Source organism: Dyadobacter sp. CY261, from assembly GCF_021440085.1.
Lineage (GTDB): Bacteria > Bacteroidota > Bacteroidia > Cytophagales > Spirosomataceae > Dyadobacter.
On the sequence record NZ_JAKCPW010000001.1, the window covers coordinates 1,382,909 to 1,440,579 of the forward strand.

Sequence of the window (57,671 nt, forward strand, 5' to 3'; positions counted from 1 at the left end):
TCATTAGTACTAATATTACTAAGCTGCACTGGGCAGGATAAAAAGGATGCTGCCGATTTTTTCCTGAAAGGTAACCAGGCGCTAAGCCAAAAGAACTATGCCGAGGCGCTAAGGCTATACGACGAAGCAATTGCCAAAAATGCAGATTTTTCGGACGCTTATCTCAACAAGGGAATAACTTTGTTGAAATTGGGACGTACCGGGGAGGCTTACGAGATTTTGTCAGAAGCGATCTCCCTCGACCCTACTTTGGTACAAGCGAATCTCGTGCGGTCAGAAGCTGCACTTGATTTGGGCCGTTTGAACGAGGCGAAGGCCGACTTGGAACGCATCGCAAAGCAGTATCAGGACTCTACCCGCTTTCACCTGATCAAAGGCAACCTGCTCGACGCCGGAAGTAACCCTGCACTGGCCATCGCGGAGTACGACCTGGCCCTTAAACTCAGCCGCACAAACGTTGAAGCCTATGTGAACCGCGGCGCTGTTTATTACCGCACGGGCTCTTATGCCGAAGCCAAATCGGATTTTGAAACGGCTGTGGCGCTTGACCCTGCTCAGCCGCAGGCATTGAATAACCTCGGGCTGATCGATTCCAAGAACAAACGATGGCCGCAAGCCATCGCCTATTTCGACCAGGTCCTGAGCCGCAATCCCGCCGAGCCCTATGCACTCAACAATAAAGCCTATGCGCTATTGCAAACCGGCAAGCCCGAAGAAGCGCGGGTGCTCATCGAAAGGTCACTCGAAAAGTTGCCCGAGAATGGCTATGCACTACGCAACCTGGGCATCTATTATCAACAGCAAGGAAACACCGACGAAGCCCTGAAAGCATTCAACAAAGCCATTGAAATCGCAGAGCCTGTGGAGTTGCTCTACGGTTTGACCGGACAAACGTACCTTGCCCGGAAGAACCTTCCAGAGGCTTGCAAAATATGGAAACAGGGAATTGTGCTGAAAGACTCCCTAGCCATTGCGGAAGCTGCGACGAATTGCCAGTAATCCCGACTTCTGTTGCTGATAAGCCTTAGTTATGCATTGCGTGCTTAAGCGCCTTCCATGCCCGCTTGTTTTCGACGGGATCCGTGAACCCTTCCAGTAGCGCGATCCCGTCGGCATTCAGGAATGCCTGCACGGTGGCGTCCGTTTCAGCCAGATCGGAAACTTGAAAATAGGCAATCCCGGAATCTTCACAGGTACGCTTCGCGGAAAACGAGTGCCGCGTTTCAAAATACGTTTCCAATTCCGGCAAACTTCCGGGGCCGTCGATCATCCGGAAGATGTTTCCACCCGCATTATTGATCATAACGATTTTCAGGTTTTGTGGCAGGCTGTTAATTAACAGTCCATTCCGGTCGTAAAGAAATGCCACATCACCGACAACGAGCAGTGTGGGTTTTCCATTTACTTTCGCCGCACCAATTGCCGTACTCACACAGCCATCGATCCCACTCGTTCCCCTGTTCGCATACACGCCTGACCAGTTGTTTTTTGTACCCAGCACGTTGGCGTAGCGGACAGACATACTATTAGCAATATGTAACTGAAAATCCGAAATGATGTATCTAAACATCGAACTTAACAAAGTTAAATCACTGAACGTCGATAGATTTGATAGCGTTTCTAGCTTCTTTTGTCGCGCTATTCGTTCGTTTTGCATCCATAATGCATGATAAGACGTGTCATGAGCCAGTTCCGAATTTTCAACAAACGATTGATAGTCAAGTTTTTCAAATAAGTCACTAAAAAATTGCTGCGCTTTTCCCGGGATTTCCCGTGTAACCGACTGGAATGGATCAGCTAGAAAAGCATCTTCTCCTATATGCCAATGCCATTTAGGCGGGTTTTTACGAATAAACAGCTTAAACTCCTTGGAGAGGAACGACATTCCGAAGGTAATCAACAGATCGGGCCGGAGGTTTTCGGCCTCTTTCGCACCCAAAAAAAGGTCTTGGTGACGGATAAATTCCTCGCTTCCTGAGAGATTCGCAATGCAGTCGCCTAGCACTGGAATATCCCATTCGTTCGTAATGCGCGTGAGAGCTGCATTCAATGCGTGGTCGGGCTTACCCTGTCCACCGGCGATCAGGATTTTAGATGCGTCCTCCCACTCGTCCAGCAACTCTTCCCACTCGCCCTGCGGCCATACCGGTTGGTTGATCTGTCTTTTGATAACCCTCACCTGTTCCGAAGGCTGAAAATCTTCCCCGGAGATGGGGTAAAAAGGCTCTCGAATGGGCACATTGACGTGCACCGGGCCATTTGGGGTAATCGAAGCAAGGTTAACCGCCTCGTTGGTAATACGGTTGATCGCCCATTGAACATCAGAATGCTGATAATCGGGTGAAACTTCAAAAGAACGCTTGACATGCTGGCCGAAAATGCCGGTCTGGTAGATCGTCTGTCCGTCATATTGATGCTGCCATTCCTTCGGGCGGTCAGCCGTAAGAACCAGCAGCGGAATTTGCTGAAAAAACGCCTCAGAAACGGCCGGAGCGAAGTTATAGACCGCACTGCCCGAGGTGCATATCAAAACCACCGGAGAATCGATTTGCTGGGCCATTCCGAGGGCTATAAAACCTGCTGAACGCTCATCGATACAAACGTGCGCCTGAAAGCCTCCGTGGCGCACAAAAGCTAGTGTTAATGCAGCGCTCCGGGAGCCCGGGGATATTACGACATGCCGGATGCCCTGCCGGTAGCAGATTTCGGCCATGTCTATTAAGGGTTGTAAAATAGCCATGAAAAACTTTCCGTGTCTGAAAATGAAAATAGCCTCCCGAAAGAGGCTATTAAAGTAATTAGAAGGTTCGCATTTAACTATGCATTAACCCAAATAGGTTTTCAAAGCTTTGCTTCTGGAAACATGGCGCAATCTGCGGATCGCTTTTTCCTTGATCTGGCGCACGCGCTCACGGGTAAGGTTGAACTTCTCCCCTATCTCTTCCAAAGTCATCGCATGCTCGCCGTTCAAACCGAAATACAGGGCGATCACGTCCGCTTCACGTTGCGTAAGCGTGCACAATGCGCGTTGTACTTCTTTCCGGAGCGATTCGTTCACCAGGCCCGAATCCGGCTTGTCTTCCAGGTCGTTTTCCAGAACGTCCAAAAGGCTGTTTTCCTCGCCTTGTACAAATGGTGCATCCATGGAGACGTGCCTACCGGAGATCTTCATGGTATCAACTACCTCGGAAGACGAAATTTCCAGTACTTCCGCCAATTCCTCGGGTGATGGCTCGCGTTCGAAACGCTGTTCCAGCTCAGAGAAAGTTTTGGAAATTTTATTCAAAGACCCTACACGGTTGAGGGGTAAACGTACGATACGTGACTGTTCCGCTAATGCTTGCAGGATCGATTGACGAATCCACCAAACCGCGTATGAAATAAATTTAAAACCTCTTGTTTCATCAAAACGCTGTGCAGCCTTGATCAGACCGAGGTTACCCTCGTTGATCAGGTCACCCAACGACAAACCTTGATTCTGATATTGCTTGGCAACGGAAACCACAAAACGCAGGTTCGCTTTCGTCAAACGTTCCAAAGCAAGCTGGTCCCCATCCCTGATTTTCTGAGCTAACGTCACCTCCTCATCCGGCGTTAGCAAATCCACCTTACCGATCTCCTGCAAATATTTATCTAATGACTGACTTTCACGGTTGGTAATTTGCTTACTGATCTTTAGCTGTCTCATCTATGTCTTTATTAAGTATGTTATATAACGACGTTTTTACCGTTCCTGCCTACAAGAACACTGAATTACTCTTTTTTGTTCTCAGGCTTTGGTAACAATACTTTACGTGAAAGGCGGTATTTTCCTGTTTTCTTATCGATTTCGACCAGTTTGACCTGCACCTCTTCTCCTACTTCCAGAACACCGTCCATTTGTTCAAGACGTTCCCACTTGATCTCGGAAATGTGCAACAAACCGTCTTTGCCGGGGAGGAACTCTACGAACGCTCCGAAAGGCATGATCGACTTCACTTTACCGGAATAGATTTCACCGATTTCAGGGACAAGGATGATACCTTTAACCCGTGAAACTGCCTTATCCATGGAAGTCTTATCGGCAGAGAATATACTTACAAAGCCTGCACCATCTTTCTCCTCGATAGAGATCGTTGCGCCTGATTCTTTCTGGATATCCTGAACCACTTTTCCACCTGGTCCAATCACCGCACCGATCATCTCGCGATCGATCTTGATCACCACGGCACGTGGTGTATGCGGTTTCAGATCTGCACGGCTTTCGGTGATCGTCTTGTTCATTTCACCCAGAATGTGCAAACGGCCCGCTTTTGCCTGCATCAATGCTTCTGTCAATACTTCAAACGAAAGACCATTGACTTTCATATCCATCTGGCAAGCCGTAATGCCCTGCTCGGTACCGGTTACTTTAAAGTCCATATCGCCCAGGTGATCTTCGTCGCCAAGGATATCTGAAAGGACTGCATAGTTCCCAGTCGCTTCGTCAGAGATCAAACCCATCGCAATACCCGAAACAGGTGCTTTAATCTTAAGACCTGAATCCATCAGCGCCAATGAACCCGCACATACCGTCGCCATGGAAGACGAACCGTTTGATTCCAGAATATCGGATACGATACGGATGGTGTATGGATTGTCCGTTTCAACAGGAAGTACTTTTTTAAGCGCACGCAAAGCGAGGTTACCATGACCAACTTCACGACGGCCAGGACCGCGGTTAGGCTTCACTTCGCCGGTTGAGAAGCCAGGGAAGTTATAATGCAGCATGAATTTGCTGTAACCGTATTTCAATGGGGTATCAATGATCTGCTCGTCCTGTTTGGTACCAAGGGTTACCGTCGTCAGGGATTGTGTTTCTCCACGTGTGAAGAGCGCAGATCCATGTGCATTAGGAAGGAAGTCAATTTCAGACGCGATAGGTCTTACCTCGTCCAGACGGCGGCCATCAAGGCGTGTTCTTTCGTCGAGCACCAACCGGCGGGAAGCCTCCCACACGAGGTCATTGAAATAACGCTTTGCCAGGCTTTCACTGAATTCAGGTTTCTCTTCTTCGGTAATAGTTGTTTTGAATTCTTCCCAAACAGCTTTGAAACCATCTTTTCTCACTGTTTTGTTGGTAGAACCCAACTGCGTTACCGCATATATTTTGCCATAAGCAAACTCGCGCAAACGGGCTTCAAGCGCATCGTCAGCCGGGTCACCTACATATTCTCTTTTTTCAGTTTTGCCAACAGCCGCTTCAAATTCTTTCAAAGCAACACATTGGTCTTTAATTACTGCGTGTGCAATTTTTAGCGCTTCGATCACTTCCTCTTCGGAAACCTCACTCATCTCACCTTCCACCATCGCAATATCATTATACGTAGCTCCCACCATCAGGTCGAGCGTCGCACCCTGCAGTGCTGTCGCACCGGGGTTAACCACATATTTGCCATCAATTTTGGCAACGCGTACCTCTGATACAGGTCCACCAAACGGAATATCGGAAGCCGCCAATGCAGCTGATGCCGCTAATGCAGCGAGTGCGTCGGGCAATGCCTCTGCGTCGGCAGAGATCAGCAATATATTTACTTGTACTTCTGCATGATAATCGTCCGGAAACAATGGGCGCAATACGCGGTCAACCAAACGGCTGGTCAATACTTCGTGATCGGACAGTTTGCCCTCACGGCGTTGGAAGCTTCCCGGAATACGTCCCGCAGAAGCAAATTTCTCTTGATAATCAACCGATAATGGCAGAAAGTCGAGGCCTTCCTTAATATCCCTGTTTGCAACAACCGTAGCCAGCAACATAGTGTTACCCAGTCTTACTACTACCGATCCGTCGGCTTGCTTCGCTAATTTTCCTGTTTCAATTGTGATTTCCCTGCCGTCCGGTAAGGATATAGTCTTGGTAACTATATTAAAGAGCATAGAATATTTGATTTTTGTAGCTGTGAAACGCCGTCCTGACGTCCCGGTAAGTTCTTGTTTTTTCCGCAAAAAATCAGGGAACTTTCACATATGTAAAGTTCCCTGATTTTAAAATTACTTACGTATGTTCAATTCGGCGATGATCGCACGATAGCGATTGATGTCTTTTTTGTAAAGATAATCCAACAATCTTCTGCGCTTTCCTACCATTTTGAGGAGGCCCAGACGTGTATCATTATCTTTCTTGTGCGTTTTAAGGTGCTCGTTCAGATAATTGATACGGTACGTAAATAAAGCAATTTGTGATTCGGCGGAGCCTGTGTCGGCGCCTTCCTTTTTAAAACCTTTCGATTCGAAGATCTCGCTCTTCTTTTCCGCGGTTAAATACATGATTGTAACAACAGATTAAAGTGATATGTAGTATTACGGCACCTTGCCGCAAATAAAGTTGCAAAAGTAGGCTTTTTAAACCGGTTATTAAAATAATTTAAATTAATTATCAGTGATAAGCTCTCTTTTCCCAAATCTACTTGTCCATCGGGCCAGAATTCTCTTGAAAAACATTTGGTACACATCCTTCTCAAACAGCCGGGAGTCGCTGCGTGCCCGATCAATGAAATACATTCCAGCAGCAAACAGAAGCGTGTTTGCCATCCATGCGCCCACCGGCACCGCTACCAGCCCTTCCTTCACCCACTTGTCGCCCTGGTTGGTCATTACATATAGGAGAATAAAGAAAATAATTGAAACCAGCACCGGCACCCCAAAGCCGCCTTTCTTGATAATGGCCCCCAGTGGCGCACCAATGAGGAACATAATCAGGCAGGAGAGCGCCTGGGTATATTTATGGTGCCTTTCCAGTTCATATTTACTCGCATCCTTCAATTTCGTCTGCAAATAGTCTTGCTGAGACTTGATGTAACTCAACATGCTATTCGACGCCGATTTGGTGTTCATCAGGATTTCCTTTTTCAAACTGTCGGCAACAGGCTTTGTTAGCAGCGAATCGATCCATTTGCCCGACTTGATTGTCTTGTCCGTTCCTTGCCGATAGTTATAGGAATAATATTGCTGGCTGCCGGACACGAGGTTTTTCTTCGTTTCCTGATAGGAAGTCCGTAATGAATCGGCGGTTGCTGTCAGGTCACTGATATTTTTCATGAACTCATGGTACTTGAACTGTCCTTCGTCCGTACGCTTCATACCAAACGAGGCCAGACTTTCCGTAAGGCGGTAATGCTGGAACGACTGGCGGTTGAAATTGGAATAAGCAGGCTGCGATCTTGCGGGAGAAGAAATATAAACCGGCCGCGAACTCCCCGAGCCTTGCTCATCCGTGTATCGGGTTCCGTTGTAAAGCTCGATCACCAGATAACGGTTCTCGTTAATGGAATACATCCGACCTGAATCCGCAAGAATAATCTCCGTGTTCCCCAACTCGTAGGACCGGCTGTTATGCTTGTAGATTACCATGCCGATCATCTTTCCATTATCCAGCTTCTCGTCTACTTTAATGCTATATCCCGGTAAATCATTGTAAAAAATCCCCTCCTTAATCTTCAAAGTAGCCTTGGTGGTTTTGATGTCGTACAGCAAGCTATACCCCTTCAGGTTCGCCCAGGGAGATACACGGTCATTAAAATAAAAGGAAAAAATACTGATGCCGACCGCAACAATGAACAGCGGCGCCATGGCACGCACAACCGAAATACCCGCACTTTTAATGGCTGTCAGCTCAAAGAATTCGCCCAGGTTACCAAATGCCATCAGCGAGGAAAGCAAAGTTGCGAGCGGCAATGCGGTGGGTACGGTAATGAGGCTAAAAAAGAAGAATAGCTGTGCATAGTCCATGACATTCAGGTCTTTCGACACAAAGTCATCAATATAAAAGATCATGATCCGCATAAGGAAAACGAACACCACGACCGACATTGTAATCACAAAAGGTCCCCAAAAGGACATTAAAATAAGCTTGTCCAGCTTTTTCATCAACTGCCTACTATTTCTCTTAAATTATCAATAAAGCCCTCCCACAATGAATGGAGCTCGTCTTTGTCGCGGTTCGAAGAATAATCAATAACGCGTAAAAAGGTTGTTTGGGTTAACTCGCTAACTTCTAATTTTAGTTCCAGATGATTATTATCAAGGTTATCGTCGCTGGTATCTTCAAAATCGAAACGCACCGCTTTGTTGATCCGCAGGCCGGTTTGCCGCGCAATGTGACTATCCCCATCCCATTGAAAGTCGAAGCGGTGATCGGGCAGCACAGTGACCTTCTCGGCAAACCATTGTTGGAGACCCGAAGGCGTGGAAATATATGGAAAGAGAACTTTTGGGGAGGAACGTAATTCAAATTCGGTAACAAATTTATATTTTTCCATATATGCTGAAATTAAAGGAGCGGCCTCGTTAGGCCTTGCCTTAGGTGCTGATTTAAAAGTTGTAATATAACATAAATCAACAATAAAAGCGTGCAAATGTAAATTTGTTGTTCCCGAATTCTGCGAAATTTACGCCGAAAATCAGCAAACTGGTTGCATCGTAACATTCTTTAACATACTTTTGCACCACAATTACGACGGCGGGGTAGCTCAGATGGTTAGAGCGTAGGATTCATAACCCTAAGGTCGGCAGTTCGATCCTGCTCCCCGCTACATTGCTAAGACATCCCTTCCGGATGTCTTTTTTATTTCCACCAATTTGTATCTTCTCGAGAATTAAATTCAGCCCGTTTCGGTTTACAGTAATTGATAACACCACCGAATCACCTCACAACTGTATGAAGTTACTATTCCAATACCTGACCAGGTACAAGGGCCTTATATTTCTGGCCCTTATTATGGCCGCTATCAACCAGGTTTTCTCCCTCCTCAATCCATACATCCTCGGTAACTATCTGATCGATCCCTACGCCAATAAAGCAGCCGAATTCCGGAATAACGGGTTGGACAATGCGTTTTTTAAGGGCATACTAATGGGATTGCTGATGATTATCGGCGTAGCGATGGTGTCGCGTATTGCCAAGGCGTTTCAGGATTACCTAGTGAATGTCGTCATTCAAAAATTTGGCGCTAACCTCTATACGGACGGGCTACGGCACGCATTGAGGCTGCCGTTTCAAGATTTTGAAGACCAGCGTTCCGGCGAAACACTCTCCGTGCTTTTAAAAGTCCGCGCCGATTGCGAAAAATTCATCCTAAACTTTGTCAATGTACTGTTTTTCACCTCAGTAGGGATAATTTTTGTAGTAATCGTTGCATTCAGGCTAAGCCCGCTCTTACCTTTGATCTACCTTGTAGGCTCGGTGATACTGGCATTTCTGACGAGTGTTTTGAGTAGGAAAATTAAAACGATCCAGAAAAACATCGTCAAGGAAACTACCTCGCTAGCTGGCTCTACGACCGAATCGCTGCGTAATATCGAACTGGTGAAAAGCTTGGGATTGACGCAGCAGGAAATCGGCAGGCTGAACACCACGACCTACAAAATCCTGAAACTCGAACTTAAAAAGGTGAAAAGTATCCGTTCGGTAAGTTTCATTCAAGGCACGTTCGTAAACTTTCTACAACAATGCGTGATGTTCGCATTACTCTTTTTCGTGTTCCGTGACAAAATTACGGTAGGCCAGATGATGATGATGCAATTTTACTCCTTCTTCATCTTTGGTCCATTGCAAGAATTGGGTAACGTCATTCTCTCCTACCGTGAAGCCGAGGCTTCGCTGAACAATCTGCAGGAACTATTAGCCCGCCCCGTCGAGCACAAACCTGCTAATCCTGAGGTCATTACAGACATTAAAGAATTGCAGTTCGATCATGTAAAGTTCCAGCATCAGTCAGCCAATCGTCCGGCCTTGGAGGACATTTCTTTTGATGTGAAACGTGGTGAGACGATCGCATTCGTCGGACCTTCTGGTTCCGGCAAAACGACGCTGGTAAAATTGCTGGTTGGGCTTTATCAACCAATTGAAGGCAAAGTTTCTTATAACGGTGTAAATGGAAAAGAGATTGATTTTGATGAAATAAGGCATAAAATCGGTTTTGTAACACAGGATACACAGCTTTTTTCGGGTACCATCAAGGAGAACCTGCTATTCGTTAATCCGGAGGCGACCGACGAGATGATCAACGATGTGTTGCTGAAAGCAGCATGCTACAATCTGCTGGCGCGGGCCGAGAACGGAATTCAGACGGTAATCGGCGAAGGCGGATTGAAATTATCTGGCGGCGAACGTCAGCGCCTTTCGATCGCACGCGCACTCCTGCGCAATCCAAACCTGATCATTTTCGATGAAGCGACTTCTGCATTGGATTCCCTTACAGAAGAAGAAATTTCGAACACAATTCGCACCATTACCGACCAACGCCAGCATATCACCGTGATGATCGCCCACCGCCTGTCGACGATCATGTACGCCGACCGTATTTATGTGCTTGAAAAAGGTCGCGTTATCGAAACGGGCAACCATCATACGTTGCTGGAAGAAAAGGGCCTGTATTACGCCATGTGGCGCCAGCAAATCGGCGAACGCAAAGACGAGCAGGTGCTTTCGGCGTGATTTTAATGAGTGAATGAGTGAATGAGAGATTCACTCATTCACTCATTAAAAACCAATACGCAAGAAACAGGTTTCAAGCCAGTCTCTGGTCGGGTAATTTTGGTCTAACAAATCAAAATGCCACCTGCTATGACCAATATCGAAAATCTCGACTGGGCTGCTGTCCGTGATAATCTTCATCGACGTGGCTACGCACAACTCGATCGGGTGATGGATGAAATGGAATGCGATGAGTTGATCGCACAATACGACAATCCGGCCCATTACCGCAAGACGATCGTGATGGAACGTTATCGCTTCGGATTAGGCGAATACAAATACTTCACATATCCGTTACCACAAATCATCCAGCGGCTTCGTGAAATCATTTACCCAAAACTCGCTCCCATAGCCAACCAATGGATGCAGGTTTTGAAAAAGGACCAACCCTACCCTGCCCATTTTGCTGAGTTTCAAGAAATTTGTAAAACAGAAAACCAGACAAAACCCACCGTACTGATCCTCAAATATGGCAGAGGCGGCCATAACACCCTTCATCAGGATTTGTATGGCGACGTTTTCTTCCCGATTCAAATGGTGTTATTTCTCAGTGAGCCTGAGCAGGACTATACCGGCGGCGAGTTTGTCATGACCGAGCAAGTCCCGCGCGCCCAATCAAAAGCCATCGTATTAAAGCCCCGAAAAGGCGATGCACTGCTATTCACGACCAATTTCAGGCCCGTAAAAGGAAGTAAAGGATATTACCGGGTCAACATGAAACATGGTGTGAGCGAAGTACACGAAGGCGAACGATACACCTTAGGCATTATTTTTCACGACGCATTGAGCTAAAAAACAATGATTGCCCACAAAGAAATAGGTCTCGAAAACTTTGCGACTAGCCGGAAACTGAAAGGTATGATCGACAACGGAGAAATTCGGATGGCCGGCAACCGTAACCTGAAAATCTATGGCCAATTATCCTGCGGCTCCGGGAAGCGGATGAAACGTAGTAACCGGGTATTCTTTGCAGACGAGCGTGATGCCCTCTCACACGGTTACCGCCCGTGTGGGCATTGCCTGCGTGAGGCTTATCTGAAATGGAAACAAGGATCAGACTAATGCTTTCACCGCCAGACTTCTCCACAGGTAGAATGCAAGGTAAGTCTCCCAACCTGCAAATGCGCCGAAAAAAGCATTAATCTTGTCCTTCTCGGTCCGGTCGGCGATGATCCCATGTGCAACTAATGCATTCAACAGACCTACATCGCCATGCGGAATGCCCTGCGGAACGCGTAGCGACTTCATCAACGCATAATTCGCTGTCCAGATGCCGATGCCTTTGTGGCTTGTCAATGCTTTTTGTTGCGCCGGAAAATCAGGCAATGCCGCGATTCCTTCTTTGCTGAGCATACCGGCAACAAATGCACGCGCGATGCCACTAATGTACTGCGCTTTCTTCTCCGAGAACTGCATCGCGCGCAGCTCGTCTACCTCCGCATTAGCCAACGTCTCCGCGTCGGGAAATATGTAAAATACCTGGTTATCCCATTCCAAATGCCGGCCGAAGCGCTCCACGAGGCGTCGTTTGAGCTTATAGGCGAATGTAAGATTGATCTGCTGGCCGATAATGCACCAGCACAGCGCCTCGAACATATCCGAAATCCCGATTAAACGAAGACCAGTGAAGTCGTCTGCCATATAAGCCAGGCGCTTGTCGCGTTTCAAATGCGCGTAAAACGGCTGAATATCGCGTTCCAGGTCGAACCACTCCTTTACAAAGCTGGTCAGAAAGTCCCTGCATTCGGGATTGGCGGGACCTGCCAATGTCTCGATCTCCAAAAATCCCCCATGCTCCTGAATATGGAACAGGACGTCTCCGAAAGGTGTCTGAATGGCCTTCCAAATAGCATTATCACTGATCACATGCAGACAATCGTCGTAATTACGGTTCAAAAACCAGAGGCATTCCTGAAAGCTGAAAAACGGCGGTACGGGAATCAAAATAGTTGGATGGTCCATTTTGGGGAATAATTTTAATGACTGAATGTTTGAATGACTGAATGATCGAATAATCACCGTTGACTCAGTTATTCACTCATTCACTCATTCAAAATTAAATCAATGCACGATCTTGAAAACCAGCTCGCGGAGCAGCTCGCCTTCGGGTATGCTCGTGCCATCGAGCCCTTTCAAACGGCCGTCACATTCCCGGAGATAATGGATAATGTTCGCCACCTTAGCCATGGGATAGTTACGCGCTGCCAGCAGGTAATCTTTGACAAAATAAGGATTCACACCCAGCTCCACCGCCAGTCCTTTTTCCGACTTGTCCCTCGCCGCATGCGTCAGCAACAGCTTCGAGAAAAATCCGAATAGAATGATCAGTACTGGCGCCAATGGGTTATCCTTGGGATTGGATGCAAAAAAAGCCGCTATCTGGTTGGCTTTCAATACATCCCGGTGCATTAATGCCTTTTGGAATTCAAACACATTGTACTCCTTGCTAATCCCCACAAACCGCTCAATCGCCGACGCGTCGATGCCTTCACCCACCCTCAGGTTGACCATGATCTTGCGGATTTCGTTAGAAAGCCTTTTTAAATCATTCCCAATGTTTTCTACCAGCATTTGGACCGCCTTCGGACTAATTTTCACGCCCTCATGCTGGCAAAATGAGGCGACCCAGTCCGGCAATTTATTGTCGTACATCTTCTTGGACTGAACAACAACCCCATTTGCATTGCAGGCTTTGAGATAGGACTTCCGTTCATCGGCATTGGCGTGATAACAAAAAACGAGCACCGTGCTCGGCACCGGGTTCAATGCATAATCTTCCAGACGCTGCTGTTGTTCCTTTTGCTCAATACCATTCAGTTTATGCGCCTCTTTTACCAAAACCAGCTGTCGCTCAGCCATAAACGGAAAGCGCCGGGCATAGCTAAGTATGCCGGCCACATCGGTATCTTTTCCATAAAGCACAAACTGATTAAAGCCCCGCTCCGACTCCGGAACCACTCTGTTTTCAAGCTCTTCAGCAATAGAGTCGATGTAATAGGGCTCGTCGCCGTGCAAAAAATACAGCGGACGGAATTTCTTACCTTTTATTTCTTTGAGGACGATATCGGGTGTTTGTGCCATTAGTTTGCAGATTGGGACCGGAATATGATCCGGACATCAAATTTACCCTTCAGCGCCGATTTATGCCGCGTTTTCAATGATAAATTGCCCGGCCTCACGGCGCAATTCAGGAAAAAAAGATAGGAATTTGGTGTAATAAAACGCTTCGTTAGCCCGCAAATCGCTCACAGCCGTGGAGATGGGAGCCAGAAATTCGGCCCGGCGGGAGAGCCTGTGAAAGGTGGTATCGATGCCATCGAGTGTAGCATAAGCAGTGAGCCAGTCCTGGCGGATCATCGATCGGACCATCGGGATCATCGTTTCAGGGATCAAATGCTCGTTTTTTTCGACAATGGAATACGTCCGATGCGCGTATACGCGGAGCGGTTCCCCGTGGTAATGCGCGAAATTTTTGGCCAGGAAATAATCGAAATAAATATCCATCACAATGCCCGCCAGCTTTCCCTGGGTAACAGCCGCCACATCTTTGGCTTCCCGCACTTCGGGATGGCTGTCGGTAAATGAATCGATAAAGCGGTGAAGTTTCAACCCGAGCACATAGTTGGGGTTCCAGTTTGCCGTCTTCTCTTCGGTTAAGCGTCCTTTGATAAAGTCACCGACATAATTTCCCATCATCACCCCCTCATTCTCGCCTGACAGCAAAATATGCGCTAAAAAATTCATCTAAATGACATTTTGACAAAATTGCCGTACGTTTGTTCCAGTACTCTTCCAGGGAACAATTCTTTTACAACAACCATTATTTTAATCAAACTAGCAAATGAAAGTCGAAAAAAATAACGTCATAGCGTTGACATATAGCCTCAGCATTCCCGACTCTGAAGGTGAAACGGATATCGTGGAAGTGGTAACCGAAAACGACCCAATGTACTTTATTCACGGCATTAGCGGCTTGCCAGAAGGCTTCGAAAACCAAATTGAGGGGCTCTCTGCTGGCGATACTTTTGATTTTACGGTTGCTCCCGAGGAGGGCTATGGCGAATACGATGAAGAAGCGGTAGTAGATCTGCCCAAATCGGTATTCCAGAACAGCGAAGTGGATCAGGACGAACTGTTGCAAGTCGGAAATATCATCCCGATGACCAACGAAGACGGCGAAAGGCTCCATGGCCAGATCGTCGAAATCCAGGACGATGTAGTGATTATGAACTTCAACCACCCGCTCGCAGGCAAAAAAATGCATTTTGCAGGCACGATCCTATCTGTACGCGCAGCCACGCGTGAGGAGCTGGATCATGGGCATGTACATGGTGCGGGGGGTGTTCATCATCATTAATGAGTGAATTTTGACCGGGTCGCGGAGCGATGAGTGAATACTTATTAAATCGAATATTCACTCATCCACTCATTGGCTCATTCACTCATTAGTCATTCACCCATTGGCTTATACTGCTCCACATCCACGCCAAACCGCCGCAGAAATTCGACACCTTCCTCAATGGCAATACCTTTGTAAGCCGCGTACGAATGCAGGAAAAAGACTTTTTTGATCTTCATCGTGTAAATCACACGGGCACAGGCTATACAGGGCGCTAACGTCACGAAAAGCGTGGATCCTTCGATATTGGAGCCATTTTTTACGGCAAAAAGAATCGCATTCTGCTCCGCGTGCAATGCCAGCGAACAGCTCCCTTTTGCATCTCTTGGGCATCCTACCTCCGGAAATTCCTCATCACAGTTGTGCGTACCTGCGGGCGGCCCGTTGTAGCCGATCGAGATAATCCGCGTGTCCTTCGTTAGCACCGCACCGACCTGCGCTTTTATACAATGTGAACGTTTGGCAAGATTTTTTGCCAGGTCCATATAAATGTCATCAAATTCCGGCCGCAAATTCGTTGTAGCTAATGTCATTCTCTGTTTAATCCAAATTCAGGGTACAAAATTAGGAAAATGACGGCTGGATTCAACGCAGTTTGAAAAGTATGACCAAAAGCATCTCGCTTATTTTCTTCCTGATCAGTGCCCTTACCCCGCTGCTCGCACAGCAGGACAAGTCTATTGTGACGCTCACCAAAGACCCCGCGGGTCTTTTTAAATCCTATAAATTCTTCATTCAGAATGTCGAAGACCAACGCCCCCAGCCCGGCGCGACATTGGGAAAAGTGATCGCTTTCGGTAAGGAAATACCCGCTGTACTCCCAGGCAGGGCCGAAAGTGAGTTGTTCGAATATTGGTCATTTATAGCACCCAAAAAAGAACAGACTTATTTGCCGCTGTACATTACGATCAAAGAGTTGTCTGTCAATGAGAAACGTGTAGGCCCGAACAAAGTTACCGGCGAAGTGCGACTGAATGTCCGCTTTCGTTGGTACCGCGACATGCAGCCCGTCGAACTGACCGGATACCAGACATCCGCCAATTACACCCGCCCGGAAACCGCATTTACGCACGATAAGCTTATCAGACAGCTTGTGGATCAAGCATTAAGCCATTTTCAAAAATGGATGGCTGCCAACGCCGGTAAAACACCCGCATTGGCCCGAAACCTTGTGCTGGCATTCAAGGAAATCAGTAACTCCACGTCGGAGGATACGGTCTTTTATTCTCCAAAACGGCCCCTGATCTGGAACGACTTCAAAGTAAGGAGTGCAAAACCCGGCAGTCGCTATGCCGCTGCGGTATTTACCAGTTTCGGGTATGAGGGACATTCATATCCGAAGGGCGATGACCTGGTAGTGGAAATAGGTTTAAAGATATTTATGGTCAAAAGCATGTCGTGGGGCCGGCCTGAATCGCGGAATGCGGGAACATTACGACATGAGCAGATCCATTTTGACATTACCCGCCTTGTTGTAGAGAAATTCAAGGAACGCCTTCGAAAGGCCGAGTTGACGATCGAAGACTACGATAGCGAAATTCAATACCAGTTTTTAGAGGCTTTCCGCGACATGAACCGCGACCAGGAGCAGTACGACGGCGAAACCGGTCACGGATTGAATGCGGGAATGCAGGCCGCCTGGGACAAAAAGGTAGCCCAACAGATTGAAGCGCTTTATTCTGTACAATGACGATGCGTTGTGAAGCTGTTTTAGAGTGCGGTCAGACGAATGATGCGCCGGATTTCACGGTTTACCGCATAGTTTTTTACATTAAAATCAAACGCCCGCTTATCCAAAGCGAAGGCTTTATCGCTCACAAGATATAATGCATTGCCTGATTTGAAACCAACTACATGGTGCTTAGGGATTTGAAAACTGACTTGTTCGGCGGTCAGGTAGGTATTCAAACTATTCATAAGAGAAATAGTTACAAATAACATCACCGCTACAACCGAAAGCCGGAGAAAATAAACCGAGTGAGAATGCAGGGTATACCAAACAAGGAAAATGATGCCGTAAAGCATTACCACTTCCAACGCACTCAAATGCAAATTTTCAAGCAAATGTCCAGGTAATGATCGCGGTATCGATGCCGACCAATCGGTAAGCCATGCGGAAACCGACACAATCTTGCCCGCAAGCCAGGCAAGCCAGGAAACACCGATAGCGCTTACAAAAAGTAAAACCAGTGCGGCAGGTAGCAGTACATTCGTAAATGTGACCACCAGCGGGTTGACCAGCCAGAAGTAAGTCGGAAACTGATGAAAATAGTAAAGGCTAAGCGGAAATGTGGCGATTTGAGCCGCCAAAGCCAATACAGTCACCTGCCAGATATATTTCAGCAAGCGGTTTGATGGGGCAAACACATCGCAAACAGGCTCGTAAAGCAGAAAAATCCCAGCCATTGCGAGAAACGACAATTGGAAGCCTACGTCGTACAATGCACATGCATCAATCAGCAAAATAATGAGCGCCGAAATAGCCAGCGTGTTGATTGGGTGATGCTTTCGTCCCCCAGTTTCTGCGGCCACCAACACCATACACATTAGCGCCGCACGTTGCACCGAGGGCGGCAAACCGGTGACTAAGCCATAAAACCCCAGCAATGCGGCCATTAAAACGAAATATAACCATTTGCCGACTGGCCAACGCCGCAGCCAGCCGAACGCAGCACTGATCGCCATAAAAATGATCGCCATATGCATGCCGGAAACTGAAAGAATGTGCACGGCGCCGGAAATGACATAATCGCCAACCTGCTGCTCATGCAGATCATCACGGCGCCCCAGTAACATCGCCTTTACAAGTCCGTACGCTGCCGTATTGCTGACATGTTCCCGGAAGCGGCTGTCGGCCCACTGGGAAATTATTTCGGGCCAATATGCGGGATTATTATCCGCATTGCCGGACATCACTTGGTAAGATCCATTATTGAGAAAAGCTGTGAACAGAATGCCTTTATTACGCAAATAGAGCGCATAGTCGAATTGTTCAGGATTTTGAGGGGGAGCAGGCAGTTCGAGCCGCTTCCTGATAAGCAACCGGTCACCCGGTTCAGGGGTAATAGAAACACTGTCAGGAAGATAAATCAGCGCAGAAACCGATTTCTCAGTCCATTGCTCATCAATTCTGAAACGTTCGGTCTTCACTTCAACCCTAATGGAGTTATTGCGCTTCTCCGGAATGGAAATCACTTCCGCCCCGCAGGCGGTATAATGCAAGTCATTTATTTCAACAATGCGACGGTCCCTTTCCGTCTCGACCCACGTTTTACAAGTAATGCCCAACAATACCATCCAGGCGGCCATTGAGATCGTGAAAACCTGTTTTGACCAAAAAATGTAAAGCAAGAGGCAGACAATACCAGCCAGCGCAACGATAGCAAAAGCAAAGAAAACCGGCATATTAACGGCAAGACGCAATGCGTCGCCCGCCAATATGCCGGTCGCGAAGAAGAGGGTTACGCTGACAAAGGGAGCGCGTGATAGCATGTGTGTTTATCGTACAACAAAACGTTTGGTAACAGTCTGATTTGCGGTTGTCACCTTGTAATAGTACAGACCGCTTGGAAAGTTTCGAACGTTGAGATATGTACGGTTGACGGCATCTTCCGTCACCTTTTGTCCTTTCTGATTGTAAACGGATACAGTATAATTTTCAAAATCCGGGGCGAATATGTTCGTTGTCAGCGTTTCACGTACCGGGTTTGGGTAAATGTCAACGAGTAACTGATCAGTCGTCAGTTGTGAATATTCCACCATCTTGGCGCGCCTGGGGCTTAGTGCGAGCACCGCATGCATCCGCTCCTTCTGATCGTTGGTAAAAATGCTCATACAAACGTCGGGGGAATAATCCATATAGTTCTCGATCATGTTACGCGTCACCGCATTGCCCCGGCATTGTGAATACACAGGCGTACACGACACGTCGGTAGTTTCGTTTTTGGTGTTTGCCGTAGGCGTATCATCACAATAATCCGTGCCGCAGGTCGAGTCTCCCCAGATATGGATTAATCCAAGCCAGTGGCCAACTTCGTGGGTGGTTGTACGGCCGAGATTGTAAATGCGGCTCGTGATAGCTTCGGAATCCCTTCCAAAATAGCGGAAATCAATAATCACCCCGTCCGTCGACGCATCCGTTTCCTCATTTTCGCTCGTCGCCAGGCCTTGGGTGCGATCCGTAATCTCGCTGACTACAGGGAACTGCGAGGTCCCGAGATAACGGTCGTTCAGCCTCGTAACCCAAATGTTCAGATAACGGTTGGTAAACCAGGCCGGTGAAATGTCTGCCAGGTCGTCGGCATCCGTAATGGGACTGAACTGCGACGTCTCATTATAGGTACGCACCACCGACACCAGTTTGAAACGAATACCCGTATCGACCGCCAGTGAATCGGTATAATAGCCCTTGTAGCCCGACGTGTTGCCATAATCCTCATTGAGTACATCGATCTGGCTCTGGATTTGTCCGTCGGTAATGTTGCCGTTGCCTGCACCTCCGATCACATTATCGGTACGATTATGCACCACATGTACCACAACCGGAATCGTGATGGTCTCGCCCGCGTTCGTACGTGCACCCGAATTAGCGCGCAGATAGTTCTGAATAGCGCCTTCTGACCGCATGCGCAGGTTGCGCAGGGAGGGGTTCCTCAGCAAGCGCACCGAGTCGCGCTCGGTGCTCGCACAACGCGTCACGACCGAATCCTGCGCTTTCCCGAGCACAGACACCAGTAACAGGCCGGCCAGCAGCAGGCTATTTCTCCGATTTTTCATAGGCAGCAAGAATGTCCCTCACCAAGCGGTGCCTTACAACGTCCGATCCGTCCAGCTCTACGAAACTGATCCCCTTAATGCCTTTCAAAACCGTTATCGAGTCGATCAGACCCGATTTAAGGTTTTTCGGAAGGTCAATCTGCGATTTGTCACCGGTAATGATCGCCTTGGAGCTCGGGCCCATCCGGGTCAGGAACATCTTCATCTGCATGGGCGTGGTGTTCTGTGCCTCGTCGAGCAGGATGAACGCGTTGTTAAGCGTACGCCCCCGCATATAAGCAAGCGGCGCGATTTCAATTACCCGGCTTTCCAGGTATAGTTTCAGTTTTTCAGGTGCGATCATATCGTCCAGCGCGTCGTAGATCGGGCGTAGATACGGGTCAATCTTTTCTTTGAGATCTCCCGGCAGGAAACCTAGATTTTCCCCAGCTTCCACGGCAGGACGGGTGATGATAATCTTCCGTACTTCCTTGTTTTTCAACGCCTTGACAGCGATAGCAACCGCCGTATAGGTCTTACCGGTACCCGCCGGGCCGATTGCGAACACAAGGTCATATTTGGCCGCTTGCTCCACAAGCAGCTTCTGATTTGCTGTTTTTGCTTTTACAACCAGGCCCTTATTGCCATAGAGGATTACATCGTCGTCATCCTCGCCGGTCGACACGGGCGTCTTGGAAATGCCGTTGAGGTAGCCTTTGACATTGTCGTTCGTTATTTTTCCATACCTCTGGTAATGCGCCAAAAGTGAGTCGATTACATCTGTTATTCGGATAATTTCGGGGGCAGTCCCCTGGATGCGGATCTCGTTTCCGCGTGAAATGATTTTACTTTCGGGGAAAGCGGCGGCGACTTCCTTAATATTCGAGTTGTGGATCCCGAGAAAATCGACCATGGATACGTCTTCGAGCGTGATGATTTTTTCCAGCAAATGAATCAGTGTTTAATGTTTGTCTATTGTTTCTAAAATTTAGTAATAATAACCAACATTTGTAAAACATAATCGTCGAAAAAACAATTAATCAATCAAATTGTCAGCCGAAAAATAAGTCTTTCCCGACCAAGTCTTTCATTATCAGACAGGCACAAAGAAGTCTTCCCAGTGAAAAAAAATTATTGCCCCAAACAGCCCCGCCTTTCTTTTCTCAGAGGTCTCCAATGATTAACTTTGTCTTACATGGAAAACGAAAAGGCACCCAACAACTATCCCAGGAGCGGCTCGAAAACCGGCAACGGCACCAAGCGGGCATTCACACCCCGGACGCCAGCAAACGATCAGAATTTCAGCAAGTTACCCCCTCAGGCTATCGATCTCGAAGAGGCGGTCCTAGGCGCTTTAATGATCGAAAAAGATGCGCTTACGGCGGTTGCAGACATCCTCCGTCCGGATAGTTTCTACAAGGAGTCGCACGTCCGCATCTATACAGCGATCGTTACCCTTTTCGCCGATTCGGAGCCGATCGATATGCTTACGGTTACCTCCAAATTACGGAGCACCGGAGAGCTTGAACTGGTCGGCGGCGCGTCGTATATCATGGAGCTGACCAGCAAAGTCAACTCCGCCGCCAATATCGAATTCCATGCACGCATTATCTCGCAGGCATATATCAAGAGGGAGCTTATCAAAGTAGCCTCTGAGATCCAGCGCGACGCTTTTGAAGATACCACCGACGTATTCCGGCTTCTCGACAAGACAGAACAGTCGTTGTTCGCGATTTCGGAATCCAACATCAAGAAAAATTACGCCGACATGGGCGCGCTTATGCGGCAGGCCCTGGCCGAACTTGACCAGAAAAAGAATAACAAAGACGGATTGACCGGTGTGCCCTCCGGTTTCAGCGCACTCGACAGACTTACTTCGGGCTGGCAGAAAACGGAATTAATGATCCTCGCGGCACGTCCGGGTATGGGGAAAACGGCATTCGTCGTTTCATCGCTGCGGAATGCAGCTGTGGATTTCAATATTCCGGTGGCGATATTCTCTCTTGAGATGTCATCAGTGCAGCTTGTCAATCGTCTAATTTCCGCCGAGGCTGAAATCGATAGTGAAAAAATCCGTAAGGGAAGCCTCGCGCCGCACGAATGGGAGCAACTGCACCATCGCATTCACAGGCTTACCAATGCCCCCATTTATATCGACGACACCCCTGCCCTTTCGGTACTAGAACTGAGGGCCAAATGCCGCCGTCTGAAAGCTCAGCACGACATCCAGATGATCGTAATCGATTATTTGCAGCTAATGACCGGAGATACAGGCGGCAAAAGCCCCGGTAACCGCGAACAGGAAATTGCGATGATCTCGCGGTCGTTGAAAAACCTGGCAAAAGAATTGGATGTGCCGGTAATTGCTCTTTCTCAACTAAGCCGGGCCGTAGAGACCCGGGGTGGTGAAAAGCGGCCACAACTTTCCGATTTGAGGGAGTCCGGTTCGATCGAGCAGGATGCGGATATGGTAATATTCCTGTACCGTCCTGAATATTACGGCATTACTGAGGACGAAGCAGGTAACTCAGTAGCAGGTGTAGGCGAAGTGATTCTGGCTAAAAACCGTGCAGGTTCGCTGGACACCATTCAACTGCGCTTTATCGGTAAATACACGAAATTCGCCGACCTTGATTCGGGCTTTACCCCTGCCCCATTCTCGGTCGACCGACCAATCCAGACCTCCAACCCGATCTCATCATTCGAAAGTCAGGCCAAGCCCACCGCCCCAACAGGCGGAACACTCCGCAGCCGCGCCAACGACCTAAGTAATTTCGATTACAAAGGGCCAGATAGCGAGCCACCGTTTTGATCTGAAAATCATTGGTTATACAAAAAGAGGAGTCCGGAATGAACGTCATTCCGGACTCCTCTTTTTACTGTCGATCAACCTACAACTTCCTGCTATTTCCTGACCAGCAACGCCACATTCTCCACATGGTGCGTATTTGGGAACATGTCCACAGGTTGCACGCGTGTCACTTCATAATCCTCCGCCATCAATGCCAGGTCACGGGCCTGCGTGGCTGTGTTACAGCTTACATACACGACGCGGTCGGGTGCGGCTTTCAGGATCGTTTCGATCACGGGCACGTCCATTCCTGCGCGCGGCGGGTCGGTGATGATCACATCCGGACGGCCGTGCTTTTGCAGGAAACTCTCATTCATGATCGCACGCATGTCGCCGGCGAAAAATGAGGTGTTGGTAATGCCATTCAATTGCGAATTGATGCGGGCATCTTGCACAGCTGCCTCTACATATTCCACACCTACCACTTTCTTCGCGCTACGGGCCACAAAATTAGCAATGGTACCTGTTCCTGTATAAAGGTCGTAAACGGACTCACTGCCGGTCAGTTGAGCATAATCTCTGGCCACACTGAAAAGCTTGTAAGCCTGCTCGGAATTGGTCTGATAAAAGGATTTTGGTCCAACGAGAAATGTCAGATCTTCCATTGTCTCACGCACCACCTTTTCCCCGGCATAATGAACCACTTCCTGGTCCTGGTAGGAATCGTTTCCTTTCAAATTCACGATGTAGTTCAAAGATGTGATCTCCGGATGATTTTTAGCCAAAAATTCCATCACTTCCGAGATAATTTCGTCGTTCTGCACCCCGAATTGCACGATTACCATCACGTCCCCAGAATTGGCTGTACGGACGATCAGATTGCGGAGCACACCCACATTAAAACGTACGTCGTAGTAAGGGTATCCTTTTTCCTCTCCAAAACGATGCAGAGAGTTCCGAATCGCATTCGAAGGGTCGGATTGCAGGTGGCAATGGTCGACCGTAAAAATCTTATCAAATCGCTTCGGTACGTGAAAACCCAGGGCCGTTTTCGTAAAAGGTATGCCCGAATCCAGTTGCTCCTTCGTCAGCCAGCGCCAATTTGAAAAAGTGAATTCCAACTTATTCCGATAGTATTCCGTCCTAGGGGCAGCGATAATTTCGTTAATCTCAACATTCCTGATCTTTCCTATCCTTTCAAAATGATCCACAACCTGCTGCCTTTTGAATTTGAGCTGGTGCTCGTAGCTGATATGCTGCCACTTACAGCCCCCGCAAACCGTGAAATGCTCGCAATAGGGTTCTGTACGTAAGGCCGATTGCGAATGAATTTTGGTAACGATGGCCTCCTTTAATTTTTTCTTGGTGCGTACGACCTGAAGGTCGACGATGTCACCGGGAGCCACATTGCCTTCTACGAAGATTACGCCGTCTTCCGATTTAAATATACATTTGCCTTCTGCCGCAAAATCGGTAATTTCAACGTACTCGTACTTGTTACTCTTAGACATTATTTCCTGTTTTAATTACTAATCCCAATATCCTATCGGACCAATTTTACCGCCGCATATTTCCATGAAAAAACGGTTCATCTTATTTATTCTGATGTTGTTTGCTCTTTGCGAGGCCAGCGCGACGCACATCGTGGGCGGGCAGCTCTTCATCACACAGAACCAGGACAGCTACTACAACTATAACATGGGTCTGACGATGTACTTCGATGCCTTGAACGGCAATCCCGGTGCAGAAGATCCCTTTGTCACGATTTATGTATTCAGAAAGCGCGACAACGTGGCCATCGGCTATCTTGAAGCCCCAAAAATAGAACGAAAATCGGTCACCTACGCAAACCCGCTCTGTGGAATCTCTACATTGCAGACCTGGCAGATCACTTACAGCTCCAGTTTACACCTTACTCCCACCGAGTTCGACGACGCACAGGGCTATTACATGGTATGGGACCGCTGCTGCCGGAATGGAACGATCACCAATATCCAGGCCCCGGGCGATGCTGGCAGCCTTTTTTACCTCGAATTTCCGCCTCTCTTTAAAAGTAACGCCAATTTCAAGAATTCCTCTCCTATTTTTCCGGAGATAAAAGGCGACTATGCCTGCGTCAATTCCCCGTTTTTATTCGATTTCGGTGGCAAAGATGCGGACGGAGACAGCCTGGTATACTCGCTCATCACGCCCATGCAGGGCTATTCGGACAAGGCCAATCCAAGCGCACCTGGCCGTGGATCTTCCAGCTATCCGCGTCTGAACTTTGTCGACGGCGTTTCGGTCAGCAATATGATTCCGGGCCCCGATCCGCTGAAAGTCAACCGCGCAACAGGCATGCTTTCCGTCACAGCCGGTTCTATCGGTTTATATGTATTTGCAGTCCAGGTTGAAGAATACCGGAATGGGCAAAAAATCGGCTCGCTAACACGCGATTTTCAATTGAAAGTGGTCGATTGTCCCAAAATGGACCCGCCGAAATTGTTATTTAAACCGAAAGGAAAAAACACCTACTACACAGAGAATGAGATCATAACTGTCAAAAAAGGCGATCCAAACTGTTTCGAAGTGATGGTAACCGACCCAACCATCAACCAGATCGTGAGCGTCGACGGCCAGGCGGTGAATAATACCAGCGACTATTTCACATTGCTTCCCGCGCAGTTTACCACCAGAGTCCCGAACGATACCCTGAAATTCCAGATTTGCCTGGAAGACTGCTTTGTCACCTACGACAACAGGCCTATTAAAATCCAGCTGGTGGCACAGGATGGCAGTTGCCCATTTCCCCTTACCGACACGCTGAACATTTACATACGGCGGGAAAATAATGGCAATAATCCCCCGGCAGTAACCACTTCGCTCACCAGCGACTATGTACATGTGACAGCGGGTGTGCCTGTGACATTCACTGTTTACGGCAAAGATCCGGACAAAGACAATCTTGCGCTGTCGGGCCGCGGACAGGATTTCAATATGACCGATATGGGCATGGATTTCAAACCTGTGAGCGGGCAGGCAAATGTGGAGCAGAAATTTACCTGGGTCCCTCCCTGCAATGCCAAAAAGGGTGACACGCTGGCCGTGGATTTCAAATTGGAAGATATGCGGTGCGAAGGGAACCCGATGCCCGTCGCCAAGCCGGTCTATTTTATCGTGGACGAATCGCCCAACCGCCCTCCTGCTGTAAAAACATCATTGCCCGTCCAGGAAATCACGTATCAGATCGGCAGTTCCTCGGGTATCACATTCGATGTGCTCGCGACCGATCCGGATACGAATACGATCATTCTGACCGCCGCCGGGCGTGGGTTCGACATGAAAGATGCCGGGATGATTTTCGAAGCGAAATCCGGCGTGCAATCAATTACCTCGCCCTATGCCTGGAACCCCGAATGCGCGTTGCTTGACGGCCAGGCTGAACAAACTTTCATGGTCGACTTCATCACCCAGGACAAGAGCTGCGCCGCAGCCATGGACACGACCACCGTCAAAGTCACGATCAAGGACAATGGCTCCGCTCCTTTCCCTGAATTTCCGAATGTGATCACGCCAAATGGCGACGGTAAAAATGATTGTTTTGCATTCCAGGAACTCCCGGCGGACAACTGCCAGGACCTGTTCAAAGACATCACGATCTTTAACCGCTGGGGTAAACAGGTGTATTATTCAAAGGTAAGACCCAACGACTGGTGCCCTGACAAGATCTCCGGAGGGTACTATTACTTCGTCGTCCAATATACCAAACGCTCCTATAAAGGCGGATTGACGATTCTTAAATAACTTATAATCAGCACGATATCCCGTAGCATTTTAAATGGATGCTACGGGATATTTGTTTTATATGTATTGATTTGAATCAAAAATATTATTAGTCTGATAAATATTAAAAGTATTGAAAGTTGAATACATAATCATGTAATGCCTCATAGCAATGACCATACTTTAACTTTCCTTTCGAGAATGCATTTGCGCTCCGCTCTGTCGTTGCCTCTCTAAAATTTCATTACCCCGCTATTCTACGTCGCGCCGGTGGGTTCTCCCTTTTGCCCTGAAATTACACATTACATTAAAATAATATGCACCATGTTAATCTTACCAGACATTCAATAAGTAATAATTGTATAATAATTTTTAAAAGTATATCCCTAAAACATATTAACATACTTTTAAAAAGTATATATAGAATAAAATGTATATCTCTGGTCATAGTACAATGCACTCTTTTACAGGCAGATCCTTTCTTAAAAATGGTCGAATTTTCTCATAAGCTTCACGATCCGCAGAGGATGCAACATAGCGACAATTTTTACATCTTTTAAAAACATAATAAACTACACTTTAATTAATAAAAATCCTTATTAACTTATCCAGGTCATTCCTTCCGGTATTTTCAGTTAATACAAATCTTTTTGAACGCGAATTCGAATTACTGCTCGTAACTCTTAAACCTTGTTTGTATGAAGAAAATGTACCTCTTGCGCAGCTCGTACCTATTGCACCTGCTGTGTCTCCTCGCATGCTGTTTGTCACTCCAAGCCCAGAATGTGCGGATAACCGGAACAGTCACCTCCGCTTCCGACAATGCCGCGCTCGTCGGTATTTCGGTGCTTGTGAAAGGCACCAACAACGGCACAACCTCCAATGCGACAGGCGAGTACGCCATCACCGCACCGACCGGTGGGACGCTCGTGTACTCGTTTGTAGGCTTTGAAAAACAGGAAGTGGCCATCAATAATCAAAGTGTGATCAATATCGTGCTGAAAGAAGACAATCAACAATTGAATGAAGTGGTAGTAACTGCGTTGGGTGTTAAGCGTGAGAAAAGGCAGCTCGGGTATACCGTTTCCGAAATTTCGGGCGCGAAAATGGCCGCTACCAACGAGCTAAGCCCTATCAGCGCATTGCAGGGCCGCATTCCCGGCGTGCAGATCGACCAGGGAGCGGGTGGGCTTATGGGTAATACAAAAATCCTGATTCGCGGTAACTCTACACTGGGCGTCAACAACCAGCCTATTTTCGTCGTCGACGGTGTAATCCTCGATAATGACGTTTACAATGAGAGTTCGGGCCCGCGAGACTTCGGTAATTCATTGAAAAACCTCAATATGGAGGATTTTGAGAGTGTTTCGGTGCTGAAAGGCTCTGCGGCAGCGGCACTGTACGGCACCAGGGCAATCAATGGCGTGATCCTGATCACGACCAAGAAAGGAGCCCAACGCAAAGGCATCGGCGTGAGTGTTTCCCAGACTTTCAACATGCAGAAACCCTACCGCAGTCCCGATTTCCAGAATGAATACGGCGGCGGAACGGTGGGCGCGTTTTTTACCGATACCCGAGACCCAAACTATAAGCCCGACGAAGCCTGGACCACCAAGGTATTCCCTACCAATGCGCAGGGCCAGCCCTACATCGACCGGCAGCAGAACCGCGAGCTCGAAAACTGGGGACCAAGGTTTGCAGGACAGCAGGTGGTCGATTATGAAGGCAAAATGACCACTTATCAAGCCTATCCCGACAATTACCTCGATGCATTCCAAACCGGCAAAGGCAGCCTGACCAACGTGGCGATCGACGGTGGCAATGAACGGTCTACGTTCCGATTCTCCTACAACCGCGTCGATAGCCGGGGTATCAATTTTAAAAATAACCTCGACAAGAATGCATTCAACCTGCGTGCGACGCAAAACCTGAACAAGTTCCTCGTCGCGGACGTGACGGCCGATTACACTACCACCGAAGGCACCAATCCGCCATCACTAACGCTGAACAACTACATCTGGATCTTCCCTCGAAACTATGACACCCAATATTGGATGCAACGCCAGAATTACACTGGCTACAACGGCGGGCTACGGAATGTGAGCGATGTGAATGAGCCAAACCGCGTTCCCGGGGCCGATTATTGGTTCAATATGTTCGAAAACGATTACACGCAGCGCGAACAAATGGTCCGCGGAAGGCTCGCCCTTACCGCAACCGTTACCGACTGGCTTAAATTGCAGATCGAGGGCAATTTTAACAACCTGTATACTAAAAGCGAGATCAAGGAACTTGGTCAGGGCACCAACTTCACGGGTGGTCGTTACGCCCTGGGCCATTCGACCAAGCAGACGAATTTCATGAAATGGCTCGCCATTTTTAACAAACCAATTACCAAAGACCTCGATTTCAGTGGATATGTCGGTGGTGAATCGCAGCAATACAGCCTGTCGTTCAACAATGCGGAGACGCAGGGCGGGCTTTCTTATCCCGGCAATTTCTTCCTGGCCAACTCGGTACTGGCCCAGAAATCGGAAGGGGGGATCAAAACCCGCCGTTCCTACAAGTCGCTCTATGCCAGCGCAGATTTTGCATGGCGCGAGCAACTTTTTCTTCAAACCACCTGGCGCAGCGACTGGTCATCGGCTTTGACCTATACCAACGGCTCGGGCAACAATTTTTACAGCTACCCCTCGGCCAGCTTGTCATGGGTCTTTTCTCAGACTTTTCATTCTTCATTACCCACCTGGCTGACTTACGGAAAGTTAAGGGGAAACCTAGCCGCATTGGGTGGCGATATCGATCCATTCCTGCTCAACCCCGGCTTCGCGTTCAACGGTTACACCAATGCCGGCGGTTTGGGCGACCAGGCGCTGTCGACATTCAGCTCCCGGTCGACGTTACAACCCAATATCAAGCCCCTCAGAAAAATTGCCAAGGAAATAGGTCTGGAAATGAAGGTATTTAACAACCGCCTGGGCCTCGACCTGTCGGTATACCGCGACAATTCTCGCAACCAGCCTATTCCTATTTCGGCGGCTGTAGAGACCGGCGTGAACAGCATTCTCATCAACGCCGGCAATATCCAGAACACCGGGATCGAGATTGCGCTCGACGCGACGCCGATCAAAGTGGGTTCATTTACCTGGAACAGCACAGTGACATTTTCCCGTAACCGGAACAAAATCATCGAACTGTACGGTGACCGCGAGTATTATGCGCTGGCCGACGAGTCGGGAGGCGGCAACGACTTGATCCCTTATGCGAAAGTCGGCGGCACCTACGGCGTTATCCGCACTAAAATCGCCGCAGCCCGCTTCCAGGGTACCGACGCCAACGACCCGAGGAACGGGATGCCCATTCTCTCATGGCGTGGAGACGCGCGTGCGGCTTTTCCCGCACGCAGCAATGAGTGGAAAGATGTAGGCGATATCAATGCTAAATTCCGCGGCGGATGGGATAATACATTCAGCTACAAACGCTTGTCATTAAATGTACTTTTTGATGCCAAAATCGGCGGGGATATGATCATTACGTCGCTTCGCTATGGAACGCATACGGGCGTGTTCAAGAACACGCTGCAAGGCCGCGATGCGGACCATGGCGGGATCGTATTCACCAGTAAGTTCGATGGCAAGAGCTACGATGACGGTATCCTGCCTGAGGGCGTCTTTGCAGCCGGACAGACCATTACCCAACCCGACGGAAGTAATGTCAATGTCGGCGGCATGACATTCAAAGAGGCTTATGACAAAGGGCTTGTGGAGCCTACGCATTTGCCGCAATACAATTATCGCTACGGTTCATTCTCGACCGCGGTGGGTGATTACTGGATTTCTGAAAACTCCTGGATATCGCTCCGTCAGGTTTCGCTGAGCTATCAGTTTCCACAATCGCTTTGTGAGAAAATCAAGCTTAATGCCTTGTCGATCAACCTCGTAGGACGCGATTTACTATACCTGTATAATACACTGCCCCTGAATTTCAACCCAGCATCCAACTATTCGAACAGCACCGCGGTGCAGAAAGAAGTCGGTTTTATACCGCCGATGACCCGCGCACTGGGCGTGACCCTGCGCGCCGCATTTTGATGTAACCGGTTCCTTTTCAGTACGTTTAAAAGACATTTCAAATGAAAAACATATTAGTCAAATGTGCCGCCGGTACCGTTCTTGCCACCGGCCTGCTATGGGCGACGTCGTGCGAAAATAATTTCGGCGATATCAATACCGACCCGAGCGTCGTGATCACGCCGGATCCCAGGTTCCTTTTCACGCACTCGCTGAACAGCCTGGAGTCATATCAGGGAGCCGAATGGATCTGGGAAAATCTCGAACAACTTCTGCGCTTCTCGCAACACCTGACGACCGATCCTTACGAACTTTCGACCAATATCAACTCGCGGTACTCGGCTTACTACACGAACATCCTGCCGAACCTGGTGGAGATCCGCAAGCAGATCGACCTGAAAACAAACAAGGAACGCTTCCAGAAAATGCGGGCCGCAACTTATGTGGTAAGCGCACTTCATGGCCTCCGTGTTACCGACATGAATGGCTCAATACCTTATTCCCAGGCTATTCAGGGACGCGATGAGCAGAACTACACACCCCAATACGATACACAGAAGGTGCTTTACGATACCTGGCTTACAGAGCTCAATGAGGCCATTACCACGCTCAGTGCGGATCTGCCTGACCAGGAAAACTACGGCAATGCCGATATTATCTACCATGGTGATTGGACCAAGTGGGTGAAAGCTGCCAATACGATCAAATTGCGCATTGCGCTGCGATATGAAGGACAGGATAAGGCAAAAACCCAACAGATTTACAAGGAAGTCGCGGACAATGCCATAGGCCCGATTACCGAAGACGCCGACCAGTTTGCGTACATCGATCCGGACTGGGGCCCGATCGGCGGCGATGTCGATTATCGCAGTACACGCTTTGCAACGAAGTCCATCATGACGTTCCTGAAACAGACCAAAGATCCGCGCATGGTGATCTATTTCAGTCCAAATGACCTGACACCAAGCGCATTAGATTCACTCAAAAAGTATAACCAGCCCGTGCCCGCATTCATCGATGCGGCGGATCCGCTGATTCGTTTTCAGGGCGGCCCGGCCGATTGGACGACGAATCCCACCGTGGCGCAATACTATAAAAACCCGCTCAATGCCGGCAGCAACAAGTACGTGGTGATGTCGACGATCAATAAGGTTTTCTACGCGCCTACGCGCAATGGCGCCAAGGGCACTTTCCACGACTATATGCTTACGAGCGCGGAAACCTGCTTTTACATCGCCGAGTTGATCCAGAAAGGTTACGGAACAGGTTCAAAAATCACGGGCAAGGCGGAAGATTGGTATAAAAAAGGTATTACATCGTCGTTACGCACGATGAATTCGATCGCCCAGGCCGCACTGTCTACCACCGGCCTGACAGCCAATGCCGACGCGGAAATTGCCGCCTACCTCGCGCAACCGGCAGTCAAACTGAATGGCACCAACGACCTCGAACGCATTTACATTCAGGAATACCTCAACTTCATGCGCCTGCCAACGGAAGCATTCACCTTCGTCCGCAGGACCGGTTATCCGAAGAACGGCTCCGCTTATTATCCGCGAGACGCATTTAACGAGGTCATCCCGCGCCGCTACTGGGTCGACGAGCCACCACTTGGCACCAACAACGCCAACTGGCAAACGGCGCAGGCAGAGCAACAATTCACGCCCAACGACCGCACCACCACCACACTGAACAGCCAGAGGTTGTGGTTTGATAAGAATAACCCGGCATTCGGGCAGGGGCAGTAGATTTCGCAGAGGGGAAAGGGAGCAACGGGCGATATGTCAGTCTGAGCGCAGTCGAAGACAGTCCATACCGTAAACCGTAACGTACCGCAAACGCTTCGAACGCCGGGCGGCCACATGCGCCCGGCATGACATTGTCCCTTTCCTCCTCCTCCCAACAGCCCAAAAGACTTGCATTTTTCAAAAACATCTTCCATCTTTGTACTGTAATAAAATAAATTACAGTTATGAACAGCGGTCGCTTTGCCATTTCAGTCCATATTCTTACGCTACTGACTTTTTCGGAGGAAGAATGGACGTCTTCTGAGTATTTGGCTGGTAGCATCAACATTAACCCCGTATTGGTGCGCAAGGAACTCAGCAATCTGCGCGAAAGAGGGTTGGTGACAAGCAAAGAAGGGAAATCTGGCGGTAGCAGATTAGCGAAACCCGCTGACAAAATTTTTATGTCGGAAGTGTACGAGGCTGTGAAACAGAAAGATTTACTAGGCAAAGGTGTCAACTCCCCTAACCCGGATTGTCCGGTCGGCAGAAAGATCAACGACCATCTCGATAGCTTATATGACGAAGCAGAACAGACATTGCTGGCAAGCCTGGGCAAGGTATCATTGGCCGAATTCTGCAAGAAATTCGACTGATTTTTTCTTTGTTCAAAACTGTAACATTTTAAATTCCAGAATATTCATTTAATTAAACCAAATACTTATGAAAATTGCATTGATCGGGGCCACCGGATTTGTGGGCACCCATGTTTTAAAAGAACTGGTTTCACGCGGCCACCAGGTAACTGCCATCGCCCGGAATACTGATAAAGTTGATACCAGCAACGACCTGGTGACCGCAAAGGCAGCAGACGTGATGAACGCTGATAACGTTGCCGCTGTTGTGGCTGGCCACGACGCAGTAATCAGCACTTTCAATGCGGGCTGGACAAACCCAAACATCTACGATGACTTCCTTGCGGGAGCGAAAGCTATTCAGGCCGGCGTAAAGAAAGCCGGAGTAAAACGATTCCTGACCGTCGGCGGTGCCGGCAGCCTTGAAATCACGCCAGGCGTACAATTGGTCGACACTCCCAATTTCCCAGCCGAGTACAAACCCGGTGCGACTGCGGCCCGCGATTACCTGAACATCCTTAAAACCGAAACCCAGCTCGACTGGACTTTCCTCAGTCCTGCCATCGAAATGTCGCCCGCACATCCCGGCGAGCGCACAGGCAAATACCGTACTTCGCTGGATACACCGGTATTCGATGAGCACCACCGAAGCAAGCTTTCTGTGGAAGATACCGCCATTGCGATAGTCGATGAAATTGAGCAAGGTAACTTTGTCAGACAGCGATTTACTGCCGCTTACTAACAATACATTAAATATCAATTATATGTATTATTAGTAAAATATAATAGATTGGTATTATACTTATTATACATTTAATAAGTATAATACTTTAAATGCGTAAAATAAATAGCAAAATATTAAAAAGGTTGATATCATACATACAAATAATTAGTACAATACTTTTCATATGTATATTATTTTTATCGTATTCGCTCAATTAAAACTTTTAATACTTTTAATATAATTTAAAAGATTAATACTTAAAATACATATTTTATTTAAAAATTGTATGAAAAGTATTAATCTTTTCATACGTAAAAAAATCAAAACTTATTGATTATAAGCACGTTAAATTAGTTCAGACCGCCTTTTCAAATAGTTATATCCGCATTGGAACGTAATTCTGTTATAGCTGAGTTGGTATATTTTAACTAAATTTGCTAAGATTAACTCACTTAACATGGCGACAAGCGACACACTTTCATTGACGGAACAGCTTGCAAAGCTGTCATCAAAGGCATTAACAGAGAAAACAGGTAAGGACTGGCACGAATGGATCGAATGGCTGGACGAACTGGGAGGCGAGCAAAAAAGTCACAGGGAGTTGGTCTCGTTGCTGGCGGATCATATTCATAGCCCATGGTATCGGCAAAAAATCGCGCTGGGTTTCCGAGAGGCAAAGGGGCTGCGAGAGCTGGGTGAGGTCAGTTCCGGCTATGAAGTGGGCGTAACAAGGACGGTTCGCGTTCCCCTGAAAAAGGCATGGGAGATTATGACCTCACAAGAAGGGCTCGCAATATGGTTGGGAGACATTACGAAGGGCGACGTCAGCGAAGGCGCATCATTTGAAACAAAACAGGGCATTACGGGTACCATCACCGTACTGGAAGCCGACTCGCATTTCCGCATGGCCTGGAAGCCTGCCAGCTGGCGAAACAGTTCTACCTTGCAGGTACGGGTTACGGGCAGCAAAGCCCGCAGCGCCGGTAAAAGCGTGATCAATTTTCATCATGAAAAGCTACCAAGGGCGTCCGACCGGGCGGCAATGAAGAAGTATTGGGAAGAAAAACTATCCGTTCTGGCTGAAATAATTAAGGGAAAATAAGGTTCTTTGTACCCCAATTTTACAGCCACCAATTATATAATGATGCAGTTCCGTGTTGTCGGCCTATTATTACTTTTTATACTTTTAAGCCATTCAGACCTTTTCGCCCAGCGCTTCCTTATGGACCTGGTGGATACAACCAACCAGATGGGAAAAGGTATGCTCTCGATTTACGAACGTTATAATCGGGTGAGGATCAGCGGATATATTCAGCCTCAGTTCCAGGTCATTTCAAAAGAAGGAGCCGAAACCTATGCCGGCGGCAACTTCTCGGGCCTTTCCAATAATCGCTTTATGCTTCGTCGCGGGCGCCTGCGTGTAGACTATGCCCACTTGAATGAGAATGATGATCCTACATCCTATTTCGTATTTCAGTTCGACGGTACCGAGCGCGGCGTGGCAATCCGTGATTTCTGGGGAAGGTTTTATGAGAACAGATTCAAGGTTTTTGCATTAACTACCGGAATGTTCGCCCGGCCGTTCGGCCATGAAGTAAACCTGTCGTCGGCCAACCGCGAGACACCCGAGCGGGGGCGGATGTCGCAGATCCTGATGCGCACGGAGCGGGACATTGGTTTGATGCTCACCGTTACCAGCCGAAAGACGCAGGAATGGCATCAGAAGCTGAAATTTGATGTGGGTGTCTTCAACGGCCAGGGCATGTCGGGGCCGATGGATTACGACAGCCATAAGGATGTTATCAGCCGGCTTAGCCTTAAACCAAGCAAAATACGGGCGCTAGGCAATGCAACATTGTCTGCGGCGGTGTCGGGGTACGCGGGCGGCATTGTTAGCCAGGGCAACGTGCTTTATAAAACAGAATATAATGGCAGCGGATACCAGGCGGTTCGTGATTCCTCGGCTTCCAATCTTCACAAATTGAGGCCCCGCAATTACGCCGGTGCCGATCTCCAGCTGGCTTTTCCCAACCACGAAGGTGAAACCGAATTCCGCGCCGAATATATCAAAGGGCAACAAACGGCCACCTTCGCAACCAGTGAAACGCCCGGCATCTACCCGGCTACTAACGGCTTGAAGGACCCCCTGTATACGCGCAGTTTCGACGGTGCCTATTTTTATTTCCTCCAACATCTGGGCAGCCTCCATCATCAGTTTGTGATGAAATACGACTGGTACGACCCGAATAAGAAAGTATCCGGCAGGCAAATTTCTGCCGAAAATGGATTTAGTAAAGCCGATCTCCGCTACGATACCTTCGGAGTGGGCTACGTATATACGGCCAATGAATCGTTGAGGTTTATATTCTATTACGAGTTCGTGCGCAACGAGAAGTCGGCCCTGGCCGGTTATGAAAGCGATGTTTCCGACGACGTTTTCACGGCACGCGTTCAATATAACTTCTAGCTTCCGAAGCGTTCGGCTAGTACTTTTTTCCGGTAGATGAAAATCGAATTCACCTCACGGTTCACGATCATCCGGTCGACAATGCTCCCCAGAAAGCCAAATGGCACTTTGTAATGCAGAATATCTTCCATCAATACGCCGCCGTTTTGCTCGGTAAAGCGGTGCTGGTGGTGCCAGAATGCATACGGGCCGAAGCGCTGCTCATCTACAAAATACTGCTTATCAACTACATGTGTGATTTCGGTACACCATTTGAGCGGAATACCGAAGAGCGGCTTCACAATGTAGCGAATGATCTGCCCGGCGTACATTTTCTCACCATGCTGCGCTGACGTTACTACAAATCCCATCTGGGCCGGGGTAATGTCTTTCAGGTTTAAGGGATTGGAGAAAAACGCCCAGGCCTCGTCGAGGCTGATAGGCAACCATTGTGTAAAATATAGCTCGCGCATGCGTTCGTGTTTGTGCCGAATATACGTTAAATTAATAGTCCCGATCAAATTCCGCGCCAGACAGCAGTGCGGAGTTTGGGGTTGGGCAGGCTGCAACCTGCATTTGCTGGCACCTGGCACAGTTTTCTCAGCATTCATCATAATACTTAAATCCGAATAACATGAACAGAAAACAGCTCGCGACCACAACCATTTCTATCCATGCAAGCCCTTCTGCCGTCTGGAAAGCGTTGGTAGAACCCGAACTCGTCAAAAAATACTTTCACGGTACGGAAATGCGCTCCCATTTCACAATAGGCAGCCCTATCACATTCGAAGGCGAATGGCAGGGACAGCGTTATATTGATAAAGGCGAAATTCTGAGAATTACGCCGGAGCGTGAACTCAGCTACTCGTTCTGGAGTCCGCTGTCGGGTATCGAGGATTTTGAGGATAATTATACGCATGTGACTTTCCATTTGTCGGACTACCACGATCATACCACACTTGTGGTTACGCAGGATAATCTCGAAGATGATGAAGCTGTGGTAAAGGCCGAAGGCAACTGGATGAATGTGCTGCACGAACTGAAAAAGGTTGTGGAGGAGGAACGGCTGCACGTGCTCTGATCACATCGTAAAAACTAAAAACCCGTCGGCGCATACCGGCGGGTTTTTAGTTTTTATACTAATCTACAATTTCATTGACAATGCGATCCGTTTCCGGGCAAGATCGACTTCGGTTACTTTTACGGTCACTTGCTGTTGAAGCTTGACAATCTCGTTCGGATCTTTGACAAATTTGTCGGCCAGTTGCGAAACGTGCACAAGTCCGTCCTGTTTCACGCCCACGTCCACGAATGCGCCGAAGGCTGTAATATTCGTAACGATGCCGGGCAGGATCATCCCGATCTTCAAATCCTCCGGCTTACGCACCGAGCTATCGAACTCAAATTTCTTGATTTCCGCACGTGGGTCACGCGACGGCTTTTCGAGCTCTGCTAAAATGTCTCGCAAAGTTGGTAAGCCTACCGACTCGGAAACGTACTGCTCGATCTTGATCTGCCGACGCAATTCCGGTTTTAGCACCAAATCCTTGACCGTCGCACCCGAATCCTTGGCCATTTTCTCGACCAAATCGTAACGCTCAGGATGTACAGCACTGTTATCCAAAGGATTAGATCCATTTTCTATTCGTAAAAAGCCTGCTGCCTGCTCAAATGCCTTTGCTCCGAGACGCGGAACTTTCAATAATTGTTGCCTCGATTTGAAATTTCCGTTTTTAGCTCGAAAATCCACGATATTTTGCGCCAAAGCGGGTCCGAGGCCCGATACATAGCGTAATAAATGCTTACTCGACGTGTTGAGATTTACGCCTACGGAATTCACGCAGCTTTCCACGACTATATCCAACGCATTTCGCAATGAATGCTGGTCGACATCGTGCTGATATTGACCGACGCCAATAGACTTCGGATCTATTTTCACCAACTCCGCCAACGGGTCCATCAGCCGGCGACCGATCGATATGGAACCGCGCACTGTTACATCCTTATCCGGAAACTCGTCCCTCGCAACCTCCGAAGCCGAGTAAATGGATGCGCCTTGCTCACTCACCATGAACAGCCCGATCTCCGCTGACCGTCCCGCGCTTTCCAGCAGCTTCTTTACAAAGTCCTCTGTTTCGCGACCGGCAGTTCCGTTGCCGACGGCAATCGCCTCGACTTTGAATTTACGGATCAATTCATTCACGCGTGCTCCGGCATCAGCCGGTTTATCGAATGGGTAAATGACATGATCGGCGACTAGGTTTCCCTGGTTGTCCAGCACCACTACTTTACAACCCGTTCGATAACCCGGGTCGATGGCAAGCACCGTTTTTTGTCCGAGGGGCGATGCTAGCAGCAACTGCCGGAGGTTTTCGGTAAAGACCTGAATAGCCGCGACGTCTGCCTTCTCTCTCGAAAGGTTCGCAAACTCTGTTTCAATGGATGGTTTGAGTAATCTCTTGTAGCTGTCGGCGATAGCGAGTTCGAGCTGGTCCTTGCAAGCTTCTGTGCCAAACATGAAAAGCCGGTCGAGCGCCTCCAGGGCAGAATCCTCATCCGGTGAAATGTCGACGCTTAGAATGCCTTCCTCTTCTCCACGGCGCAATGCTAACAACCTGTGCGATGGGATTTTGGCCAAAGGCTCCGAAAACTCGAAGTAATCGCGGTATTTGGCACCTTCCTCCTCCTTCTTCTTCTTTACTTTGGAAGTAATAACAGCCCCGCGCTGAAAAGCATAGCGGATTTTGGTACGTGCATCCTGGTTTTCATTGATCCACTCTGCAATAATGTCCCTCGCTCCCTGCAATGCCTCACCCGTATTGGCGACCTGATCGTTCAGGAAACCACCGGCCTTTCCCTCGGGATCGCGCTCCTTACCTTCGAAAATAAGCTTGGCAAGCGGTTCCAGACCCTTTTCCACCGCAATCGTAGCCCGTGTTTTTCTTTTTTGTTTATAGGGAAGATAAAGGTCTTCCAGCTCGGTCATCGAAAAGACGCCTTCAATTTTCTTTTTGAGCTCCGGTGTGAGCTTGCCTTGTTCTTCAATGCTTTTCAGAATGGCTTCCCGGCGCTTCTCGACCTCCTGCTGCTTTTGCCAGGCTTCCTTGACATTTCCGATCTGTACTTCGTCGAGCCCGCCGGTCGCTTCCTTGCGATAGCGGGAAATGAAAGGCACTGTGGCACCTTCCTCGAACAATGCAATGGTATTTCTGACCTGCTTGTCGCTGACGCCGGCCTGTTGTGCTATTAGGGTGTAGTTCATGTTTACTAACGACATTGGAAACGGCAAATAAAGCGGATATTCGCAGTTTTAAAAACTGAAATTATCGCAAAGCACATTTATATTTGATCCTTTGTTTATCCTCATACCTAACCCTTATCAAAATGAATTATCACTTCGGACGGCGGCTTGCTGTCCTTCTGGTATTTGCAGGTATTTTGCTTTCGCTCGATGCAGCCTATGCCCAGCAGAAGCCCAGCTTCAAAGTCATCGCATTTTTTACCGGTAAAAACGATCAGGCGCACATCAGTTTCGTGCACGAAGCGAACAAACGACTGCCTGAATTGGGTAAAAAGAACGGTTTTAGTTATGATTCCACCACAAACTGGGATAACCTGAATGCCGAATTCCTCTCGAAATACCAGGTCGTTCTTTTCCTCGACACGCGTCCTGAAAAACCGGAGCAACGCGCTGCATTTCAAAAGTACATGGAGAATGGTGGTGGTTGGATAGGGTTTCATTTCGCGGCATTCGCATTGACGCCCTCGGCATTTCCTCAGAATTGGGATTGGTACCACGATCAATTCCTGGGTTCAGGGCAATACAAGAGCAATACCTGGCGCCCTACTTCGGCAGTTTTGAAAATTGAAGCTCCCCAAAGCCCTGTTTTTAAGGGGCTTAAAAACACATTTAAGGCTTCACCGAACGAATGGTATCGCTGGGAAAAGGATTTAAAACAAAACCCTGATATTCAGATACTTTTGTCTATAGACCCATCGAGCTTTCCGCTTGGAACCGGACCTAAGCAACATGAAATTTGGCATAGTGGTTATTACCCCGTCGCCTGGACAAACAAAAAGTATAAAATGCTGTACATGAATATGGGCCACAACGACATCGACTACGAAAACAAAACCAATAAGGAATTATCATTTACATTTGATAACGACGCACAAAACCAGTTCCTTGTGAATTCGATCCTGTGGCTGGCCAACCGAAAAAAATAGCAGACAATGGAAGAAAGGCAAACCCGGCAATTCGACAAGGGCCAAATGACAGGCTTAACCTGGCAATGCGATGGCATAGTGCTCGGGCATGCCGTTTCGCGGTTTACCGAATTGTCGGGCTTTCACTCGCAAAGCGCCAATAAGGACGTTGTACGCATGCATTTCGGGTTGAGAGGCGACTATATGTTCACCTACAACCAGCTTGGCAAGACGTTCGATCTCGTAGGCGGGCACCATAATATCATGTATTCCAAAGAGTTTGAAATGACGGTGTATGCCAAAACGCTGGAAATCGAAACCTTTGGCATTCAATTTCCCAAAGACGTTTTCCTACAATTCACGCAAACGGCAAGCGATTCATTGAAACGTTTTTCCGAAGCCATCATCCTCGGCAAAAGCACCATCTTGACCGAAAGCTGGGGCACAATCGACTCGCCCATTCAGCAGGTAATCCAGCAAATCATTCATTGCAAATACTCGGAAAGCCTTAAAAAGCTATTTCTCCTCTCAAAAAGTATCGAACTGCTCGTCCTTTGCGCGGACGCATGTGAGGCCTCGGAACGAAAAACCGACCCATTTATCAAGACCAAAACCGATAAGGAGAAGATCATTGCTGTCCGGGACCTGATCAACGATCGGGTGCATTGCCCGCCCAATCTGTCGGAAATCGCCATGCATGTGGGTATGAATGAATTCAAACTTAAAAAAGGCTTTAAGGAGACATTCAACAACACCATTTTCGGCTATCTCACCGACCAACGCCTGCAACTCGCGAGGCAATATCTGCTTGACACCCAACAAACTGCTGCTGAAATATCGACACAACTCGGTTACGCTACCCCCCAGCATTTCAACAATGCCTTCAAAAAGAAATTCGGTGTCACTCCCTTTTCGGTTAGAAATAATCCGTAAAACGCAATCCGGTGCGGGTATCTGGGGTGTAATATTGCAGTGCTGGAAGGGGTGACGGCCGACGGCTAACCGTCGACCGCTGACCGCTGACTGCCGACCGCCGACCGCCTGACGATAGACCATGGACGATAGACCATGGACGATAGACCATGCAAAGCACTCGTCCATGGTCTATGGTCAGGCCGTAGGCCCATGGTCAACATCGATACACTACCCGAAATCGGCGGTCAGCGGTCGGCGGTCTGCCGTCGGCGGTCAGCGGTCAGCCGTCGGCGGTCCTACTTAACATCGTTCATCAAACAACAAAACGACATGCAAACTCCGCTTATCATCCAAAACGAAATTACGATTGACGCGCCTGTATCGCGTGTATGGGACGCGCTCGTGAATCCTGAACAAACCAAGCAATATATGTTCGGCTGTGAGGCACTCTCCGACTGGAATGTCGGTAGTGAGCTGCTCTGGAAAGGGCAACATGAAGGAAAAGATATCGTCTGGGTAAAAGGAGAAATCCTTGAAATCGAGCCGGAAAAGTTCCTTCACTACACGACCATCGATCCGCATTCGAATATCGATGACGTTTCTGAAAATTATCTGAAAGTGACCTATGACCTCATTCAACAAGGTGAAAAAACACTTCTAAAGGTCACGCAGGGTGATTACAGTACCGTTGCTGAAGGGGAGCGCCGCTATCAGGATTCGTATAACAACGGGGAAGGGTGGAATCCTATTCTTGTTGAAATAAAAAAGCTTGTGGAAGCGCAGTAAGGGCCTGGCAAATCATCGTAAGAGGTTGTGTCAAAAGGCAAAACTGCACCTGTTGTCATGGTGAGCGAAGCGGCGGCCGCTTCGCTCACCATGACCGGCTATCACATTTGATAAATGATTTAAGGATTTTGTGACTCAATCTCCCCTACTTCATTTTCATCGGTTTCCTCAGCCGGCTGGTCGTCATCGATCCTCGTTCCAGTGCTTACCTCGGGTGCGTCAGCGCCCGGCACATCTGGTGTAGGATTTAATGGCCCGGTTTCGCCTGGCTTTTCGGGATAACTTGTCGCAGGCGGCTGATCGTCTGGCATTTCTGATGTGGGAAATGCGAAAGCATACTGGTTTTGAAAGTCCATAGTTTTGTTTGTTGATTTAGGTCAACCAGGAAAAAACCATGCCTTTCCATAGTAGCGAAAGTTATTTTCTTTCGAGCAAGGCCATATAAAAGCCGTCGAAGCCGTCGCGCGCAACTGATGTGCGGTGTTCGGAAATAAAACGCCAGTCGGCTTTATGCTTACGCACAAATTTTTGCACCTGCATTTCCGATTCCGACGGAAGAATGCTACAAGTCGCGTAGACCATCTTCCCACCCTTCTTGACCATTACGGAATAGTTTTCAAGAATTTGCGCCTGTACTTTGCGAATCTTGTCCAGGAACTCAGGTTTGAGCTTCCATTTGCTGTCAGGATTTCGTCGTAAAACGCCCAGTCCCGAGCATGGCACATCCAGGAGCAACCGATCAGTAGTTTCAGCTAGCTTTTCGATAATGTCATCAGAATTGATCAACATGGTGCGCAAATTGGTAACGCCGTTCCGCACCGCACGCCGTTCCAGCTCCAGTAATTTGTGGTGTTCAATATCCATCGATAGTATCGAACCGGAGTTTTGCATTAATGCAGCCAAATGCAGGCTTTTTCCCCCAGCACCTGCGCATGCGTCGATCACCGACATACCGGGTTGAACATCCAGATAGGGGGCGATCAATTGCGAACCAGCGTCCTGTACTTCGAAAAAACCACTTTTGAAGCTATCCAAACCCGATACATTGACACGCTTTTTCAAGATCAATGCATCCGGCGCACCGTCGACTTCTTCGGTAATGTCATAGCCGAATTGTTCCCGTACTGTCGCCATGTGCGTTTTCAACGAATTCACACGCAAAACCAAAGGCGCCGGATGGTTTAGCGCAACTAGTTCTTTTTCCCATTGTTGGCTCATTTCTTTTTCGCCAATCTCGTCTATCCAGTCAGGCACGGACTGGGCGATTTTACGGGTTTGAAGGCCTTCCTGATATCTCGCCTTAACCGCTTCAAAATCAACCCCTTCAAATTCAGGCCACTCGGGCAAAATTTTTGAGTCATCACTCTCTGCTAAATGCGCCGACTTGATCAGTTGCCATACACCTACCAACCGCCAGAAATCCTCGCTTTCCTTCGCTTTCTCGATTTCCGCAGTATATTTTACCAACCGCCACCAACGCACGATCTCATACACATTTTCGGCAATGAAGGCGCGGTCGCGGGCACCCCATTTTTTATTGGATTTTAGTATTTGCTCAACAACACGGTCAGCTTGCCGGTTTTTAACAAAAATATCCTGCAATGCCTCGACAGTAGCAGCAACAAGTCCTTTGTACAGTTTCAAAATTTTCTATTCCAGGGTGAAACAAGACGACAAATTTGGCAACGGATCCGCTACAAACCAAAAACGCGTAAAAAAGCCACGACAACGCGTGGCTGGTAGTGTTGGAACAGTCATAGAACGTTTGTTTTTTCGGGCGTATCGATGTCGCCTAGTAGATATTCTGAGGAAGGCTAATTTCAAAATTTGTGCCGACGCCCGGCTCCGACGTGATATTGATCCGCCCTCCAAGGCTGTCAACCAAATGCTTCACGAGAGACAACCCAAAACCAAATCCCTGTTCACCCTCCGTTCCGCCGGTAGACAAAGCATTGCCAGAGAGAATGGCCTGAATGTTCGCCTCCGACATACCGACGCCCGTATCGCGGACGGAAATATGCAAAATCGGCCTGGCCAGGTCGATAAGCAGTCGTAAATCGACTGTCACGTCGCCCCCGTGTGGGGTAAATTTCATGGAATTTGAAATCAGGTTACCCGTGATTTGCAGCAATTTACTCTTGGAAAAATGGATATTTTCCGTCAGCTGGCTGGTATGCACCAGAAAACGGATGTTCTTGTGTTTCGCCTGCGGGCCATACAATTTTTCCAGCTTATCCCGGAAAATAGTCAGTGTGAAGCCCTGGGTAGTCACGGCACGCTGGGCATCGGGAATTTTTGTCTTGTCGCTATGCGATTCCAGGATTTCCTCAGCCAGATCTAGAATGGAATTACCGCTCTTATGGATCAGATTAATAAATTCCAGGACTTCGTCCATCCGGTTTTGCTCGCCCTGGTCGCGGATAATCTGCGCCAGGCCCACTATGCCCCCCAAAGGGCCGCGAATGTCATGTGCAACCTTTTTCTGGGTTTGCCGCGCTTCCAGCAGCTTTGATTTGAGGCTTTCCATCACTTTATGTGTTTTCAGCCGCGAGACGATTTCATGAGCTATTATTTTAAGCAGCTCAACTTTCTCAGGTTCCAGTGTTTTCTGTTCATGGCCAAGTACGCATAAGGCCCCTATCTGCAGACCATCAGTCGTTTTAAGTGGAATGCCATAATAGTATGTCACCTTAGGATCCCCGGTGACGTAAAACTTGTCCTTAAAACGTTCATCTGTACTCAAATCCCCAACTTCAAAATGATCCGTTTCCATGATAGTGTATTGGCAAACGGAGTCTTCCCGAAGCATCTGGTCAATGTCCAGCCCATAATTCGAGATCGTCCATTGGGTAAGCGAGTCGATAAGATTAACCAGCGAAATCTTGGTTCCTGTCACTTTGGCGGCAAGTTTGGCCAGCTCCTGAAAATTAATCTGGTGTTCCGCATAGTCGATATCCAGCTCGGAGAGGCCCATAAGACGCTCCATTTCATTTGCGGGTACTGGTGCGTTAGAAATATTCATAACTGAATGCCGTTTGTCCTCAATTCTACAAACTATTAATTAAAAAAGACAAGTAATTCGATAAAAAAACCACAGGGGCGACTGCGTTCAACGGCGTGACAACAACCAAATGTAAACGTCGACGGCCAAACTAATACCCGGAAGAAGGAATGGATTTTGCTATACTGTTAAGGGGTCGCTCAAAATTATCATGCATATCAAACTTCCTTCAAACAAGAATCTTGGAATAATTCTGTTTTTGTTATTTAAATAACAGTTGTATATTGTCACACCAACTATTCGTCTGTTAGGATTTTATCAGGTCAAAACATTTGCCAAATTAGACCTAACAGTGATAAGCAACAAATCTATCATTGTTAGATTAAAAACCATTGTAAGAAATCACTTTAATTGGGCTAAAAATTAACATTTAGCATATCCAACAGTTAACAATGTTAGATTAAGCACAAATTTAATTTGCATATTTTTAAGAACTCTACAACAGCATAAAATTAGCTCGGCACCATCATTCCAATGTATAAAATACTTTTTACTATATTTTTCTTAGCGAATTTCGGGCCTGTGGGTTCACAAATCATCGTAGCAGACCGGATTGTTGGAGAGTGGATTAATGAAGAGAAGAGCACGCGGATCGAGATTTATAAAAATGGTGAAGAGTATTTTGGACGCCTGCTGTGGGCTGAGGATCTCTTCGAAGCTGACGGGAAAACCTCCCGGAAGGATCTTCGCAACTCCAACGAGACTCTTCGCGGGCGTAACCTCTTACACGCGAACCTGCTATCCAACTTCGTCTTTAGCGAAGACCTTTGGGACGATGGCAAAATGTATGATCCCAAAAGCGGTAAAACATACAATTGCCTTATTAAACTTCGTCGGGAAAAAATGGAAATCCGTAGCTACGTCGGCATTCCGCTTCTCGGTAGAAGTACCTATTGGGACCGCGTACCCTGACTTTCCCCCTACCCTGCCCGTGAACGTTACTTTCCCCGCGGAAAGGACATTTTAACCCGGTAGACGAATATAAACGGCATTCGCCGTGTTATGCTTCAAATCACGCATCGATCTCATGAAGCATTTCAAACTGGGCATTCTCGACCAATCTGTCGTTCGGCACGACTCTAATGTCAGGGAGGCTATCCAGGAAACCATTACCACGGCAAAATTGGCCGAAGACCTCGGTTATAGCCGGTTCTGGGTCTCCGAACACCATAATTCAACCTTTATTGCAGGCTCGGCACCAGAAGTCCTGATGGTCAGGCTGGCCGACGTAACGAGCCACATCCGCATTGGTTCCGGCGGGATTATGCTGCCCAACCACAGCGCCTTGAAAGTCGCGGAGAATTTCCGGATGCTCGAAACCCTCTATCCTGGCCGGATCGACCTTGGGATGGGCCGCGCACCAGGCACCGACCGCGTTACTTCGTCAATTCTCAACCCTTCCAACGATTTTAGCGAAAGCAGCTATTTGCGCCAGCTTGAACATTTGCAGCACTTTTTCAGGGACACGGCTGGCACAGAGCGCGGCTTTATCTACGCCACACCGCAGTCGGAGACGATTCCCGAGCAATGGATATTGAGTTCGAGCGGCGGCAGCAGCAATATTGCGGCACGTTTTGGAATGGGATTGGCGGTAGCGAAATTCATTAATGGCTTCGTTCGTCCTGATGTTGTCGAAGAATACAAGCGCAATTTCAAGCCGTCGGATCAGCTCGAAAAGCCGAAGGTGATCATTTCCGCTTTCACATTATGCGCCGAAACGGAGGAGGAAGCGGCATTAATGCGCAAAATGATGGACTATGTGCTCGTCGAATTCGAGAAAGGTAAATTTGGACCATTCCCTGACCCTGAAACCGTGCGTAAATACCAGTTCAGTTTCGGAGAGCTGGACCGCATCCGCTATAACAGCGGCCGGATCGTTTCAGGAACACCGGAGTCGGTAAAAGAGCAACTCACCAAACTGGCGGTTGATTTCGAAGCGGATGAAGTGATGGTTTCGACCATGGCAGACAGCTTTGAGAACCGCGTAAAATCCTTTCAACTGATTTCCGAAGCATTTAATTTGAGAGAACCGGTTCTTTAACTTTAATTTGTGCCGGACATTCCTTCACCGACACTCATGAACCGCTTCGACCGCATCACCGCCATCCTGATCCAGCTTCAATCCCGTAAAATTGTCAAGGCCCAGGACCTGGCGGAACGTTTCGAGATCAGTCTGAGGACGGTTTACCGCGATATCAATTCGCTGGCAGAGGCGGGAGTACCCATTATAGGCGAGGCAGGCGTAGGCTATTCCATTATGGATGGCTACCGCCTGCCTCCCGTCATGTTTACCAGGGAAGAAGCACGGACATTTATCACGGCCGAAAAGCTGATGGAGAAGTTCACCGATCTTTCGACGCAGTCGCATTATCAATCGGCGATGTACAAGATTAAAGCGGTGTTGAGAAGTACGGAAAAGTCGATGGTGGAGAATCTGGAAAACCATATAGAAGTACGGCACAATCCGCGCGCATTTCATCAGCCGAACAGCAATACGCTCGATATTTTGCTTAAAAGTATTTCGGAACGGAAGATCGCGAAGATCCTTTACGTCGCGATGAGCGCGCCGGAGCCCGTGGAAAGGGTCGTTGAACCGGTAGGCATTTACCACGAAAATAATTATTGGTATACCATCGCATTCTGCCATTTGCGTAACGACTACCGTAACTTCCGTTCCGACCGCATCCTTCAATGTGATATCACCGAGCGCCCATTTGTACACAAACACGGGCCACTCAAAGATTTCATGCACGACAGCTGGGAGAACGAAAATATGCGCCTGGTGCGCATACGTGTAGAGAAGCGCGTTGCGCGTTACATACGGGAACAGCGGGGCTATTACGGATTTGCCTCGGAAGTGGAACAAGGGGACTTTATTGAAATGACATTTCTGAGCGCGTCGCTCGAAGGCTTTGCCCGCTGGTACCTGATGATCGCACCGGAGGCCTGTATTCTCGAACCGGAATCTTTGAAAACGACTGTCAGACAACTTACCGAAAAAACTTTAGAAAATTTGGGTTGCTGATAATCCTGCTGACACAGGGCTGTCATAAGGTACTGTTTTCTTTGTAATGTACTTAAAAAAAGGAGATATGTCAGCCACAATTGAAATTCCGACCGCAGAAAATAGCCTGGCCTATGCGATGAAAAATTTCGCGGATTATAACCATTGGGCCAACTGTACGCTTATCAACTGGCTTCGCACAAAGCCTGCCGAAATCCTCGAAACTGAGCTGAAATCAAGTTTTTCAACCATCCGGCTAACGCTCATTCACATTCTCGAGACCCAACGTTACTGGCTCTCGATCATCAATCCGAACGCCAATTATAGCGGCCAGGATTTCGATGGAGACCTCGAAGCAACATTTGATACGCTTATGGCACAATCTCAGGAGCTTGCCGAATACATCGAAAGCCTATCTGCCGAACAAATCCAAAGCGAGACGATCGTCGAAAGCCAGTGGTTCCAATGTAATTTCCCAAACTTCGAATATATAATGCACGTGGTCAACCACACCACTTACCACCGCGGACAGATCATCACCATGGGCCGCAACCTCGGCTTCACGGACGCACCCATGACCGACTATAACTTTTATAATGTAATGGCTAAATAAGTTGGCAAGCGGTGAAACCTGTTCGGTCCCGTTTTTGTAATGTGATCTATGAAAAACATTCACATTCTGGGCATTTCGGGCAGTCTGCGTGCCGATTCCACCAACACCATCATCCTAAAAACCTTGGGAAGCCTTTTGCCTTCCGACATTACTTTTGAAATTTTCGAAGGCCTGGACGAAATCCAGCATTTCGATCCAGGCCATGTTGACTCCGATTCCGTCGCGCGCTTCAAATCGGCAATCCGGAAAGCGGATGCTGTCGTGATCTGTACACCGGAATACGCATTCGGCGTGCCAGGCACACTCAAAAATGCCTTGGACTGGACAGTAGGCACCGGCGACCTCAATGACAAACCAGTATCGGTGATTAGCGCATCTCCCCTCAATTCGGGCGGCAGCCATGCACTGGCCTCTCTCCTGCTTACATTGACCGCCTTGGGAACCAGAAAGAACGAGGCATCGGCCCTGTCCATTCCGAATGTCAAGAGCAAGCTTAGCGCGGGAGAAGTCAGCAACCAGGAGCTGATTGCCTTGCTTCAAGCCCAGTGCGATAATCTGCTGTCACTCACCAGGCAGTAAGCAAAGTCTCTCCCCTTTCCAAAATCCAATTTATTATCCGGCAAACAAAAGACTATGAGTTTCGTAGAGTAATATCATTTAGTTTGATACATTTGGGCTTTATCCACCTTAAACGTTCCAACCAAATGAAATTTGAAACATTGCAGCTCCATGCCGGACAACAGCCCGACCCCGTTACCAATTCACGGGCAGTGCCTTTGTACCAAACCACTTCCTACGTTTTCAACAACGCGGAGCATGCTGCTAACCTTTTCGCTTTAAAGGAATTTGGCAATATATATTCCCGCATTATGAACCCTACCAACGACGTTTTTGAAAAGCGGATCGCGGCGTTGGAAGGTGGTGTGGCAGCATTAGCAACGGCTTCGGGGCATTCGGCGCAGTTTCTGGCCATTAATAATATCACCACTGTGGGCGATAACTTTGTGACCACGTCTTTCTTGTATGGCGGTTCTTTTAACCAATTCAAAAATTCATTCAAAAACATCGGCGTGGAAGCGCGCTTTGCCGATGGCGACGATGTGAGCAGCTTCGAAAGGCTGATCGATGATAAGACAAAATTCATCTACCTCGAAACGATTGGTAACCCAAGCTATTCCGTCCCCGATTTTGAGGCATTCTCCGCGCTGGCAAACAAATATGACCTCCCATTGATTGTCGATAACACATTCGGTGCCGCTGGGGCGATTTTTCAGCCCATCAAGTATGGTGCGCATGTTGTTGTACAGTCAGCAACGAAATGGATCGGCGGACATGGGACCTCTATTGGCGGCGTGATCGTCGATGCAGGGACTTACAACTGGGGTAACGGCAAATTCCCACAGTTCACGGAACCATCTCCAAGCTATCACGGCCTGGTCCTGAATGACGTTTTCGGAATCGGCGGGCCATTCGGCAATATCCAGTTCATTATCCGCGCCCGTGTAGAAGGCCTGCGCGACTGGGGACCCAGCCTCTCACCATTCAATTCTTTCCTGTTCCTGCAGGGGCTCGAAACACTGTCATTGCGTGTCGAACGCATTGCCGAGAACGCCTTGAAACTAGCTCAGTGGCTTGAAAATCACCCGAAAGTAGAGAGCGTGAACTACATAGGTCTGGAAGGAAATAAATATCACGAGCTTGCGAAAAAATACCTGACACGCGGTTTTGGCGGTGTTTTGTCTTTCACGCTTAAAGGCGACAAGAAGACTGCCGAGCATCTGGTAGACAACCTGAAGCTGATCAGCAACCTCGCCAACGTAGGCGATGCCAAAACGCTCATCATCCACCCCGCGTCAACCACTCACTCGCAACTATCTGAGGCAGAGCAACTTTCAGCAGGCGTCCTCCCTACCCAACTCCGCATTTCCACAGGTATCGAGCATATTGATGATATCATAGCGGATATCGAGCAGGCAATCGCGGCGGTTTAATTTTGAATGATCCGCCGTTCCACGGCGGATCATTCACTCATTCAATCATTCCCCGTTCCACGGAGGAAAATTCAAAATTACTCCCCGATCCCCTCCAACGCGAACATGAACGCGAACTGCAAGGCGATCTCTTTGAGATAGTCGAACCGTCCCGAGGCGCCGCCGTGGCCGGCTTCCATATTGGTTTTCAGGAGCAGGACGTTGTGGTCGGTTTTGTGCGTGCGTAGACGGGCTACCCATTTGGCGGGTTCGAAGTACTGCACCTGGCTGTCGTGCAGACCGGTGGTTATCAGCATGTTGGGATAAGCCTTTTTTTCAACATTGTCATAAGGCGAGTAGGACTTCATATAATCGTACGAGTCTTTGTTTTTTGGATTACCCCATTCATCAAACTCGTTGGTTGTCAATGGAATGCTCTCATCCAGCATGGTTGTTACCACATCCACGAACGGCACATCGGCGATGATTCCCCGCCACAAATCGGGCCGAAGATTGCTGATGGCGCCCATTAATAACCCACCCGCGCTGCCGCCTTCGGCAAACAAATGAGCGGACGATGTGTATTTCTCCTTGATCAGAAATTCCGCACAGTCGATAAAATCGTTGAAGGTATTCTTCTTTTTGAACATCTTGCCGTCCTCGTACCATTGGCGGCCCATCTCCTGTCCACCACGTATGTGCGCAAGCGCGTAGATGAAACCACGATTAAGCAGGCTTAAACGCGTGCTGCTGAACGCTGCGTCCATGCTGTTGCCATAAGAGCCGTAGGCGTATAGCAGCAGCGGCGTCTCTGCACTTTTAGGCGTTCCTTTTTTATATACTACCGAAACAGGCACTTTCACACCGTCGCGCGCGGTGGCATACAAACGTTCGGTCACATATTCCTCGGGGTTGTAGCCGCCGACCACCTCCTGGCGCTTTTTCAATTCCTTTTCGCGGCTTTCCATCCCGTAATCGTATACCGAACTCGGCGTGGTGAGCGACGTGTATATGTAGCGCAAATTCGAACTGTTGTACTCGGGATTTGAACCTGCATAAGCAGTGTAGGCTGGCTCGCCGAAGTCGACATAATGCTCTGCGTTGGTATTGATATTGCGGATACGGAGCTTTAAAAGGCCATTTTTACGCTCGGTGATCACCAGGTAATCTTTGAAAACATCTATGCCTTCCAGCAGCACATCCGCGCGGTTAGGAATCACTTCTTTCCAGTTCTCTACGCCGGTTTTGCCTATTGGCGTTTCCATCAGGCGGAAATTCAATGCATCTTTATTGGTCACAATCAGGAATTTATCGCCTTGATGATCCACATCGTACAGCACATCTTTTATCCGTGGCTGGAATACTTCAAACTTATCTTCTGGCTTGTCGGCATCGAGGATCAGATATTCCGATGACATGGTCGCCGACGATGCGATGACGATGTATTTTTCAGATTTGGTTTTGCCTACGCCGATATAGTTGCTTTTGTCCTTCTCGGCGTATACCACCACGTCTTTCTTCGGATCAGTACCAAGCGAGTGCCGCTTGATCTTTTCGCTCAGGAGCGTTTTCGGGTTGGTAGCGGTGTAAAATAGCGTTTTGTTATCATTTCCCCATTCGGAGCCGCCACTTGCCGGATAAACTTTGTCGGGATAATGTTCCCCTGTTTCCAGGTTTTTGATGTAAATGGTGTACTGTCTCCTTGAAACGGTGTCCACACCATAGGCCAGCAGCGTGTTATCCGGACTCACATTGAAACCTACCGCAGAATAATACGGATGCCCCTCGGCCATTTTGTCGACATCCAGCAGGACTTCCTCTTTTGCTTCCAGCGTGCCTTTTTTGCGGCAATATTTGAAATACTGTTCGCCCTGCTCGCTGCGTGTATAGTACCAGTAGCCATTGCTAAACACCGGCACCGATTCATCTTTTTCCTTAATGCGGCCCTTCATTTCTGCAAATAGCGACTCCTGGAATTTCGCCGTGCCTGCCATCATTGTGTCGGTGTAAGCGTTCTCCGCATTCAGGTAGTCGACGACCCTATTGCTATCGGGACCTTCGCGGAAGAAGTCGGCCATCCAATAATACTCGTCATTTCGCTTGTCGCCATGCATGCCAGTTTCATGGTCTTTTTTATCTGCTACGGGAGGTGTGGCATCCGGCCATTGATATGCTTGTTTCACGGATTTGTTTTGGTTACACGAAAAAATGACAACAGCTAAAAATAGGTAAATAATTCTCATCGGTTATAATTGGTTAATATTTAACTGATTATCAATTACTTAAATTCTAATATACATATTAATAGGAAAATACTTTTTATACATATTGAAAATAAAAGACATACTATTCTTTCTAAATGCATTATACATACATTTATCGCTCAGTGTATTACACTTATATTACTTTTAATAGTTACAGATTGATTATTAGATAATTATACTTTTAATATAATAAATACTTTTAAATAGTATAATACACATTATATATTAATACTTAACTTACTGAACTACCTTAACATTAGTATTTTTTGTTTTAAAAGTATTGACCTTTTAATTAATACAAAAAGACTAATTCGGTTGATACTTCTCTTCTAAATCTACAAAAAACCACCGGCAAACCGTTTCGGTCGCGGGACTTACATTATATTTGAGTTTCGATCATAAACTTACCTCATGGAAAAACCCGTTCACAAGTTGTTCCTTCTGGACGCTATGGCCTTGATTTACAGGGCGCATTTCGCATTCATTAAGGCACCACGCATCACTTCAAAAGGACTGAATACCAGCGCCGTTTTCGGCTTCACCAACACACTGCTCGAAGTACTACAGAAAGAGAAACCCACACATATCGGCGTTGCCTTTGATACTGCTGCGCCTACTTTCCGCCATGTACAGTTTGAGGCTTACAAGGCGCAACGCGAGGCCCAACCGGAAGATATTACGGTAGCGATTCCGCTGGTAAAGCGGTTGCTCAGGGGCATGTGTATCCCCATTCTGGAACTGGACGGCTACGAGGCCGACGATATCATCGGCACTATTGCCAAAGAGGCCTCCCGGGAAGGTTTCGAGGTTTTCATGATGACGCCCGATAAAGATTACGGGCAGCTGGTCGAACAATACATTCATATTTACAAACCTGCATTCCTTGGCAAAGGCGCCGAAGTGCTGGGTGTTCAGGAAATCCTTGACCGCTGGCAAATCCAGCGCATCGACCAGGTGATTGATATTCTTGGACTAATGGGCGATGCAGTTGATAACATACCGGGTATTCCTGGCGTAGGTGAAAAAACAGCTCAGAAACTGATCCAGGAGTACGATACGATCGAAAACATTATCACACACGCTGACGAAATCAAAGGTAAGCTAGGCGAAAAAATACGGGAGAATTTCGATAAGGCCATTTTAAGCAAGCAACTTGCAACGATCGATTGCAAGGTGCCTGTGCCATTCGACGCCGAAGACCTGACGATCTGTTCGCCCAAAGCAGACCTCATTGCAGAGCTTTTTGATGAACTGGAATTTAAAACGTTGAAAGCCAGGGTTCTAGGTGTGGGCGCTGTTGGAGCCAACTCTGTCGGAACTTTTGCTCCGACGACACGATCAGGCGGAGCTCCGGCTCCACGGAAAAGTCCCCAGGGCCAGCTCGACATTTTCGGCAATCCGACCGAAGAAATCGGCAAACAACCGGCCGTCGTCAGCGGCGACCTGTCCGATGGCCAGATCACCGAAGACACCTCCGAAATCCATATTCCAACGTCTAAAAAGACGATCGACAATACATTCCACCGTTACCACACGGTAGACACGCCTGAGCTCATGACGAGCCTTGCATATTACCTGAGCTTGCAGGACGCATTCTGCTTTGACACCGAAACCACCTCCCTGGATACCGTTGACGCCGAACTGGTGGGACTTTCGTTCTCCTACCTGGCAGGCGAAGCCTTTTACATTCCCGTCCCGGCCGACCGCGAAAAGGCGCAGGAGATTGTGGAGCATTTCAGGGCGGTTTTTGAAAATGAAAACATTGAAAAAATCGGTCAGAATATTAAGTACGACCTTTTGATATTGAAAAACTACGGCATTGAGGTACACGGCAAAATGAGCGACACCATGCTTGCGCATTACCTGCTCGAACCCGATAAACGCCATGGAATGGACATTCTGGCCGCGTCCTACCTCAACTACGAACCGGTGTCGATCACGACGCTGATCGGTAAAAAGGGCGGCAAACAGGGCAACATGCGCGATGTGGCCATTCCGGAGATTACGCAATATGCCGGCGAGGATGCGGACATCACTTTTCAGCTCAATACCATTTTCAGCCGGGAGCTGCCAAAAGTGAATGCAGCCAAGCTGTTCCATGAAGTGGAAATGCCCTTGACGAAAGTGCTCGCTTCCATGGAAAATACCGGTGTAAGGCTCGATATCAACGCTTTGAAGGAAATGTCGGCTGTTCTGGAGTTGGATCTTCGCCAAACCGAGTCCGAGATTTACGAAGCGGCTGGGCAGTCATTCAATATCAGCTCACCAAAACAGCTTGGGGAGGTTTTGTTTGACAAAATGAAACTGATCGAGAAGCCGAAAAAAACTAAAACAGGGCAATATGCGACGGGTGAGGAAATCCTATCGGACCTGGAAGCAAACCATCTCATTGCGCGTAAAATACTGGATTACCGCGAATTACAGAAGTTGAAATCAACTTATGTGGACGCATTACCGACGATGGTAAGTAGCCGCACGGGGCGCATTCATACCTCTTATAACCAGGCCGTTGCTGCTACCGGGCGTTTGAGCTCCACCAATCCTAATCTGCAAAACATCCCGATCCGCACGCCACGCGGCCGAGAGATCCGCAAAGCCTTCGTCCCCGATACCGACGAATTTCAGATCCTCTCGGCAGATTATTCGCAGATCGAACTGCGCATTATGGCGGCATTCAGCGGGGACGCAAGTATGACCGAGGCCTTCAACCAGGGCCGCGATATTCATGCCACCACAGCAAGTAAGGTGTTTTCAGTCCCATTGGAAGAGGTGACTTCTGACATGCGCAGGAAGTCCAAAATGGTCAATTTCGGGATCATTTACGGCATTTCGGCATTCGGCCTTGCGCAGCGCCTGGGCATCCCGCGTGGGGAAGCAGCCGAGATTATCCGCGCCTATTTCGAGGAATTCCCTGCCGTAAAAGGCTATATGGACAAAGTTGTGAACGATGCCCGTGAGCGTGAGTTTGTAGAAACGATCCTCGGCCGTCGCCGCTATTTGCCGGATATCAATTCACGCAACCAAACCAACCGCGGTTACGCCGAACGAAACGCCATCAACGCTCCAATCCAGGGCTCCGCAGCCGATATGATCAAAGTAGCGATGATTAATATCCACGACTTCATGGCGAAGGAAAAGCTCAAATCCCGCATGATCCTGCAAGTGCATGACGAATTGGTTTTCGACGCTCATCGCGACGAGATTCCATTCCTGAAAGAAAGAGTAGACGAGCTGATGCGAAATGCCATCCCGATGGCCGTGAGAATGGAAACGGGGATTGGTGTGGGAGCGAATTGGCTTGAAGCACATTAACAGGGAGGAAAGGGAGGATGAGAGGAAACGAAAAATGTCAGTCTGAGCGCAGTCGAAGACAGTCCGTACGGTAAATTGTTACGTGCTGCATTTGCTTCGACTGCGCTCAGCATGACATTTCCTCTTTCTTATTCCTTTCTTCCCGTTCCTTTCCTTCGCTCCTCCCTTCCTCTCTAAAACCTACTTAGCGACCCAGGTACGGGTATTCAAATCATCCACTCCCTGACGTTTCACCGCTTCTTCGCGGTTGACGCCGTTGAGCGATTGCTCTGATAATGGGTAAATGAAGCGAACAGGCACTTTGTTCTGGTTCAGATTATCAGGTCCCGGCTTGATCTCCGGCATGCCTGTACGGCGCCAGTCGAACCAGGCTTCCAAGCCATTGAAATAAAATGCAACCCACTTCTGCAGCGCTATCTTCGCCAATTTTTCCTCGCTTGTGCCCGTGTAAGCCACAGCTGCCTGCGTGTAGTAGGAAGCATCCGGCGTTACATTGATGCCGTACGATGACGGTACCACGCTTTTCCAGTATTCAAAGTTGCTCTGAATGCCTTTTGTGTAATAGTCTTGCGCTGTGCCGCTCGTAATCCAGCCTTTTTCGCGTGCTTCGGCGAGGATGAATTGCAATTCGGAATAGTTCATGATGATGCCACGCGGCGCTGAGGGATCTGGCGGAGCCTGGCCCGGATCATTGCACACCAGACATGCAAATGTGTAACCGACGCGCGAAACGCCTTGCGGACCGCCATTATAGTTCAATGCAGGAACGTCGCCGAGGCCATTGGGAACACCTTCGATCACCGGCTTGCCGGCTGCTACCGACGATTGGGACGGGCGGCCAAAAACGGCCAGACGCGGGTCTTTTAATGCCGTAAGACGGTCGCTCAATGTCTTGCTGACGCGGAACTCGTCAAACGAGCCGACGCGTGAGTCGTACATTCTCCATTGGTTGGGAGCGGCGGCCAGGTATTTCAATTCCGCATTGTCCTGTATCCCTTCGAAAATAGGGTTTTTAGCAGGATCTGCGATAATGGCCTGCAAATCGGCCTTCACGTCTTTTTGCTTAGAAATACGCATCAGATAACGGAGACGCAACGAATTGGCCAGCTTCCGCCACTTGATAAGCGAGCCGCTGCCTCCTCCGAAAAGGATGTCACCTGAAACAGCCGTAGAGCTGGTAGCCAGGATATCGTTCGCCGTTTTCAGATCTGCCAGAATGCCTGCGTAAACGCTTTCCTGGGTGTCGTATTTCGGCAGGTAAACACCGTCGGTCTTGCCCTTGGTAGCTTCGGTGTAAGGAATGTCACCGTAAGCGTCAGTTGCAACGGCGAACATCCATGATTTCAGGATCAGCGCGATGCCTTTGTAGGCATTTTTGTCGTCGGTACCAACCTGATCCATAATGTTTTTGACATTACGCATATTACCATAAACATTGTCCCAGATGCCGTTCTGCTGGCCCCACAGGTAGCGATCCTCGTTCACGAACTGGATCTTGGCGTGGTGCTGCACCACAATGTTGCCGATACCCCATGCGTCGCCTACCTGGCTGTTGACCATGTTCCGGATCACTCCGGCCAGCAAAAGGTCTGGCGTGACGTTGTTCGGAACGTTTTCGTTCGTGTTAACTTCTTCAAAATCGTTGGTACAGGCCCCACCTGAGACGATGACCAACAGCATAATATATATCGGAATAAGCTTTTTCATTGTTCTCCTCTTGAAATGTTACAGTTTGAAAC

General features: G+C 48.3%; 47 protein-coding genes and 1 tRNA gene (2 of these 48 running past the window's edge). 26 read left to right on the top strand and 22 right to left on the bottom strand.

All coding sequences use genetic code 11. The features are described 5' to 3' along the window. Positions 1 to 999 carry the 3' portion of a tetratricopeptide repeat protein gene (locus tag LZD49_RS05470; RefSeq protein WP_234666310.1) on the top strand. 36 nt of this gene lie to the left of the window's left edge, so 999 of the gene's 1,035 nt are visible here — the last part of the coding sequence; its start codon lies off the left edge, out of view; the stop codon is at positions 997 to 999. Positions 1,000 to 1,024: 25 nt separating this feature from the next. On the opposite strand, the gene menD is transcribed toward LZD49_RS05470, so the two are convergent. The 6 genes from menD to LZD49_RS05500 all read right to left on the bottom strand — a co-directional run bounded on the left by menD (position 1,025) and on the right by LZD49_RS05500 (position 8,276). Then, a complete protein-coding gene (menD, locus tag LZD49_RS05475) occupies positions 1,025 to 2,713 on the bottom strand; it encodes a 2-succinyl-5-enolpyruvyl-6-hydroxy-3-cyclohexene-1-carboxylic-acid synthase (RefSeq protein ID WP_234666311.1) in 1,689 nt (562 codons plus the stop codon). A gap of 111 nt (positions 2,714 to 2,824) precedes the next feature. Continuing rightward, on the bottom strand, positions 2,825 to 3,688 hold the full coding sequence (locus LZD49_RS05480) for an RNA polymerase sigma factor RpoD/SigA (protein ID WP_015810559.1): 864 nt from the start codon (positions 3,686 to 3,688) through the stop codon (positions 2,825 to 2,827). A gap of 65 nt (positions 3,689 to 3,753) precedes the next feature. Next, a complete protein-coding gene (pnp, locus tag LZD49_RS05485; RefSeq protein WP_234666312.1) occupies positions 3,754 to 5,895 on the bottom strand; it encodes a polyribonucleotide nucleotidyltransferase in 2,142 nt (713 codons plus the stop codon). A gap of 114 nt (positions 5,896 to 6,009) precedes the next feature. Next, positions 6,010 to 6,285 carry a 30S ribosomal protein S15 gene (rpsO, locus tag LZD49_RS05490; RefSeq protein ID WP_090152853.1) on the bottom strand — a complete coding sequence of 92 codons (276 nt, stop codon included), beginning with the start codon at positions 6,283 to 6,285 and terminating at the stop codon, positions 6,010 to 6,012. 102 nt (positions 6,286 to 6,387) lie between these two features. Continuing rightward, complete coding sequence (locus LZD49_RS05495; RefSeq protein WP_234666313.1) at positions 6,388 to 7,884, bottom strand: LptF/LptG family permease; 1,497 nt, start codon at positions 7,882 to 7,884, stop codon at positions 6,388 to 6,390. Next, a complete protein-coding gene (locus LZD49_RS05500; RefSeq protein WP_188929886.1) occupies positions 7,884 to 8,276 on the bottom strand; it encodes an START-like domain-containing protein in 393 nt (130 codons plus the stop codon). Before LZD49_RS05500 ends, LZD49_RS05495 begins: the two co-directional genes overlap by 1 nt. A gap of 199 nt (positions 8,277 to 8,475) precedes the next feature. Here LZD49_RS05500 and LZD49_RS05505 point away from each other — a divergent pair. The 4 genes from LZD49_RS05505 (at position 8,476) to LZD49_RS05520 (ending at position 11,554) form a co-directional block, all read left to right on the top strand. Next, positions 8,476 to 8,549 (top strand) — tRNA-Met (locus LZD49_RS05505). Between the two features lie 125 nt (positions 8,550 to 8,674). After that, on the top strand, positions 8,675 to 10,453 hold the full coding sequence (locus LZD49_RS05510) for an ABC transporter ATP-binding protein (RefSeq protein ID WP_234666314.1): 1,779 nt from the start codon (positions 8,675 to 8,677) through the stop codon (positions 10,451 to 10,453). A 129-nt stretch (positions 10,454 to 10,582) separates the two neighbouring features. After that, positions 10,583 to 11,284: a 2OG-Fe(II) oxygenase gene (locus LZD49_RS05515; protein WP_234666315.1), complete on the top strand. Its 702-nt coding sequence runs from the start codon at positions 10,583 to 10,585 to the stop codon at positions 11,282 to 11,284. A gap of 6 nt (positions 11,285 to 11,290) precedes the next feature. Further along, positions 11,291 to 11,554: an Ada metal-binding domain-containing protein gene (locus LZD49_RS05520; RefSeq protein ID WP_234666316.1), complete on the top strand. Its 264-nt coding sequence runs from the start codon at positions 11,291 to 11,293 to the stop codon at positions 11,552 to 11,554. Here LZD49_RS05520 and LZD49_RS05525 read toward each other — a convergent pair. The 3 genes from LZD49_RS05525 to LZD49_RS05535 all read right to left on the bottom strand — a co-directional run bounded on the left by LZD49_RS05525 (position 11,546) and on the right by LZD49_RS05535 (position 14,236). Then, positions 11,546 to 12,454, bottom strand: a complete 909-nt coding sequence (locus tag LZD49_RS05525) for a DNA-3-methyladenine glycosylase (RefSeq protein ID WP_234666317.1) — start codon at positions 12,452 to 12,454, stop codon at positions 11,546 to 11,548. The genes LZD49_RS05520 and LZD49_RS05525 overlap by 9 nt on opposite strands. A 99-nt stretch (positions 12,455 to 12,553) precedes the next feature. Then, positions 12,554 to 13,573 (bottom strand): DNA polymerase III subunit delta, encoded by a 1,020-nt coding sequence (gene holA / locus LZD49_RS05530; RefSeq protein WP_234666318.1) that lies wholly within the window; start codon positions 13,571 to 13,573, stop codon positions 12,554 to 12,556. A gap of 60 nt (positions 13,574 to 13,633) precedes the next feature. Next, entirely contained in the window at positions 13,634 to 14,236 is a 603-nt protein-coding gene (locus LZD49_RS05535) for an ACP phosphodiesterase (protein ID WP_234666319.1), read from the bottom strand. 97 nt (positions 14,237 to 14,333) lie between these two features. On the opposite strand from LZD49_RS05535, the gene LZD49_RS05540 reads away from it, so the two are divergent. After that, positions 14,334 to 14,849 carry a peptidylprolyl isomerase gene (locus LZD49_RS05540; protein WP_234666320.1) on the top strand — a complete coding sequence of 172 codons (516 nt, stop codon included), beginning with the start codon at positions 14,334 to 14,336 and terminating at the stop codon, positions 14,847 to 14,849. Between the two features lie 92 nt (positions 14,850 to 14,941). On the opposite strand, the gene LZD49_RS05545 is transcribed toward LZD49_RS05540, so the two are convergent. Then, entirely contained in the window at positions 14,942 to 15,424 is a 483-nt protein-coding gene (locus LZD49_RS05545) for a dCMP deaminase family protein (RefSeq protein WP_234666321.1), read from the bottom strand. A gap of 71 nt (positions 15,425 to 15,495) precedes the next feature. Here LZD49_RS05545 and LZD49_RS05550 point away from each other — a divergent pair, with 71 nt between their 5' ends. Next, the gene (locus LZD49_RS05550) at positions 15,496 to 16,581 is read left to right on the top strand and encodes a hypothetical protein (RefSeq protein ID WP_234666322.1); all 1,086 of its coding nucleotides are present in this window, start codon (positions 15,496 to 15,498) and stop codon (positions 16,579 to 16,581) included. Between the two features lie 20 nt (positions 16,582 to 16,601). Here LZD49_RS05550 and LZD49_RS05555 read toward each other — a convergent pair whose 3' ends face one another. From LZD49_RS05555 to LZD49_RS05565, 3 genes are read right to left on the bottom strand one after another with little or no spacing between them, the layout of a single operon-like run. Continuing rightward, on the bottom strand, positions 16,602 to 18,383 hold the full coding sequence (locus LZD49_RS05555; protein WP_234666323.1) for a ComEC/Rec2 family competence protein: 1,782 nt from the start codon (positions 18,381 to 18,383) through the stop codon (positions 16,602 to 16,604). A gap of 6 nt (positions 18,384 to 18,389) precedes the next feature. Continuing rightward, positions 18,390 to 19,667 carry a T9SS type A sorting domain-containing protein gene (locus LZD49_RS05560; protein ID WP_234666324.1) on the bottom strand — a complete coding sequence of 426 codons (1,278 nt, stop codon included), beginning with the start codon at positions 19,665 to 19,667 and terminating at the stop codon, positions 18,390 to 18,392. After that, complete coding sequence (locus tag LZD49_RS05565) at positions 19,648 to 20,595, bottom strand: PhoH family protein (protein WP_234666325.1); 948 nt, start codon at positions 20,593 to 20,595, stop codon at positions 19,648 to 19,650. The genes LZD49_RS05560 and LZD49_RS05565 overlap by 20 nt, the downstream gene beginning before the upstream one ends. A gap of 246 nt (positions 20,596 to 20,841) precedes the next feature. Here LZD49_RS05565 and dnaB point away from each other — a divergent pair, with 246 nt between their 5' ends. Then, positions 20,842 to 22,458 (top strand): replicative DNA helicase, encoded by a 1,617-nt coding sequence (gene dnaB / locus LZD49_RS05570; RefSeq protein ID WP_234666326.1) that lies wholly within the window; start codon positions 20,842 to 20,844, stop codon positions 22,456 to 22,458. Positions 22,459 to 22,550: 92 nt separating this feature from the next. On the opposite strand, the gene rlmD is transcribed toward dnaB, so the two are convergent. Continuing rightward, positions 22,551 to 23,948, bottom strand: coding sequence for a 23S rRNA (uracil(1939)-C(5))-methyltransferase RlmD (rlmD, locus tag LZD49_RS05575; RefSeq protein ID WP_234666327.1), 1,398 nt, complete (start codon positions 23,946 to 23,948; stop codon positions 22,551 to 22,553). A gap of 64 nt (positions 23,949 to 24,012) precedes the next feature. Here rlmD and LZD49_RS05580 point away from each other — a divergent pair, with 64 nt between their 5' ends. The 7 genes from LZD49_RS05580 (at position 24,013) to LZD49_RS05610 (ending at position 35,822) form a co-directional block, all read left to right on the top strand. After that, on the top strand, positions 24,013 to 26,220 hold the full coding sequence (locus LZD49_RS05580; protein WP_234666328.1) for a gliding motility-associated C-terminal domain-containing protein: 2,208 nt from the start codon (positions 24,013 to 24,015) through the stop codon (positions 26,218 to 26,220). Between the two features lie 677 nt (positions 26,221 to 26,897). Further along, positions 26,898 to 30,290: a SusC/RagA family TonB-linked outer membrane protein gene (locus LZD49_RS05585; RefSeq protein WP_234666329.1), complete on the top strand. Its 3,393-nt coding sequence runs from the start codon at positions 26,898 to 26,900 to the stop codon at positions 30,288 to 30,290. 41 nt (positions 30,291 to 30,331) lie between these two features. After that, a complete protein-coding gene (locus LZD49_RS05590) occupies positions 30,332 to 32,017 on the top strand; it encodes a SusD/RagB family nutrient-binding outer membrane lipoprotein (protein WP_234666330.1) in 1,686 nt (561 codons plus the stop codon). 224 nt (positions 32,018 to 32,241) lie between these two features. Then, complete coding sequence (locus LZD49_RS05595; RefSeq protein ID WP_234666331.1) at positions 32,242 to 32,652, top strand: Rrf2 family transcriptional regulator; 411 nt, start codon at positions 32,242 to 32,244, stop codon at positions 32,650 to 32,652. Positions 32,653 to 32,719: 67 nt separating this feature from the next. Next, positions 32,720 to 33,373 (top strand): NAD(P)-dependent oxidoreductase, encoded by a 654-nt coding sequence (locus LZD49_RS05600; RefSeq protein ID WP_234666332.1) that lies wholly within the window; start codon positions 32,720 to 32,722, stop codon positions 33,371 to 33,373. A 439-nt stretch (positions 33,374 to 33,812) separates the two neighbouring features. Continuing rightward, positions 33,813 to 34,457: an SRPBCC domain-containing protein gene (locus LZD49_RS05605; RefSeq protein ID WP_234666333.1), complete on the top strand. Its 645-nt coding sequence runs from the start codon at positions 33,813 to 33,815 to the stop codon at positions 34,455 to 34,457. Positions 34,458 to 34,496: 39 nt separating this feature from the next. Further along, positions 34,497 to 35,822 (top strand): porin, encoded by a 1,326-nt coding sequence (locus tag LZD49_RS05610; protein WP_234666334.1) that lies wholly within the window; start codon positions 34,497 to 34,499, stop codon positions 35,820 to 35,822. Here LZD49_RS05610 and LZD49_RS05615 read toward each other — a convergent pair. Continuing rightward, positions 35,819 to 36,274: an SRPBCC family protein gene (locus LZD49_RS05615; RefSeq protein ID WP_234666335.1), complete on the bottom strand. Its 456-nt coding sequence runs from the start codon at positions 36,272 to 36,274 to the stop codon at positions 35,819 to 35,821. The genes LZD49_RS05610 and LZD49_RS05615 overlap by 4 nt on opposite strands. Before the next feature lie 161 nt (positions 36,275 to 36,435). Between LZD49_RS05615 and LZD49_RS05620 the strand changes: the two genes are divergently transcribed. Continuing rightward, positions 36,436 to 36,882, top strand: a complete 447-nt coding sequence (locus LZD49_RS05620) for an SRPBCC domain-containing protein (RefSeq protein WP_234666336.1) — start codon at positions 36,436 to 36,438, stop codon at positions 36,880 to 36,882. Positions 36,883 to 36,945: 63 nt separating this feature from the next. Here the strand turns inward: LZD49_RS05620 and LZD49_RS05625 are convergent, their stop codons facing one another. Further along, positions 36,946 to 39,063, bottom strand: a complete 2,118-nt coding sequence (locus LZD49_RS05625; RefSeq protein ID WP_234666337.1) for a Tex family protein — start codon at positions 39,061 to 39,063, stop codon at positions 36,946 to 36,948. Between the two features lie 122 nt (positions 39,064 to 39,185). Between LZD49_RS05625 and LZD49_RS05630 the strand changes: the two genes are divergently transcribed. The 3 genes from LZD49_RS05630 (at position 39,186) to LZD49_RS05640 (ending at position 41,708) form a co-directional block, all read left to right on the top strand. Continuing rightward, the gene (locus LZD49_RS05630) at positions 39,186 to 40,028 is read left to right on the top strand and encodes a ThuA domain-containing protein (protein WP_234666338.1); all 843 of its coding nucleotides are present in this window, start codon (positions 39,186 to 39,188) and stop codon (positions 40,026 to 40,028) included. A gap of 6 nt (positions 40,029 to 40,034) precedes the next feature. Beyond that, positions 40,035 to 40,940 carry a helix-turn-helix transcriptional regulator gene (locus LZD49_RS05635; protein ID WP_234666339.1) on the top strand — a complete coding sequence of 302 codons (906 nt, stop codon included), beginning with the start codon at positions 40,035 to 40,037 and terminating at the stop codon, positions 40,938 to 40,940. A gap of 312 nt (positions 40,941 to 41,252) precedes the next feature. Further along, positions 41,253 to 41,708: an SRPBCC domain-containing protein gene (locus tag LZD49_RS05640; protein WP_234666340.1), complete on the top strand. Its 456-nt coding sequence runs from the start codon at positions 41,253 to 41,255 to the stop codon at positions 41,706 to 41,708. Positions 41,709 to 41,827: 119 nt separating this feature from the next. Here LZD49_RS05640 and LZD49_RS05645 read toward each other — a convergent pair whose 3' ends face one another. The 3 genes from LZD49_RS05645 to LZD49_RS05655 form a co-directional block, all read right to left on the bottom strand. Next, positions 41,828 to 42,064 (bottom strand): hypothetical protein, encoded by a 237-nt coding sequence (locus LZD49_RS05645; protein WP_234666341.1) that lies wholly within the window; start codon positions 42,062 to 42,064, stop codon positions 41,828 to 41,830. Positions 42,065 to 42,125: 61 nt separating this feature from the next. Continuing rightward, positions 42,126 to 43,352, bottom strand: coding sequence for an RsmB/NOP family class I SAM-dependent RNA methyltransferase (locus LZD49_RS05650; RefSeq protein WP_234666342.1), 1,227 nt, complete (start codon positions 43,350 to 43,352; stop codon positions 42,126 to 42,128). A gap of 148 nt (positions 43,353 to 43,500) precedes the next feature. Continuing rightward, a complete protein-coding gene (locus tag LZD49_RS05655; RefSeq protein WP_234666343.1) occupies positions 43,501 to 44,730 on the bottom strand; it encodes a GAF domain-containing sensor histidine kinase in 1,230 nt (409 codons plus the stop codon). Between the two features lie 561 nt (positions 44,731 to 45,291). On the opposite strand from LZD49_RS05655, the gene LZD49_RS05660 reads away from it, so the two are divergent. The 6 genes from LZD49_RS05660 to LZD49_RS05685 all read left to right on the top strand — a co-directional run bounded on the left by LZD49_RS05660 (position 45,292) and on the right by LZD49_RS05685 (position 50,377). Continuing rightward, the gene (locus tag LZD49_RS05660) at positions 45,292 to 45,681 is read left to right on the top strand and encodes a DUF2147 domain-containing protein (protein ID WP_234666344.1); all 390 of its coding nucleotides are present in this window, start codon (positions 45,292 to 45,294) and stop codon (positions 45,679 to 45,681) included. A gap of 115 nt (positions 45,682 to 45,796) precedes the next feature. After that, the gene (locus tag LZD49_RS05665; protein ID WP_234666345.1) at positions 45,797 to 46,810 is read left to right on the top strand and encodes an LLM class flavin-dependent oxidoreductase; all 1,014 of its coding nucleotides are present in this window, start codon (positions 45,797 to 45,799) and stop codon (positions 46,808 to 46,810) included. A gap of 9 nt (positions 46,811 to 46,819) precedes the next feature. Beyond that, complete coding sequence (locus LZD49_RS05670; RefSeq protein ID WP_234666346.1) at positions 46,820 to 47,794, top strand: YafY family protein; 975 nt, start codon at positions 46,820 to 46,822, stop codon at positions 47,792 to 47,794. A 67-nt stretch (positions 47,795 to 47,861) separates the two neighbouring features. Further along, positions 47,862 to 48,386, top strand: a complete 525-nt coding sequence (locus LZD49_RS05675) for a DinB family protein (protein WP_234666347.1) — start codon at positions 47,862 to 47,864, stop codon at positions 48,384 to 48,386. 48 nt (positions 48,387 to 48,434) lie between these two features. Further along, positions 48,435 to 48,965 carry an NADPH-dependent FMN reductase gene (locus LZD49_RS05680; protein ID WP_234666348.1) on the top strand — a complete coding sequence of 177 codons (531 nt, stop codon included), beginning with the start codon at positions 48,435 to 48,437 and terminating at the stop codon, positions 48,963 to 48,965. Between the two features lie 125 nt (positions 48,966 to 49,090). After that, the gene (locus tag LZD49_RS05685) at positions 49,091 to 50,377 is read left to right on the top strand and encodes an O-acetylhomoserine aminocarboxypropyltransferase/cysteine synthase family protein (protein WP_234666349.1); all 1,287 of its coding nucleotides are present in this window, start codon (positions 49,091 to 49,093) and stop codon (positions 50,375 to 50,377) included. 77 nt (positions 50,378 to 50,454) lie between these two features. Here the strand turns inward: LZD49_RS05685 and LZD49_RS05690 are convergent, their stop codons facing one another. Then, on the bottom strand, positions 50,455 to 52,539 hold the full coding sequence (locus LZD49_RS05690) for a S9 family peptidase (RefSeq protein ID WP_310590470.1): 2,085 nt from the start codon (positions 52,537 to 52,539) through the stop codon (positions 50,455 to 50,457). Between the two features lie 492 nt (positions 52,540 to 53,031). Here LZD49_RS05690 and polA point away from each other — a divergent pair, with 492 nt between their 5' ends. Further along, positions 53,032 to 55,932: a DNA polymerase I gene (gene polA / locus LZD49_RS05695; protein ID WP_234666350.1), complete on the top strand. Its 2,901-nt coding sequence runs from the start codon at positions 53,032 to 53,034 to the stop codon at positions 55,930 to 55,932. A 180-nt stretch (positions 55,933 to 56,112) separates the two neighbouring features. Here the strand turns inward: polA and LZD49_RS05700 are convergent, their stop codons facing one another. Then, on the bottom strand, positions 56,113 to 57,639 hold the full coding sequence (locus LZD49_RS05700; RefSeq protein WP_234666351.1) for a SusD/RagB family nutrient-binding outer membrane lipoprotein: 1,527 nt from the start codon (positions 57,637 to 57,639) through the stop codon (positions 56,113 to 56,115). Between the two features lie 18 nt (positions 57,640 to 57,657). Next, a protein-coding gene (locus LZD49_RS05705) for a SusC/RagA family TonB-linked outer membrane protein (RefSeq protein ID WP_234666352.1) crosses the window boundary here: on the bottom strand, positions 57,658 to 57,671 show its 3' end. 3,304 nt of this gene lie beyond the right edge of the window; 14 of the gene's 3,318 nt are visible here — the last part of the coding sequence; the start codon falls outside the window, past its right edge; it ends in the stop codon at positions 57,658 to 57,660.

Coding starts and splice junctions, on each gene's coding strand:
- menD (WP_234666311.1), bottom strand. CDS start 2,713: ATGGCCGAAATCTGCTACCGGCAGGGCATCCGGCATGTCGTAATATCC.
- LZD49_RS05480 (WP_015810559.1), bottom strand. CDS start 3,688: ATGAGACAGCTAAAGATCAGTAAGCAAATTACCAACCGTGAAAGTCAG.
- pnp (WP_234666312.1), bottom strand. CDS start 5,895: ATGCTCTTTAATATAGTTACCAAGACTATATCCTTACCGGACGGCAGG.
- rpsO (WP_090152853.1), bottom strand. CDS start 6,285: ATGTATTTAACCGCGGAAAAGAAGAGCGAGATCTTCGAATCGAAAGGT.
- LZD49_RS05495 (WP_234666313.1), bottom strand. CDS start 7,884: ATGAAAAAGCTGGACAAGCTTATTTTAATGTCCTTTTGGGGACCTTTT.
- LZD49_RS05500 (WP_188929886.1), bottom strand. CDS start 8,276: ATGGAAAAATATAAATTTGTTACCGAATTTGAATTACGTTCCTCCCCA.
- LZD49_RS05510 (WP_234666314.1), top strand. CDS start 8,675: ATGAAGTTACTATTCCAATACCTGACCAGGTACAAGGGCCTTATATTT.
- LZD49_RS05515 (WP_234666315.1), top strand. CDS start 10,583: ATGACCAATATCGAAAATCTCGACTGGGCTGCTGTCCGTGATAATCTT.
- LZD49_RS05520 (WP_234666316.1), top strand. CDS start 11,291: ATGATTGCCCACAAAGAAATAGGTCTCGAAAACTTTGCGACTAGCCGG.
- LZD49_RS05525 (WP_234666317.1), bottom strand. CDS start 12,454: ATGGACCATCCAACTATTTTGATTCCCGTACCGCCGTTTTTCAGCTTT.
- holA (WP_234666318.1), bottom strand. CDS start 13,573: ATGGCACAAACACCCGATATCGTCCTCAAAGAAATAAAAGGTAAGAAA.
- LZD49_RS05535 (WP_234666319.1), bottom strand. CDS start 14,236: ATGAATTTTTTAGCGCATATTTTGCTGTCAGGCGAGAATGAGGGGGTG.
- LZD49_RS05540 (WP_234666320.1), top strand. CDS start 14,334: ATGAAAGTCGAAAAAAATAACGTCATAGCGTTGACATATAGCCTCAGC.
- LZD49_RS05545 (WP_234666321.1), bottom strand. CDS start 15,424: ATGACATTAGCTACAACGAATTTGCGGCCGGAATTTGATGACATTTAT.
- LZD49_RS05550 (WP_234666322.1), top strand. CDS start 15,496: ATGACCAAAAGCATCTCGCTTATTTTCTTCCTGATCAGTGCCCTTACC.
- LZD49_RS05555 (WP_234666323.1), bottom strand. CDS start 18,383: ATGCTATCACGCGCTCCCTTTGTCAGCGTAACCCTCTTCTTCGCGACC.
- LZD49_RS05560 (WP_234666324.1), bottom strand. CDS start 19,667: ATGAAAAATCGGAGAAATAGCCTGCTGCTGGCCGGCCTGTTACTGGTG.
- dnaB (WP_234666326.1), top strand. CDS start 20,842: ATGGAAAACGAAAAGGCACCCAACAACTATCCCAGGAGCGGCTCGAAA.
- rlmD (WP_234666327.1), bottom strand. CDS start 23,948: ATGTCTAAGAGTAACAAGTACGAGTACGTTGAAATTACCGATTTTGCG.
- LZD49_RS05580 (WP_234666328.1), top strand. CDS start 24,013: ATGAAAAAACGGTTCATCTTATTTATTCTGATGTTGTTTGCTCTTTGC.
- LZD49_RS05585 (WP_234666329.1), top strand. CDS start 26,898: ATGAAGAAAATGTACCTCTTGCGCAGCTCGTACCTATTGCACCTGCTG.
- LZD49_RS05590 (WP_234666330.1), top strand. CDS start 30,332: ATGAAAAACATATTAGTCAAATGTGCCGCCGGTACCGTTCTTGCCACC.
- LZD49_RS05595 (WP_234666331.1), top strand. CDS start 32,242: ATGAACAGCGGTCGCTTTGCCATTTCAGTCCATATTCTTACGCTACTG.
- LZD49_RS05600 (WP_234666332.1), top strand. CDS start 32,720: ATGAAAATTGCATTGATCGGGGCCACCGGATTTGTGGGCACCCATGTT.
- LZD49_RS05605 (WP_234666333.1), top strand. CDS start 33,813: ATGGCGACAAGCGACACACTTTCATTGACGGAACAGCTTGCAAAGCTG.
- LZD49_RS05610 (WP_234666334.1), top strand. CDS start 34,497: ATGATGCAGTTCCGTGTTGTCGGCCTATTATTACTTTTTATACTTTTA.
- LZD49_RS05615 (WP_234666335.1), bottom strand. CDS start 36,274: ATGCGCGAGCTATATTTTACACAATGGTTGCCTATCAGCCTCGACGAG.
- LZD49_RS05620 (WP_234666336.1), top strand. CDS start 36,436: ATGAACAGAAAACAGCTCGCGACCACAACCATTTCTATCCATGCAAGC.
- LZD49_RS05625 (WP_234666337.1), bottom strand. CDS start 39,063: ATGAACTACACCCTAATAGCACAACAGGCCGGCGTCAGCGACAAGCAG.
- LZD49_RS05630 (WP_234666338.1), top strand. CDS start 39,186: ATGAATTATCACTTCGGACGGCGGCTTGCTGTCCTTCTGGTATTTGCA.
- LZD49_RS05635 (WP_234666339.1), top strand. CDS start 40,035: ATGGAAGAAAGGCAAACCCGGCAATTCGACAAGGGCCAAATGACAGGC.
- LZD49_RS05640 (WP_234666340.1), top strand. CDS start 41,253: ATGCAAACTCCGCTTATCATCCAAAACGAAATTACGATTGACGCGCCT.
- LZD49_RS05645 (WP_234666341.1), bottom strand. CDS start 42,064: ATGGACTTTCAAAACCAGTATGCTTTCGCATTTCCCACATCAGAAATG.
- LZD49_RS05655 (WP_234666343.1), bottom strand. CDS start 44,730: ATGAATATTTCTAACGCACCAGTACCCGCAAATGAAATGGAGCGTCTT.
- LZD49_RS05665 (WP_234666345.1), top strand. CDS start 45,797: ATGAAGCATTTCAAACTGGGCATTCTCGACCAATCTGTCGTTCGGCAC.
- LZD49_RS05675 (WP_234666347.1), top strand. CDS start 47,862: ATGTCAGCCACAATTGAAATTCCGACCGCAGAAAATAGCCTGGCCTAT.
- LZD49_RS05680 (WP_234666348.1), top strand. CDS start 48,435: ATGAAAAACATTCACATTCTGGGCATTTCGGGCAGTCTGCGTGCCGAT.
- LZD49_RS05685 (WP_234666349.1), top strand. CDS start 49,091: ATGAAATTTGAAACATTGCAGCTCCATGCCGGACAACAGCCCGACCCC.
- polA (WP_234666350.1), top strand. CDS start 53,032: ATGGAAAAACCCGTTCACAAGTTGTTCCTTCTGGACGCTATGGCCTTG.
- LZD49_RS05700 (WP_234666351.1), bottom strand. CDS start 57,639: ATGAAAAAGCTTATTCCGATATATATTATGCTGTTGGTCATCGTCTCA.